The organism is Rhizobium sp. ZK1 (assembly GCF_047782645.1).
GTDB lineage: Bacteria > Pseudomonadota > Alphaproteobacteria > Rhizobiales > Rhizobiaceae > Rhizobium.
In genome coordinates this window covers 1-56,375 of sequence record NZ_CP180587.1, presented here as the reverse complement: position 1 = coordinate 56,375, position 56,375 = coordinate 1, and the positions used below count along the sequence as shown (strand labels likewise).

The following is a 56,375-nucleotide window of genomic DNA, read 5'->3' as shown; positions in this document are numbered from 1 at the left end:
CGCGGCCTGCCGCGCGTACAGATCATCGCGACATAGGAATGGCGAAGCCCCGACAAAGCGACGCACCGCATGGCGATCTTGCCGATTTCGGCCATAGAATAAGAAGGCTGCAGGCGCAACCCTTTCAGCGATCGCTCGAACCGGTCGAGGTGATCCTGCAGCCGGAAGAAAGCGCCGTCGCGGACATGGACGACATCATAGGTGACGTCTGACCGGGTAAAGCCCCAATCCAGGACGGATATGACCGCCTCGCCGGCCGGGACGAACATCCCGTCGCAAAATGCGGCACCTTTCGAGAAGTCGGCAGTCATGCGTTGGGAGCCTTGAGTTGAGATCTTCTATGCTCGAAACCGATGTTAAGAAACTGACAAAAATTTCGCGAACGTGCAAGTTATTTTTCTCACAAGAAATTTATTGACAGAACGGAAAGAGGATGAAAATTAAAAAACAGGCCGATATCACGCGCTTTCCGGCTCTGACGCTTGTCAGATCGGATATTTCTCGGGATGGAATTTTCATGGAAGAAAAATTTGAGAAACGCCGCCTCGGCACCACGGTACTCGAAGTGACCGCGCTCGGCCTCGGCACCACAGCGATCGGGGGCCTCTATTCCGCGACCAGCGAAAGCGCGGCCGAGGAGACGATGGACACGGCTTGGAAGCTTGGCATCCGCTTCTTCGACAGCGCCCCGCAATATGGCAACGGCATGGCCGAGCAGCGCCTCGGCGCTTTCCTGAAGACCAAGCCGCGCCGCGATTATGTGCTCTGCACAAAGGTCGGCCGCCTGCTGCGCCTGCCGGAGAACCCGCAAGGCGAGGACGCCTATTACAAGGGCACGCCGCCGGAGCGCCCGGTCTTCGACTTCAGCTATGACGGTGTGATGACCTCGGTCGAGGAAAGCTTGAAGCGTCTCGACACCGACAGGATCGACGTGCTGCATATCCACGACCCTGACAATCACTATGCTCAAGCCATCGACGGCGCCTACAAGGCGCTCGACCGGCTGCGCTCCGACGGCACCATCGGGGCAGTCGGGGCCGGCATGAACCAGAGCGAGATGCTTACCGAATTCGCCCGCAACGGCAATTTCGACTGCTTCCTGCTTGCCGGCCGCTATACGCTCTTGGAACAGGGGGCGCTGCGCGAACTGCTGCCGCTCTGCGTCGAGAAGAATATCTCGATCATCATCGGCGGCGTCTACAACAGCGGTATCCTCGCCAATCCGGCAGCGGGCGCCAAGTTCAACTATCAGGATGCCGACAAGGATCTCATCGAGCACGCGCTGAAGCTGGAAGCGGTCTGCCTGCGCCATGGCGCGCCGCTGAAGGCCGCCGCGATCCAGTTCCCCCTCGCCCATCCGGCAGTTGCGACTGTTCTGACCGGGGTCAGAAGCCCCGAAGAGATGATCGAAAACGCCGCGCTTTTCCGCCAGGAGATTCCGGCAGCGCTGTGGCAGGAGCTGAAGGCCGAAGGCCTGATCTCCGCCGAAACGCCGACGGCGTGATCGCCATGCGCCGCGTGATCGATGCGCATCAGCATTTCTGGGATCTTGCCACCGGCAGCTATCCCTGGATGGAGGGCGAGGAGATGAGCCCGCTCCGGCGCGACTATCGTCCCACCGATCTCCTGCCCTTAATGGCCGCTTCCGGCGTGGATGCGACGATCCTCGTGCAATGCCGCCACGATCTCGCCGAGACGCGGGACTTCCTGGCGATTGCCAAGGCCCATGATTTCGTTGCCGGCGTCGTCGGCTGGGTCGATCTCCAGGCTAATGACGTGGCAGCGCAGATATCAGCGCTGCGATTACTGCCCGGCGGCGCCAAGCTCGTCGGAATCCGCCACAATGTCCACGACGAGGCCGATGCCGAATGGCTGCGCCGAACCGCCGTGCAGCACGGTATCTCTGCCGTCTTCGAGGCCGGATTGACCTTCGATCTTCTGGTGAGGGCGCGCGAACTGCCGGCAGCCGTCGATCTCGTCGGCCTCTTTCCGAACGGGCGTTTCGTGCTCGACCATATGGCCAAGCCGCCGATCGCCTCGGGCTTTTCGAGCTTCTGGGAGGCCGGCTTCAATGCACTTGCGAGCTATGGCAATGTCTGGTGCAAAGTTTCCGGCCTGGTGACCGAGGCCGACTGGACCCGTGCGGTTCCTGAAGATTTCGATCCCTATCTGCAGATCGCGCTCAAATGCTTCGGTCCCGACAGGCTGATCTTCGGCTCCGACTGGCCGGTCGCAACCCTTGCCGCCTCCTACGCAGAGGTCAAGACAATCGCCTCGCGGCTGACGGCCGCCACCCCCGAGATTGCCGATCGTTTCTTCAAAGGCAACGCCACCGACGCCTATCAGCTTTCAACAGACGGATTTTCGAGATGAGCATCAATTTCAACAGTGGCGCATGGCTGAACGAACCCAAGAGCTGGGACGCTGCCGATACCAGCCTGACGATGACCACAGATGAGAAGACGGATTTCTGGCGCGAGACCTATTACGGCTTCAAGCGCGACAGCGGCCATTTCCTTGGGCTCCCGACGGACGACGGTTTTACCGCGAAGATCCGCATCCAGGGAGAGTTCCGCACGCTCTACGACCAGGCCGGCCTGATGGTGCGCATCGACGAAGAGCGCTGGGTCAAGACCGGCGTCGAATTCACCGACGGCGAACTTTTCCTCAGCACCGTCATCACCGACGGCAAGTCCGACTGGTCGGTGTCGCAGCCCTTCAAGGAGCTGGAGGATTTCTATATCCGCATCACGCTCGCCAAGGGCGCCATGCGCATCCAGGCCTCGCGCGACGGCAGCTTCTGGCCGCTCCTGCGGCTTGCCCCCTTCCCTCTCGCCGAGAGCTACCAGGTCGGCCCGACCGCCTGCACGCCGGAGCGCAGCGGGCTTTCCATCCGCTTCTCGGAATTCGAGATCGGCCCCGCCATCACCAAAGACCTCCACGACCTGACCTGAGGACGCAACATGCTCATTGGTATCGACCCGATCCTGAATGCCGATATTCTCTATGCGCTGCGCGCCATGGGACACGGTGACGAAATCGTCATCGCCGACGGCAGCTTTCCGGCCCAGACGGTGGCAAAGCGTCTCATCCGCATGGAAGCCGCCGACCTGCCGCGCATGCTGAAAGCCGTACTGTCAGTCATGCCGGTCGATGAATCCGAGCCCGATCCCGTCATCGGCATGGAAGTGATCGACGAACCGGATACGATCGTGCCGGCGCATGTGGCGATCCAGGAAGCTCTCGACGCGCTTCCGGGCGAACCGGTCAAACTCGCCCGCGTCGAACGATTCGCCTTCTACGGGCGCGCCAAGGAAGCTTTCGCCGTCATTTCCACCGGTGAAACGCTGTTCTACGGCAATGTCATCATCCGCAAGGGCACGGTGAACCTCGGCGGCAATTGATCGACAGCACAATGATTGGATTGGACCCGACGGAGTTGCGAGATCACTCCCTCCGCTAAAGGATATGGAGCCGGCTACCGAAATGTATCATCGCGGCCGGCTGCAGGAGACCGTTGATCACGCTCATCCGTGCTTCATCGACGCTAGATTGTCACCAAGGGATTGGTCGAAGACGAATACTGGTGGGCCAGGCGACCACATTGTCAGGCCCGTAGAGCTCGAACGGCTTGCCATCATTGCAGATTACACGCTCACGCTTCGCTGTCTGCATGCCTACTCCATCGTCGAAGACAGGTGACTGCGAGGATCGGTTAGTGCAGGATCTCTGTTTTGCCGAATTGAACAGGCGAAGGGCCGCAGGTTCCGACGGAGGACGACGGCGGTCGCTGATGCGACCACCGTCTCGATCCTTGCTTGGTTGGTGTTCCAACAGTGGCCTCGTTCGGTTGTGGGCCTTGCGCATGATCAGATTGCCACTTTTGACAAGAACTCCGACGTGGTCTACGGCACCCTTGAGGTCGGACAGACAGCCACCTTATGGATCTTCGGTCAGCCGACTTGGCCAAACGACGTTGCGAAGGGTGTGTTTGTTCCCAAAGGGTCAACCGGCATCCTGCGTGTCGCTCCCCTTGATATCGACGCGAAGAAGGCGTTCGACTGGGCTACACGCGGAAAGCTGAAAGAATACCCACTAATGAAGCTGCGGTCAGGTCGGGCGTGATCTTCCGGTATACCAAAACAACCCTAAAGAAGCAGTTGTGGAGCAATTCCGGGCGGGCCGCTGGCTACACAGGAACGGAAATTGGTTCAATCGGACTTTCGTCTTCCTCCTACTTTCAGCAATTTTTCTGAGCCTTGTGTGTGCCCAGACGGGTTTCGCCTATCGCCCCGCGCGCAAGATGCAAACTTTGCTATCGAGACGAATGAATCAGTTTCACCAGGATGCGAAGACGAGTTGGGATTGAGGCGGCAACCTGGATTGCCGCGCCGAAGCAACTGGCATCCGGATCGCAACGAACCCCAGCAATTGTCACTCGGAGATAGAAGACGCCGGCTTTTGCAGTTGAACGGATATGAACCTAAAGCCCCTTCAAGCGCTTTGGCCACGCATCTGAAACTTTGTGACATCTTATGCAGATTGGCTAGACAGTGGGTATAGACATTCGGCGGTGTTCCGCTCTCGCTTTGCGCTAATCTCAATGCGAATTATTCAACCAGGTGATGATCGCTAGTTTCTGGCCAATTGTTGCGGGTTAGCTTTGGGCTGCCAGCAAATTGAGCCGGACAAGACACTAGATGCCGTAATGGGCCGGCGTCTCATGAGTAGCCAGTTGGGTGGCTGTCCCTCAGAATGATGATGTTTGGAAACGAGGTCCGAGCGATCGGCCTCAAGCATCATGAGAGGAACAGCCATGGAATATTATGCAGGAATCGACGTCTCGCTGAAAGAGAGCAGCGTGTGCGTGGTCGACGCGACGGGCAAGTTGGTTCGCGAGGTCAAGGTAGGCAGCGAGCCTGAATGCCTGGTCGGGTATTTTGATCAACTGGACTTTCCGGTAGAGCGCATCGGCCTTGAAGCGGGGCCGTTGTCCCAATGGCTACACGCGGCTCTCGTTGCTGCGGGTCATGAGGTGGTTTTGCTGGAAACGCGGCATGTGAAGGCGGCGCTTTCGGCGATGACGGTGAAGACCGACCGCAAGGATGCACGGGGGATCGCGCAACTGCTCCGCATGGGGTGGTATCGTCCGGTCCACGCCAAATCGTCGCCGGCCCAGGACACTCGGGCTCTCCTGGTTGGCCGCAAGCTTCTGCAATCCAAGCTGCTCGACGTCGAGCTCAGCATCCGGGGTATCCTGCGTGGCTATGGATTAAAGGTCGGCGAAGTCAGCCGCGGGCGTTTCGAGGCGCGCATCCGCGAACTGATTGCAGGGCATGCTACATTATCGATGGTGATTGACGCGATGCTGACGGCGCGAGCAGCGCTATGGGTCGAATTTACGAAGCTGCACCGCGAGATGCTCAGGATCGCCCGCGCCGACAGAGTTTGCCAACGGCTGATGAGTGCGCCGGGTGTCGGTGCCTTGGTTGCGCTGACCTACCGCTCCGCGGTCGATGATCCAGCCCGGTTCGAAGAGTCCAGCACAGTGGGTACCTACTTCGGGCTGACGCCGAAGAAATATCAATCCGGCGAAACTGATCGCGATGGCGGTGTCAGCAAGGTCGGCGACGCGATGGTGCGAACCGCATTGTTCGAGTCTGCGCACATAATGCTGACGCGGGCGACGCGCTTTTCCAGTCTAAAGCGCTGGGCGCTCGATGTGGCTAGGCGTCGCGGAATGAAGCGCGCGAAGGTTGCCCTTGCACGCAAACTGGGCGTTGTTCTTCACCGCATGTGGATGGATGCGACGGACTTTCGCTGGAGCGCAAACCCTATGGCGGCATGAAGAGAGCTACGTGATTGACGCGGGCAAGTGCAAGGCTTGCGTCTGATGAGGTCCCGTCGCTGGGACGCAGGCTTGGCAAGGTCGTGTGTAGTGCTGTGACCGCTTCGGCGAAGCACGCTTTCTAGATTGACCTGTCGGCTTGTTGATCTGATGGCATAGTGTGGCGGTCTTCGTGCTGACCACGGACAGAAGCATGGCCTCAGCGACGAGATAATCATTCAGAGGGACTTGACGAACAAAGGCCCATTACAGAAGTACTACAGTTGCGGTTTACCGGAAATCATGATTCACTTCCCGCATTTGGCGGGAGGGAAGTTCAATGTCGGTTGCGGGTTGGTCCGGGTCGGTTCTGGCGTGGCATCGTGAGCTCGATGCCTTGAAGGTGCGGTTGGGCTCGGTCTTTGGTCGCCGAGAATTGCGCGCATCGTGCGGTGCCTTTCTGGATGGGTTGTTGTCGGGAGTAGAGCGCAAGACTGGCTGGCTGATGGCGGAACAGGCAGGACTGGAGCGCCCTTATCGGATGCAATCGCTGCTGGGGCGCAGCCATTGGGATGCTGACGCATTGCGCGATACGGTTCGCGCTTATGCAATAGAGTCTCTCGGTGACGCGGACGGCGTTCTTGTGGTCGATGAGACCGGCTTCCTGAAGAAAGGCGCCCATTCAGTCGGTGTCGCACGACAATATTCCGGCACGGCCGGCCGGATCGAGAACTGTCAGATCGGTGTTTTCCTTGCCTATGCAAGCCGCTACGGTCAGACCCTGATCGATCGGCAACTTTATCTACCGAAGGAGTGGGCCGAGGATGAAGCCCGCCGTGCTTCGGCTCACGTCCCCCAGTCCCAAGCCTTCGCGACCAAACCGGCCATTGCAGCCAAGCTCATTGCCGATGCGCTGGATGCCGGCGTGCCTTGTGCCTGGGTATTGGCGGATGCGCTTTATGGTTCGGATTCCAAGCTGCGCCGGATGCTGGAAAGCCGTGGCCAGCCTTATGTTCTGGCAGTGCGCTCCAATCATTGCCTGCGCTTTGTGCGTGAGCAAGGGATCGAGCAGACCGATCCCGAAACGATGGCTGATGAGTTGAAACCGGAGGTTTGGCAGAGCCATGCAGCAGGCGAAGGTGCCAAGGGTCTTCGGCTTTATGATTGGGCCCGTATTCCTCTCAGCTCTCGCCCGGATCCACAATGGGAGCGCTGGCTTCTGATCCGGCGCAGCCGACGCGAACCCGATGCGCGCGCCTATTACTTTGTCTTTGCGCCCGCCGGTACCGAATTGAGCGAATTGGCGGGCGCTGCCGGGCTGCGTTGGACCGTGGAAGAATGCTTCCAGCGTGCGAAGGACGATCTCGGCCTGGATCATTGCGAAGCGCGATCCTGGCATGCTTGGAAGCGGCACATGACGCTCGTCATGGCAGCCGCTGCATTCCTCGCCAAACTCGGCGCCGATCTACGCCGCACCGCTGCTGGCAAACCGAACGAAACGAGTCCAAACCCGCCAATCGCCGCCTGACCAACACCATGGCCTTCGTGCCCAGCGTCGCAGAGATCCGCTATCTGATCAAACGCCTCCTGCTACAGCCCCGATTAGAGTTCGCCTCATCTTGGCATGGTCACTCTGGCGACGCAGGCATCAAGCATCCGCAATGCTTTCTCACTACAAAGCAAGGCATCAAACGCAACTGTAGTACTAGGAGTTGCAGCCCATCAGATCTGCATGTGAGCGGAATTTCGTACATTTGCGAAATACGTTGCGGAATTCCGCATGATTAATACCGTTTTTCAGTTATTGGGCGAACAACTGCTCGCAGCTCGTAAAAAGCGTGACCTGAGCCAGCCGGCGCTCGCCGAGAGACTTGCCGAAATCGTGCACGCATATCGGAACTGGAACGTGACCTTGCCAACAATCGCTTGGGCAGGGACCGCCTGACTCTGTTTGCCGAACTCTGCGATACGCTTGATCTCGTCCCCGTGCTGATCCCGAAATCGCGCATGGAAAGCGTGCGGCAGCTGGTCGATGAGATACCTGCACCAAGACATTCGACCGACGTTCCGAGAGCGTTCGACGAGCTCTTCATAGACCTCGACGACGATGAGACAAAGGAAGGGTAATGGCGAAAGCAGCGGCGGTTCTTGGCGTCTTCATGCTCGATGCAGAAGGTGGGGCCGTCCGGGCCGGGACCCTGACGCGCGAGGCCGATGGTGCGGTGTCCTTCGTCGTAGCGGAAAGCTTCCTGCGGGATGAGACAAGGCCAATCCTCAGTCTCGGCTGGTATGATCCCGATTCCGAACAAGGGACACGCGAAAGGCTCGCCTCGCGGGGAGACAAAATCGGGCTGCACGGACGGTTGCCGCCCTGGTTTTCCGGGCTTCTGCCGGAAGGAGCCCTGCGCGACCTGGTGATGATCGAGATCATTGAGCGGTTTGCATTGAATTAAGAGAGTGCTGTCGGGGAGCAGAAATAGATCAGCTTGCATATCCACTCCTGTCAATAGCGTATTACAGGGTGTGTCCAGCCGCTTTCAGTGCTTCCTCCATGGTCGTCAGCGGTATCGCCAGCGCAAGTGAGGAATCGACGAGTGGCATCGCGCCATAGCTTTTGTACCACTCGGCTACCCTGTCATTTTTAGCATCGATAGCTAACACGACGCCGCCGACTTCCGACGCTGCACGCAAACAACGCCTGCCGGCCGCCAGCATGAGCTGACCACCGATGCCTTTTCCTTGTTGGCGCAGATCGACAGCAAGGCGGGTTAACCGGAAGCCCGGCACCTCATGCCGTCCAAGCCCCTTACGCACCGCAGCCGGCACTTTCTCAGGATCGATTGACGTCGGGGTAAGACTGTAAAAGCCCAAGATATGCTTGTTGTCGTCATCGCTGACCGCAAGAAAGGTCTTCGCGCCGCCCTGGTCGTGGCTTTGTCGAGCGTATTTTTGCAGAAAACCGTTCAGTTCAGCATCACCGCAGTCGAAATTTTTGCGATCATGATGCTTGCTGATCGCCTCTTCATGCCAAGCCGTCATACTGATTTAGGTAACGCACGTGCAGCAGCGCGCAATTTTTCATTAGGTGCCGGCGGATTTTCCAGCAGCTCTAAAATGCGCAAGAAATCCCGCTCAGAGACTTTGATCGATTGAGCCTGCTCGATCACGGCATCCGCTTCACGCAGCGCGGACTGTGTGACGAAATTGGTCAGGTCGGTATTGCGAAGCGCAGCGGCGCGTATCAGCTTAGCCTTAGCCTCAGCCGGAACTCTTAGACTCATACGCTCATTATTTTCATTTGCCATGCTCGGCACGTCAGCCTCCATCTTTCGTTGAAGTATATGCAATCTTGCATAGATTGTCAATATTTGTGCGCCTTCAAGGCGCACGCGCCTAGACGTCGCCATGCGGCGGTAGAATTTGCGCTCCGGCAGAGTTGAGAGGTCAACAACTGGACGATGTACGCCTCCGGTTGCTTGCCACTTCACATGTCGCTTACGCGCGGCCTTCAGTGAAATACCCATTAAATGTGCCACGGCCATTGGTGATTTCCCTTTATCAAACAGCCGGTAGCAGATTTCTTCTGCGCGCTGCGTCAGGCGGTTGTTGTCATACTGGTTCAGCGGATGCCAGTGTTGCTCCTCATCCGGAGTCCCCTCCTCCACCTGAAGTTCGGGGCATGATTTGAGCCTGTGGGAGGGGACAGTCCTCCCACAAACGCAAACGGTGCAAGAAGAGATCGCGGCTAAACACCAATGTTCAGCCAAATCAAGCTATCGAGGTTCCTCCCTTTTGGGTTTCGACCAGCTACTTTCGTTCTCTTAGGCGTTACGATAGTAAATCTCGGTCACGCGAAACCGTCCGTCGATACGTTTGCATTGGACGATAACGTCGATCGCGATCGTCAGCATTTCACGAATGTCGTGCCGTTCGAGGTCGCCACCGCCGTCCGACTCCTTCACCAGCAATGTCAGCTGCTCGAAGGCGAGACGCGCGGAGTCGGCATGGACTGTGGTAATCGAGCCAGGATGCCCGGAATTTACATTGCGGATATAGTAGAAGGCCGTTCCGTCTCGAAGCTCCTGCAGCAGGATTCGGTCCGGGCGCATGCGAAGGCAGGATTCGAGAAGGTCCTTGGCGCCAATCTTGGCCGTTCCCTGGCCACCTTTCGAGTAGAAGAGCCGGACATGGTTTGGCTGCGGGATCACCAATTCCGGAGTATCCTCGATGGAGATGACCCGCTCGGTATCTGGGATATACCGGATCAGCGCTTTGGATAGCGTCGTCTTGCCCGATCCCGTCGCGCCAGAGATGATAATGTTTTTCCGCGCAAGCACTGCCTCCCGGAGAAACTGTTTGTAGGCGCCGATCCGATAGAACTCCAATAGTTTCTGGTCCGCCTCGTCATCCTCACTTATCGCGCGTGAGACCTTGGCAAACAATCCCCCGAAATCGAGATCATCGAGACTGAGCAACACCGTGGACGGCTTACGAATAGTGACGCTGACAGTTCCCGTTGCTGTCGCTGGCGGAATCACGATCTGGATGCGCTCATCATCGGGCAGGGTCGCCGAGAGGATCGGGTGGGTTTCGTCGATCGATTGATTGGAGAAGCTCGCGACCGCTCGTGCGAGGCGCATCAACCTGTCGTAGGATAGGTCCGGCATGTCGTGGGTTTGCCATCCGTCTGCTCCCTCTGTCACGACCTTGCCCGGGCGGTTGACGATAACCTCATAGAGCGTCTCGTTTCGAAGGAACCGCGACAGCGGCAGTAACAATTCTCGCACGACGCCGGAGTCTATAGCCTCAGTCATCGCAGCACCTACTTTGTCACAAGTGTCGAAGCCGGGCTGAAATTGCCGAGCGCCGCGCGATCGTATATGCGATTGCGGGGTTCTGTGACGCGAAGCCGGTAGACGCCGGAGAAATCGAGATCGCGAGCCACGAAGATCGAAACAAGCGCGCCTTGGTGCTTCTCGAGCGTCGGCGGAATGTTGATCGATTGCTCCACGGCGATCGACGCTGCCTGCTGACCAGCGCTCGTCGTGTTTTGCGCCTCGACGTCGCCGTCCTGAAGCCGGCTGTTGGCATAGGAGGTCGCATCGCCGACGATCGATAGAAGAATTGCGCTGCCGAAACGCTCCCACCAATGCGTGTCGACATATCCATCGACGCCGGCGCGACCAAGAGCATCGGTTGCGGGCGACGCCAGGGTGATGATTACGCCTTTCGGCGTTTTCGCCCGGTTCCACAGGACAAACAGACGTTTCTGGCCGCGACGGAGACCGCCGCGATATTCGCCGACGACCTGCGTTCCCTTCTCCATCAACACGACGCGGCCATTGTCCGAAAGGACATCCCGGTTAATGACGCAGCTGGTGAATCCCGGCTGATCGGAAGAAAGCGCCATCTCGAGCACACAAGGAATGGAGGTCCCCATGGCGACAATGAAGTCGCGATTGCCGAGTGTGCCGGCGCGCGAGCCCTGCAATTGCGTCGGCGTCAGCATTCGGTTGAAGCGCTGATCTTCGTTCTCACCCTGCCCGGCAAAACTGCCAGGTGTGTTTCCGAGCGGAACGTAGTTCGAGTTGGGGTCCGTGTTCGCATCGTCTTGCTGTCGCCTAGCGGCTGGCGTTTTCTCGGCGCCGTAAGCCATGACTGGCGCCCGGCGCGCCGCGTCAAAGAGCTTGTCGTCGTCGCTAGGAGCCTTCTCGGTGACAGCGGGTGTCGGTAGCTGGACCTCTGTTGGCCTCGTCACCGGCTGGACCGGTTCCTTGGCCGGCTCGAAATCCGATGTCTGGCGGATGACGACCCGCTCGGGTTGCGTGCCATCTGACGGCTTGTTCTGCCCTCGCATCGACCAGAGGGCAAAGGCTAAAAAGGCGACGATCGCCACAGCGACCGCACCGCGCTTGAAGATCGGATTGGTGTCTGCTCGCCGGCCAGTCGAGGTCTCGGCGCGCTCGCCAGGGATCTGGGTGATTTCTTCCTCGGCCATGTCAGCTCCTATTGCGCTACCCGGCGTTCTGTCTTGACGACACGCTCGACCGACGGTGACGTCGTATTCGTATCGGGATTGATGCCGACGCGATCATAGGCCTCGTTGAAGATGCAGAGGACATCGCCACCCCGGCGCAGAATGAACTTTCGGCTGATGGCGTGAACCAGCACAAAATTGCCATCGACGGACTTCGACACCAGGCTTTCCGTGCCGTCGGAGTTCTCCATGTAGATCGCCGGCATTTCCTGGTTGCCGACAAAGGCGAAGGTCGTGACCTTGCCGTTGTCGTAGACGGCTTGCGGCTCAAGCGCCTGTGCGCCTTGCGCCGCGTATCGCCAGTTCCGCGGCCCATAGGCCTCATGGAGGGACAAGACGCGGTCGGCTTCTCCGGCTTGTGCTGCTTGGGCGCGAGTGGCAGCTTCCTGCTTTCGTCGCTCCGCTTCATCGGCTGGATAGCGGTATTTTACATAGAAGTAGGTGTTCTGCCCAGCTTCGACGCTTCCGTCCCGGACGGTGAGTTCCATCTGGTAGCTGCGCGTCGAGCCATCGCGCCTGATCGTCACGACCGAGATGTTCGTCACCGGCTGATTTTCCCGCGGCTTGAGGAACAGGATGTTGCCTGCGGGCGCTACCTCCCATGCGACGCTGTTACCCAGGGCCACATGAGCGATCTCCTCGTCAGCTGCAAACTCGATCTGCACGGACGATCTAAGCGTGCCGACGATCTTCGTGATGTTGTAGGGCTGATAGTCGACAAATCGGATGCGGCTATCCTGTGAGGCACTACGCGGTGTGTCGAGCGCAAGCGCCGGTGAGCTAGCTCCAGCAGCCAGGACAAAGCCAATGAGGAAATACAGTCTCAATTGATGGCCTCCGGATCGGCGCGATACTCGCTGACAACAAAGCCCAGGGGATTGACCAGCCGGTCGGTGGAAGACATCGGAGCGTTGACATAGGAAAAGGTGAGCGTGGCCACCCAATGCGTGGTGTGCAGATCGTCGCCGCGCTTGACGGTGCGCATATATCGAACAGAGGCCACAGTGGCGTTGATCAGCGAGATCGACACAATATTGACCCGCGAGGTTGCACTCCGCCCATAGATATTCTGGGGCGAATCAGGATTGCTGCCGCGGTAGGCGCCGGCAAATCGGGCCTGCTCAGGCTGGGTCGACAGCAGCGCCACTGTCCGGAAATTTTCCTCGGCCTCGCTCGACACATATCCCTCGCGGGCACGCACATATTTGGCCGCGAAATATTTCGTCACCGCTTCATCATAGGTACCTGCGGTCGAGGTCAACGCTGAGACGACATCGACGATGCCGGTCGAATTGTCGACCCGCACGACGAAGGGCTCCACCGTCTTCAAAGGTGTGAGGCCGGCGATCGCAAAGACCGAAACGACGGCGATGATACCGGCGCAAATGGCGACGAACCAGGCGATCCGGGCGGAGCGCTCGACCTGGATCAGCCGGTCCTGATCGAACCGGCGGGCCTTCTCGAAATAGTTCTTCAGACTATCCGTGCTCACCATGTCATTTGCCCTCGCATGGACGAAAGGAGCCGGCGACGTCGAACTGCACAAAGACAGCAGGCGTTTTGGTGGCCGGTTCCCGCGCAAAGGAGGCAGCACGGCTTGTCGGACCCGCATCGACGGCCCCGGTCGTCGACCGATCTGTTTTTTCGTTGTCTTCCCATTGCCACATGGAGCGGTTCAGCGGACGTCGGGAGTAGCCGTCACACTTTGACAGAGGATGGGAGATCGAACCGCAGTTAGCGAGGCTCGCGGCCAGCAAAAGCGATAAAAGCATACGGGACATCTAAAAATAACCTGTCCAATTCCATTGATATTTAGGGTGTCATTCCGCCCGGCTCGGTGTCAGCCGGCGGCCGACGGCACTGGTTCCTCGGCCGACCGCCCTCACCGCGTGCGACGCAGCCCAGGAGAGCGTGCTCTCATGCGCATCACGGGCCGCGCCATAACCGTAGGTCAGCGATGCGCCGCCGGCGGCGAGCGCGGCGGCAATGCCGGGCAGTTGATAGAAGACGTAGAGAGCGGCGATGCAGATGGCGCAGAGTGCTATCGGACGCATCAGGACGTCGCTATAGCCCTCGATTGCGGTAAAGGTCGTGTCGATACAAGTGATCAGCAGCGAGCCAACGGCTACGACCAGCACCTGCAGGATGACGAAATTCGCGAGCTGACCGATCCAGGATTCGGTAAATCGTCGCGTCGACTGGAACATGGCGAGTGCGATGAAGATCGGACCGATCGCGAGCACGATGGCGAGCGCGAGGCGCGCATAGAGCGAGACGACGTAACCGATTGCCGCGACGAGGAAGCTAGCGCCGATCACCAGCATGCCGCCAACGCCGGTCACGATATCGACCGGCCAGGAGGCACGCGACCAAATCTCGTAGGCGCATTTCTGGCCTTTATCCAAGAGGCTGTCGAACGTGGATGCGCTCGGCGCGATCCCTGAGTTCAGCGCCTGCGAAATCTCCTTTGGCAGAGCGTCGAAAAAGATGTTGGTGACGTAGGTCTGGTAATCGCCGGCGTTCCTCACCAGCATAACGATGATGGCGAGCTTCATCGCCCGGAAGGCGAATTCGAGAATCGGCTCCTGCACGGAGCCGCGAAGCACCAGATAACCATAGAGGACGACATAGAGCGTCAAAGCTGCCGTCAGCGGGCCGGCGACCCAATTGGCGATGTTCGAGGTTGCAGAAGAAATGAAGTTCTCTAGAGGCGCCTTGAACTGGCCGTCGACAAAGCTGAACACCTGATACATCGGTCAGCCTCCGAGCGACTTGCGCATGCGTTCGAGACAGAGCTTACCATCAGCGGCCTCGGCATTGCGGCAATTGGGGGTGTCGCGGAGCTTTCCGAGATTGTTTTGGCGTTCTCCGATAATCTTCGTCAGCAAGGCATCGTCGGCAATCAGCTCCTCGACGGTTGATGTTCTCTCCTTTTCAGGGGAGCACGCCGACAGGAGAAGGTTCGCCACACCGAAACAAAACCACTTCATTTCAGCGCCGCTCCCATAATGTCCATTCGCTGGCGCCAGTCCTCGGCCTTTCGCTGGTCATCGACCTGAACCTGCGCCTGCTGGACCATCTGCAGGCCCTGCATGCGAAGGACGTCGGTTTGCAGGAAGGCGGTTTCGGCCTGCAGGCGCGCCTGCAGATCGGCTATATCCTTGGCGTCGGCGGCGCTTGATATCTGCCGGCGGAGCTGGTCGATGCCATCGATGCGCTTGGTGGCAGCGTCATAGATCTGCTGGCCGAGACTCATCTGCCCGGCGTTCTGGTCCTGGATGCGCGAAAGCTCCTGTGCATAAAAATCATTCGCGTCGGTCCGATAGCTGGAATTGTCCTGGAGGAATTTAGAGGCGGAGGTACCGAAGACACCGGTCCCCGACCCTTTGAACAGTCCCTCGATGGCATTGAAGTCCTGCGGCAGCGCCTTGCGGATCGATGGATCGTTCAGCAGACTGGCGACGTCGGCCATGTTGGTGATCTTGTTCAGCGAACCATAAAGCTGCTGTGCCTGTTGCAGCTGCTGGTTCAGGGTATCCAGCTGAGACTTGAGCTGCGTGATGCTCTCGATCTGCTTGGCGATAGCCGACTGATCGATGACCGGGATCCCCTGAGCATGCGCAAGGTCAACGGAAAGCAGCAAACCTATCAACAGAATAAGGTTCCTTATCGTCTTCATCCGCATCAGCCTGCCCTCCTCCGTTGCTGGAACACTGAAAGCCAATCCTCGCGCCCCTCGCCGAGTTCGGCGCGGATGGCATCTGCCAGCTCGATATTCGCCGTCCGGCCGGACAGGATCGCGAGCTCGTCGTCGAAGCCGTTGAGATTGAGTTCGGCGACGACACTGTTGTGTCCCTGCTTGACGATAAACCGCCGGCTTTCGACGGAAAGCTCGCGGGAGATCAGCTCAAATTCACGTTCCGTCAGCTTGAAGCCATCCACATAGTCGGCGCGGTCACCGCGCGGATTCGGCAGGAAGATCTGCGTCGGACACTGCTCAATGATGGTGTGGGCGATCGGTGAGATTATCGCGTCGCGTGGACTCTGGGTCGCAAACAGCATGAGGCCATTTTGTTTGCGGATCGTCTTCAGCTTGTTCTGGGCGAGATCGCGAAAACCCTCGTCCTGCAGTGCTTTCCAGAACTCATCGATGACGATGATGATGCGGCGCCCGTCGATCAGCTGCTCGATGCGATAGAACAGGTAGGTCATCAGCGACGTGCGGATCTCCTCGTTGTCGAGGAAGTCGGTCATGTCGTAGCCGATGAACTTGGCACCGATGCCGATGTCGTCGGCCTCGTTGTCGAATACCCAACCGAGCGGTCCTCCCCGCTCCCAGCGCCGGAGCCGAGAGGCGATGCCTTGCGGATCGGCGTTGTTGAGGAAGGTGCGCAGAGCGCCGATAGAACGACGCCCGACAGGAAGATCGGCAAGACCGTCGACGGCCGCGGCAATGTCGCGCAGCTCGGTGACGGTCAGTTCCCGTGTCGCCGCTCCCACCAGCTTGCCGATCCAGCGCGCAAGGAAGATCTTGTTCTCCGCGGTCAGGTCGAGCGCTTTCAGCGGTGCGCAGCCGGTCGCAACACCGTCCCTCAGCGGCAGGTAGGTGCCGCCGGCGGCACGAACGAACAGGTCGGCTCCCCTGTCCTTGTCGAAGAACACCATATGCGGGTCATGCTTCTCGAGCTGCGAGAGCATGAAGTTCAGGAGCACCGTCTTGCCTGTACCGGATGGGCCACAGACAAAGCTATTGCCGAGATCGCTGTGATGGAAATTGAAATAGAATGGCGATCCGGAGGCTGTTTTGAGCATCGCGACCGCCGGTCCCCACTCGTTGCCGTCCTTTTGGCCGGTCGGATAGGAGTGATAGGGCGAAAGTGCCGCGAAGTTGCGGGAGGTGATCGCTCCCGAGCGCGCCCGATAGCGGAGGTTGCCGGGCAGTTGCGCCCACCAGCCGGTCTCGAGCCCGAGATCCTCGCGGGCGACGACCGCGCCGCCGCTGGTGAGATGCGCGCGTGCCTTGGCCATATGATCGGTCAGTTCCTGGACCGACGACGCAAAGATTGTGAGGCTAAGATGATGTTCTCCTAGGACGAAACGGTTGGACTCCAGATCATCCATCGCTTCGCCGAGCTCGTCGATCTGGGACGCTGCCTTATCGCCGGCACTCATCATCTGGTTCTGCTTGCGGCCCATGATCGTGCGTGCATCCGCCTTCGACGTGAAGGCAAAGGACTGCGTCAGGATGAGCTCGAAGGGGGCGGTCAGGATGCCGTCGAGCATGCCGGTGCGCGTGGTTGCCGGATATTCTTTGAAACCGAACATACCGGCGTACCTTGTTTCCGCCTCATGGCGGATTTCGACCGTCTCGCGGCCGAAGATCACCCGATCCGAATAGATCGCCGACGAGATCCGCCCTTCGGTCAGGGGCAGCGGCTCCCGGCGTCCGCCGACGAGCTGGTGGAGAAACTCGCTCGGCTCGGAAAACAGGATGCCGTCCTGGTCATAAAGGGAAAGGACACGGGGCGCAAAGCTCTTTAATCCGGCGGTGACGTCGACCACCTTGTCGTGAAGGTACTTAAGCGCCGTCTCGTCCAATTCGATGCTGGATCGGCGCACCTTGCGCAGACGAGAGAGAAGATTGGCGGCTTTGTTGGCAGTGTCGCGGCTCGGATACCAGACGAGGGTCAGATAAAGGTCGTTGCGAAAAAGTTCCTCATGCACCATCCGCGCGCGATATTTTGCATTGAGACCATCGAAGAAGCGATTGGCGAAGTGTCCCTCCGGATAGTCGTTGTCGCGCCGGCGAATGACATGCGTCGAGAGCGCCAGCCGATCGTCGGCAATGTTGCGGTAGAGCGTGTTCAGGCTGCGATGCAGACCATTGAGATCCCGAACATCGGCGGTCTCGAAGGAAACGCCTTCAAGCACCAACACAGTCATTAACGCGCGAGAATCGAGCACGACGGTCGTCTCGTCGACGTGACGCACATAAGGAATGAAGGTCTCAGGCCCAAGCTCGCGGGAGCGTAGTGTCGCTATGCTAGCCAAGGCTCAGGTCCCTTTCGTCGTAACGTCGGACAAGCGTCAGAGGCGAGAGAGTAGCGCCGCCCCAATAGGAGGCATTGCGGGACCGGCCTCGGGTCGCGATCCAGGCGAGCAGGATGCGGAACATGTTGTGGTCATGCTTGACGAGCGCCTGGAAGACGAGATGAAAGACCACACCGACGAAAGCGTAGGCGATCGACCCGGCGGTGATGTAGAGAATGGTGGTCAGCATGATGTTGATACCCATCGCTTCCATGGTCACACCGGCAATCATTGCCGGGCGTGTGCAGGCCAGGAACAAAGTGTCTTCCTCAAGGGTGGGAGCGCTCGCCATCGGGGTCAGCCACCGACGATGGTATTGACCAGTTCGGTGGCACCGAAAATGCCGCCGATGCCGATGATCCAGAAGCCGGCGCGGCGGAGATCCATGTAGCCGAACATCCAGGCGATGCAGATGATGATTACCGCGATCACAGCCAGCAGGCGGGCGATATTGCCTGTGAGCATGGTGACGATATTTTGCAGCACAGTCTCGATGCCGGCGGATTGGGCAAAGGCCGGCTCGACCAAGCAGGCAATGATGGTCAACGCCATGAGCGTTGAGGCGGCAAGGGGTCGAAGGCTGGTTCGAGAATTCATTCGCTTTGCTCCAATCAGTCATTCTGGAAAACGAGAACCGACGATCGCCGTCTGGGACTGAACACGTCCCATGATGCGGCTGCTTCGGCTTTTGAGACTTGCCTTGGGAGAGGCTGAGCTGGTTGATCGCGAGGTCGCCCGGCGTGGGCGCCATCCTCATCGGGTTCCCCGATGTTGAGAGATGTGAGTGTCGGGGAAAGCCGCTTTGCTTCCCTGCGCACCTGCTCGTCATATTTGACGATCGCCCCAACGCTCGGATCGTCTCGTCCGTAGTAGGACTGCAGCATCACATTCTCCGCCTGTGCCGGAACGGCACCGACTTTCAAAGCGAGATGGTAGTAGCCCTCGAGAAGGCTCGCAGTCGCCTTGAGGTTCAGGCACGGGTCGAAGGCGTCAGAAACGGAGAGGTTCAGTTTCCGAAGTTTCTCGACATCGATCCCGCCAAGTCCGATCTGGATATCCTGGTGATCGGCAATCAAGGACGTGGCCAGTTCGATTGCCTCAGCCTTGCTTGCTGGCTGCGCAGCAAGAGGCACGCCGCTGTTGATGCGGATGGCTAAGGGAAGGAACTTGCTCTCCAGGCTCACGACGCCGGCGAGCATTTCCACCTGAACCATCGGTGCGCAGCTCCGAGCGATGTCGACGAACGCGGCACTCATCGCTTAGTACCAGACGCGCCGCTGGCCGACGCCGTCTATAGTCACGTCGACGTAGTGCGGCTGCGGCCGCATGTTCGGGCGCGCGATCGGATAACCCATGCATTGAAGTCGGCCGCCTTCGCGCTGCCAACGTGGTGACAGGACCGAATTTACCCCGCCGTAATTATCGCGATCATAGGAGCAAAGCGAACTGCTCACATGCTGAAGCGAGGTTGAGACACAGGTTGCCTCCTGAACCCGTGGCCCGTAGCTGCTCGACAACCGATAGCCAGCATCGCAATAATAGGGCTCGTAACCGGGGCGCGAGCTATGAAACCCGACGCCGCTGCACGTTGGAAACGAGTGGCCCTTTGCAAGCTCACTCCAGAGTTTCTGGATCGGAGGCCGGCATTCCGCATATTGGCTTGGCCCCCCTGGATTGGAAAGGCACAGGATAACCTGGCATCCCCAATCATCAGCCCGCGCATTGCTGGTGGAAATCAGGTAGGATGGTAACATGCACGAGATCGAAAGCAGGATATTCAGCAGAAGGCTTTTCATGGAATTGACCCTCCGAGGCGATAGCGGCCCTTTGCGGAAGCACTGTCCAGCTCCAACGAAGCGCCTTTTAATTGACGTATATAACACAGTTAAATAACATGACAAGAGCGCTCAAGACACAGTGGCACAACCTCGCCTTCTCCGGACTCATCCTTCATGAGATCCTTGATCATCCGCTTGAAGACGAGACCCCGCAGGCACGGCTGAAGCAGATCGGCATGATGACCATCCTCTACACTATGAGTTTGGCCCATAAGAAACTAACTCTTTCAAATATAATCGAAGTTACGGAATTGACACGAAGTGGGGCGAAGGAGACGGTCAATCTTCTCGTAAAGCGGGGAATGCTGAATGAGGCGATGGTGACGAATTCCATGGGTCGGGGAACCGCGCGGCAATTCGAGATCTCCACCGATCTTTTGAAGAAGCTGAGCTCCTTCGCAGGTTGAAGGATCTGGATTACACTGGTTTATTTTCGGCAGTAAATTGGACGTATCGTCGAATCAAGACGCCGCAAAGTGTCGGCATCAGAAGCGCTTGTCTTGAGGGGCAATATTCTTGGAGGGACCAAGGCTCAGCGAACCTGCATGAAGAGGGCCTTGCGATTGACGATAACCGGGGGACACGCCTTGACGGTGGCCAGGGTCCGTCTTTCGCGCATGGCACGCCTGACATTCGCCTGACCGCTTTTCGTGTTCCTGGAAGCCGACAAATGCGGAGCGCCCGCAAGCGTTGCGGCAATGTTAAAATACCGAACGATCCGTGACCGTAGAATTGACGCGGGTCAATGTCGCAAGCTGTGCGCAGGGCAAGCTCTCCCGACGATCCAGGGAGCGGCGACATGGACAATTCGGCTGATTCCGGCACCACCTATCTCGACAGGAGCACAGGCAATCAGCGCCCCTACTGGGCGCTGCCGCTGCCGGAGCTTCTGCGAGAGCTCAAGTCGAGGCCCTCCGGCCTCACATCGGCGGAAGCGAAAGCGCGGCTGCAGGTATATGGAGCGAATACCGTCGATGCCGCCGGCGACGCGGGTGCGTTCCGCACGCTGCTCAAGCAATTCGTCAGTCCGCTCGTCCTCATCCTGATCTTTGCCGCCATCGTCGCGGCAAGCGTCGGGGAACTGCATGATGCACTGATCATCGGCTGCATCGTTCTCGCAAGCTGCCTGCTCGGATTCACCCAGGAATATGGGGCAAGCCGTGCCGTCGAATCCCTGCGGAAAAGCATATCGCTGTCGGCGACCGTGCTGCGCGACGGCACTGAACGGGCAGTTCCGGCCGCAGCGGTCGTGCCGGGCGACGTGATCAGTCTTTCGGCTGGCAGTCTCGTGCCGGCGGATGCGGTGATCCTGTCGTCTCGAGATCTGAATGTCAGCGAGGCGGCATTGACCGGTGAGACCTTTCCGGTCGGCAAGGCTCCCGGCATCTCGCCGCCTGAAGCCCAGATCGGCAACCGCCTCAACTGCATCTTTACCGGCACCTCCGTGCGAAGCGGTACGGCGACCGCCCTCGTCGTCGCCACCGCCGGCCGAACCGAATTCGCGACGATCGCCCACGCGGTGAGGCGTCAACTTCCGGAGACGGAATTCTCCCGCGGCATTCGCCGCTTCGGCTATCTGATGACACAGATCATGCTGGCGATCGTCCTCGTCGTCTTCGTCGCCAATCTCCTGCTGCATCGACCACTGATCGACTCGCTGCTGTTTTCGTTGGCGCTCGCCGTCGGCTTGACGCCGGAGCTGCTGCCGGCGATCATCAGTGTCACGCTGGCGCGCGGTGCCCGGGTGATGGCCAGGCAAGGCGTCATCATCCGCCGCCTGGAGGCGATGGAAAATCTTGGCAGCATGGACCTGCTTTGCACCGACAAGACAGGTACGCTGACGGAAGGCGTCATCCAGCTCAACGGCTGCGTCGACATTGCCGGGGAGGCTTCCGCCCGGGTGCGCCTGCTCGCATCGCTCAATGCAAGCCTGCAGACCGGCCTGAAAAACCCGCTTGACGATGCGATCCTTGCATCGGGTAGTGCTCCGGACGAGATGGCGCACTATCGCAAGGTGGATGAAATTCCCTACGACTTTGCCCGCAAGCGACTTTCCGTCGTCACCCGAGGGGAAGACGGGACCGACCTCATCTGCAAGGGTGCCGTCGCCAATATCCTCACCGTCTGCACATCGGCCAAGGCCGGCGCGATAACACGGCCGCTTGACGCACCGCTGCACGACGCCATCGAGAAACGCTACCGGAACTGGAGCGAGGACGGCATCCGGGTGATCGCCATTGCCACGCGCCGGTTCCCGGCGGGAAAAACGGGATACGGCAAGGACGACGAGTCCGGGCTTTGCCTGGAGGGTTTCCTGCTGTTCCTTGACCCGCCGAAAGCCGGCGTGAAGGAGGCTCTCGCCGGTCTGAAGCACCGCGGCATTCACATCAAGATCATTTCCGGCGACAACCGTTACGTTGTCCGGCATCTGGCCGAAACCATCGGCCTGAAATCCCCCCATCTCCTGACCGGCAGCGAGATCGCCGCGATGAGCACTGACGCGCTTTTTGCCCGCGCGCAGAAGACAAATCTCTTCGTTGAGATCGATCCCAATCAAAAGGAGCGGATCATCAAGGCCCTGCGCCGCGCCCGCCATGTGGTCGGTTATCTCGGCGACGGCATCAATGATGCACCGGCGCTGCACGAGGCCGATATCGGCATCTCCGTCGACAGCGCCGTCGATGTCGCCCGTGAGGCGGCCGATATCGTGCTCCTGCGCCGTGATCTCGACGTGCTGGCGCGCGGTATCGACAATGGCCGGCAAACCTTCGCCAATACGCTGAAATATATCTCGATCGCCACCAGCGCCAATTTCGGCAACATGATCAGCATGGCGGTCGCCTCGCTTTTCCTGCCCTTCCTGCCGCTGCTCGCCAAGCAGATCCTGCTCAACAATCTTCTGGCCGACATACCCTCCATGGCAATTGCCACGGACCGCGTCGAACATGCCGATGTGCTGCGCCCGAAGCGATGGAATATCGCTGCTATTCAGCGCTTCATGCTCTGCTTCGGCCCGATCAGCTCGCTCTTCGATTTCCTGACCTTCGGTTTCCTGATGTTCTTCTTCGGGGCAACCGTCGATCAGTTTCGCACCGGCTGGTTCGTGGAATCGCTGGTCACGCAACTTGCAACCATGCTGATCGTGCGCACCACTGCCGCAAGCTGGAAGAGCCGGCCGAGCCGGCTGCTCTTCGGGACGACGATGCTCATCGGCATTGTCGCCATTGCCCTGCCCTACCTGCCATTTGCCGGCACTTTCGGCTTCGTACCCCTTCCACTGCCCCTGCTTGGCGGCCTGCTCGGTATTTCGTTGGCCTTTGCCGTGACCCTCGAAATTGCAAAGCGCTTCTTCTTCCACCGGCGCGATGACAAACATGGCTCACTGCGGGGGGCCGCTGGTCATAGTTCACCAACGGCGTGAAGCCGACCCCTGCGGACCCTCACTGCAGCCGGTCAGAGAGCAGTATTGGGATGGCTTGGAGAAACCGTGCGGGCTGCGGCATTTGCGCGGACGGGTTCTGAGCCATTCGTCCCGATGAGATGGATGATCTCGTCGGCGATCCTTTCCGCAGGCCGGGTGGCATCGAGACGCGGCCATGCAACGGCCCCTGTATCATGCGCAAGCTGATGCGCCAGGATATCGACCGTCGCGTCGGAGGGGCCGCCGCTCCGTGCTGCAACGCGCCGCAGCAGCAATGCCGGATCAGCTTCGAGCCAGAAGGCTGAGAAGGGATGGTGACATTCTTCTGCCGCTTGCTCGATCATACGCCGGTTGGCCGGCTTGTCGAAGACCGCATCGGCCACCGCGCAACCGCCTTCCGCGAGGATGAGGCGGGCTCGCCAAGCCATCTCCTCATAGACCTTTGTGGAAATCTCGGGCCGATATGCAGCCTGCGGCAGCCTGGTCTCGGCTGGAACATCATGCATCGCCTTGCGAATACGGTCGCTTTCGATAATGCGCGCGCCCGGCGCCTGACCAATGCGCGGCGCCAGCGCTTCTGCAAGCGTCGTCTTTCCCGATCCGCTGAGGCCGCCGATGGCCACGAGCCGTCCTGCCACCGGCTGCAACAAGGAGCGGGCAAGCTGGAAATAGGAGCGCGCCTCGCCGGCCAGCATCGCCGCCCGCTCGCCCGCGTCTTCCGCCTGGGTGGCGGTGACATGCGCGCGCACGGCCGCACGCACGGCGATGAAGAAAGGCAGCGCGGCAAAGCCGTCTTCCTCATCCATCTCGTCGAGATAACGGTTCATCACCAGATTTGCGAATTCGGGATGCCCGCGGTGACAGAGGTCCATCAACAGGAAGGCGAGGTCATAAAGGATATCGGTCGTTGCGATCTGGTCGTTGAACTCGATGCAATCGAACAGGCACGGTTGGCCATCGAGCAGGAAGATATTGCGAAGATGCAGGTCGCCATGACAACGCCGAACCTTGCCCGCCTGTTCACGCTGGTCCAGCAGGCCGGCAAGCTGGGTCAGACGGCGGTCGAAGGCCGCTGTCAGTTCGCCAACCTCGTCGGGTGAAAAAACATGGCTGGTCGCAAAGCCGGCCTCGTTGACCTTCAGGACGGCAGCCATATTGGCCGCGCCCGAACCATCATGGATGATCGGGGCGAGACGGTGGAACCGGACGATCGCCTTCGCAAGCGAGGTCATCATCGATGGTGTCAGCCCGCCTGACGTGGCGATGCGGTCGAGCAACAGCGACTGATCGAAACGCCGCATCTCCACCAGCGCGTCAACCAATTGGCCCTGGCCGTCGAGCGCAAGATTGCCATTCCCCTCCAGCGTGATCGTCCTGACGCCGAGATAGATGCCGGGCGCGGTCAGCGCATTCAATTCGACTTCCTTGCGGCATGCCGCCAGCCGTATCTCCGGGGAGGAGAAATCGGCATAGGGCAACTTCACGGCGCGCTTCATCTTGTAGGCCCGCTCTCCTACCAAAAAGATCCGCGATATATGTGTCTCGATCGTTTCGACGGGCGCTGCATTCCGAGACAACGCGTTCTTCAGAAAGGAAATGGTTGCCGACTGGTCTTCGGTGATCATCTGCAGACCTTTCAATTGCCATATAGCCTTGCAAGCATTGCGATCCTCCCGGGACAACGCATTGACCCGCATCAATGATCGGATCGTCGTCGCAGAATAGGAAAGAATAGACATCGTGCAGTTGGCGCGGAGATATGATGGATCTGTTTTCAAGAAGGCAGCTTGTCGAAACACTGATCCCGATCATTCGAAAGGCCGGCAAGGCCGCGCTTGAGCTGCAGAAGGATGACCTTGCCGCCAGAACCAAGGACGACGGCACGCCCGTCACCGCCGCCGATCTTGCCAGCCACGCGATCCTTCGCGCGGCATGCCTGGCATCCTTCCCGGCAATCCCCGTCATCAGCGAGGAGGATACTCCTACTGCCGGGGCCGGTCAGGATACGAATGCCGCAATCCTCCTGATCGATCCGCTCGACGGCACCAAGGAGTTCATAAAAGGCAGCGACGAATTTGCCGTCAACATTGCTCTGGTCGAAGACGGGCGCGTCAGCGCCGGTCTGATCTATGCGCCTGCCCGCGACCGGCTCTTCTTCTCCTGGGGTGCCGGGCTTGCCTTCGAACAGACCGCCGCCGGCCTTCGACGCAAGCTCCCGTACCGCCTCGCGCCGAGGCCTCAGCCGATTGCCCTCGTCAGCCGTTCCCATTGCGATCCGCGGACCGAAGCCCTTCTCGCGGCACTGCAGCCCTGCGACGTGCAAGCAATGGGATCGTCGCTGAAATTCGCGCTGGTGGCTGCCGCCGAGGCCGATTTCTATCTGCGGCTCGGTCCGACGATGATCTGGGATTGCGCTGCCGGCCAGGCGATCATCGAGGCTGCGGGCGGCGCAGTTCTGCGGGCTGACGGATCGTCGCTCGCCTACCGCTCCAATCGCGCACAAAAAGTGGACGGTTTCATTGGTGCACGCACGCCGCAGCTTGCGGCGCGCGTGGTTACCGCCATGAAGGCGCTCGAAAGCGAAACCGGCGTCGCCACATCCCAATAGCGCCGCCACTCAAGGCTTCAGGACGGCCGCCCCGCTCAGACGACCGGCGCGCAAATCGTCGAGCGCCGCATTGGCGTCGGCAAGCGGATAGGTTTTCGTGTGGGTCCGGACAGCTGCCTGATAAGCGACGGGGAAAAATTCCTCAGCGTCCTTCCTCGTCAGATTGGCGACCGAAACCACGGCTCGCTCCCCCCATATCAGGGCATATGGCATTGCCGGCAGGTCGCTCATGTGGATACCTCCGCAGACGACCTTGCCTCCCTTCCGCACCCCCTTCAATGCGGCCGGCACGAGCTCGCCGACGGGCGCAAAGATGATCGCCGCATCGAGCGCGACGGGCGGCGGCTCATCCGAGCCTCCTGCCCAGACGGCGCCGAGTTCGAGCGCGAAGCGTTGCGCTGCCTCGTCGCCTGGGCGTGAGAACGCGTAGATCTCGCGACCCTGCCACCGGCAGATCTGCGCGATGATATGTGCGGCCGCCCCGAACCCGTAGAGCCCGATCCTCTTGCCGTCACCGGCCTTCTTCAGCGAACGCCAGCCGATAAGGCCGGCGCAGAGAAGCGGAGCGAGGGCAACGGGATCGGCCGCACTATCGAGCACAAAGGCATAATCGGCATCCGCAACCACATGGGTGGCAAAGCCCCCGTCACGCGTGTAGCCGGTAAACTGCGGCTCATCGCAGAGGTTTTCCTCTCCGCTCCGGCAGAAGCAACAGCAACCGCATGTGTGGCCGAGCCAGGGCACGCCGACCCTTTGACCGATGCGCGACGGCGCGATCCCCTCCCCCACCGCCTCGACGATGCCGACGATCTCATGGCCGGGAATGAGCGGAAGCTTCGGGTTGGCGAGATCGCCATCGCAGACATGAAGATCCGTCCTGCACACGGCGCAGGCCTCGACCTTGAGCATCAGCTGCCCCGCTGCCGGCACAGGATCAGGTCGGTCCACCGCACGCAGGGGCACACCGATCGCTTCCAGGATCATTGCCTTCATAAGCTGCTCCTTATCTCGAGAATGTCATGATCCCGAACCCACGGCAAACGGTCATTGACGGTTGTCAAAAACAGGCCATGTGCGCCCATAGAAATTTCTTCACCGCGAAGATTTTGATCCGGCGCAATGAGGCAGGCCGCCAGTTGTGATTGGCTTTCGTGAAAAACAGGGAGATCGAGAAATGGACCGTCGTCGTTGGCAAGACCACAGCGCCTTCATCATCGGGGTATGGCTTATCGCCTCCCCCTGGGCACTTGGAAGCTTCAGTCCGGACTCCGTGCCGCTCGGCATTGACGCTTGGAATATCCTCGTCTGCGGCGTCGCCGTCGCCATCCTCAGCGCTGCAGCATTCGCCTCCTACCGTCTATGGGAGGAGTGGGGTAATCTCCTGATCGGTATCTGGCTTGTTGTTTCGCCATGGATGCTCCACAACGCCGAAAGGCCGCTCTTCGTCTGGAATGCCGTGATCTGCGGCTTCTTTCTTATGGTTCTCGGCATCTCCGTTCTTCGCAACGCGAAGGCGCGAGAAGACCTCTGAAGAAACGTACGGCGGCGATCGGACCTCGGACATGTCGGCACTGGTAATGATGGAAGCATTTCAGCGCCTCAGTCTGGCGCTTGCGATCGGTATCCTCGTCGGCATCGAGCGCGGCTGGCAGGAGCGCGAGGCTGCGCCGGGCAAAAGGGTCGCGGGCATCAGAACCTATGGCCTCTCAAGTTTCCTCGGCGGCCTGTGCGGATTCCTCCAGCCTATGACAGGAGCGATCCTGCCCATTGTTATCTTTGCGTTCTTCTGCATCACGATCCTCGTGTTCAGCATCTTGCAGGCGTCCCGCGATGAGGATTACAGCGCAACGGCTGCCATTGCGGCAATCATGGTATTCGTACTGGGTTTTTCCGCCGTCGTTGCCGACATGACGGTGACCGCGGCAGGTGCCGTTGCGATAACGGTCCTTCTTGCGGCGCGCGAACCGCTGCATGGGTTCCTTCGACGATTGACCTGGCTTGAGCTCAGGGCGGCCTTGATCCTGCTGACGATGACGGTCGTCGTCTTACCGATCCTGCCCAACGCCCCGATCGATCGCTGGCAGACGATCAATCCTTTCGAGCTCTGGATGATGACGATCCTCGTCGGAGCCGTATCCTTCGCCGGTTATGTGCTGATCAGGCTCACCGGCGCACGTGCCGGCATCTTGATGACGGGCGCAAGCGGCGGCATCGTCTCTTCGACAGCCTTGACGCTTTCCTTCGCCCGCCAGTCGTCGCAGACGCCTGGACTGTCCCATCTGCTTTCGGCCGGTGCAATGCTGGCGGGGGCGGTCTCCCTCGCCCGTACGCTTCTGATCTGCAGCGTCGTTGGGCCAACCGTTCTGAAGGAGCTTGCACCGTTGGTCGCTCCGGCGGCCGTCGTCTTCGCCATCGCCGGCGGCCTTATCGGATCGTTGCGGCGTAGCGACGATACTCCCGATTTTTCACCGAAAAACCCGCTGGAGATCATGGTCGCGCTTCGTTTTGCCCTTGTTCTGGCCGTTGTAATAATCTTGACGCGGGCGACGCTGATCGTCTTTGGAACGCAATCGCTACTTGCCCTTGCCTTCATCACCGGTCTCGGAGATCTCGACGCAATAACCCTCTCGGTCGCCAAACTGTCATCGGGCCAACTGTCCGCGGACGCGGCGGCTTACGCCATCGCGGTCGCCGCCTTCGCCAATCTTCTTGCAAAAGCAGTGCTTGCTGCAAGTATCGGCAGTTTCGCCTTTGCAGTCCGACTGGCGATCGCAACGACCGTCGCCGCTCTTGCCGGAATGGCTGGATTTCTTTTGGCATGAGCGCGGACAGACCTTGCGGCCGGTTTCTCTTTCAACCCGCAATCCCCGCCGGGATCCGTCTGCGCGGACACCAGTCGATCTCCCTTCAATAGATTGATCATACGCGGCGCGTTCCCTCCTGCCCATAGCGTCGTTCCGACCTCCGGGCATCACGCCGGCAGCCCGCCTGCGCGGCACGCCAGGGTCCTGAACTGTTCAACAGGCCAGCAATCTGCATCATCACGAGATGGATGACCGGACCGCGACGATTGTTACTTGCAATGTTTATAAAATCGTCTATCACTAAACATATTGCTAAACATGAGGGTTGAGGAGTTCATGTAGGCATTTTCTGAAATTGGTGGACTTGCATGTCGGCGGGGAGCCGGCTTTGGTTCTGGGAGGAACGTATGCAAAAGAAATCGAAAGCCCTTCTCGGGCTGGCCTCGGCATTTGTCATGTCGTCGGCGCTGCCCAATCTCGCAAAAGCTGACCAACTGACACTCTGCTGGGCGGCCTGGGACCCGGCGAACGCGCTGGTCGAACTCTCGAAAGATTTCACCGCCAAAACCGGCACCGAAATGAAGTTCGAGTTCGTGCCGTGGACCAGCTATGCCGACCGCTTTCTCAACGAACTGAACTCTCACGGAAAGCTCTGCGACCTGATCATCGGCGACAGCCAGTGGATTGGCGGCTCGGCCGAAAACGGCCACTACGTCAAGCTCAACGACTTCTTCGACAAGGAAGGCATCAAGATGGATGACTTCGTGCCGGCGACGGTGGTTGGCTATTCGGAATGGCCGAAGAATACGCCGAACTACTGGGCGCTGCCTGCCATGGGCGACGTGGTTGGCTGGACCTATCGCAAGGACTGGTTCGAGCGGCCGGAACTGCAGAAGGAATTCAAGGAAAAGTACGGCCGGGAGCTCGCCGCACCCAAGACCTACGACGAACTGAAGCAGATCGCCGAGTTCTTCCAGAAGCGCGAAATCGACGGGAAGACTGTCTACGGTGCTTCGATCTATACCGAGCGCGGTTCCGAAGGCATCACGATGGGTGTAACCAACGTGCTGTATGACTGGGGTTTCCAGTACGACAACCCTGAAAAGCCCTACGAAATGCAAGGGTTCGTCAATTCTGCCGATGCGGTGAAGGGGCTGGAATTCTACAAGTCGCTCTATGATTGCTGCACTCCGCCCGGCAGTTCCAATGTCTACATGGTCGAGTCGGCCGATGCCTTCAAATCCGGCCAGGTCGCGATGCAGATGAATTTCGCCTTCACCTGGCCCGGCCTCTATAAGGACGAGAAGGTGGGTGGCGACAAGATCGGTTTCTTCCCCAATCCGGCTGAAAAGAAGCACTTCGCTCAGCTCGGCGGACAGGGCATTTCGGTCGTTTCCTATTCCGACAAGAAGGATGCCGCCCTGCAATACATCAAATGGTTCGCCCAGCCGGAGGTGCAGGCGAAATGGTGGCAGCTCGGCGGCTATTCCTGCCTGAAATCGGTGGTGAACGCCCCTGATTTTGCGTCCAGCCAGCCTTATGCCCAGGCTTTCCTAGACTCAATGGCGATCGTGAAGGATTTCTGGGCCGAGCCAAGCTACGCAACCCTCCTGCAGGACATGCAGAAGCGCGTTCATAACTATGTCGTGGCCGGCAACGGCACCGCGCAAGAGGCGCTTGATGGCCTGGTGAAAGACTGGACCGAAGTCTTCGAGGACGATGGCAAGATCTAGTGTCCGGCTGGACGCGCAACCTTCTTGCCAGAATGGCGGCCCGGCTCGCCAAGACTGCCGGGCCGCCACATGTCTCATATACGCGAAGACCAGGTGACACCTTGAACATTTCCTCTTCATCCATGGTCGAGAAGGCTGCGGACGCAACTGCAAGGGCGACGCCGACATCGGTTGTCCGCCGCCTCCGCGGACTATCCGATCGAGCGATCGCCTGGGTCTTTATCGCGCCCACCATTATCCTGCTTCTCGCCATCAACATCTTTCCGCTGATCTGGGCGATCTATCTGTCGTTCACGAATTATCGCGCCAACCGTCCGAATGCGCCGGTCCTGAACGTTGGATTGGGCAATTACGAGCGGGTGCTCAACGACCCCGACATCTGGCAGGCGATGCAGACGACGGCGCACTTCGTCTTCTGGACGATCCTGCTGCAGACGGTCATCGGTTTTGCGCTCGCCTATCTGATCGACCGCAAGTTTCGCGGCCACGCCTTCTGGACGACGCTGATCCTGATCCCGATGATGCTGTCTCCAGCCGTCGTCGGCAACTTCTGGCGCTTCCTCTACGAGCCGCAGATCGGTCTCTTCGCCTATGCCGTTTCGCTGGTCACCGGCATCCCGACAGCCGACATCCAGATGCTCGGCAGTGTTTCGCTGGCACCGTGGGCGATCATTATCGTCGACACCTGGATGTGGACGCCGTACGTCATGCTGATCTGCCTGGCAGGCCTGCGTTCCATCCCCGATTATATTTATGAGGCAGCCGAGGTGGACCGCGCTTCCGCCTGGCGGCAATTCTGGTCGATCACCGTGCCGATGGCGCTGCCCTTCATCATGCTTGCGGTGCTGTTTCGCGGCATCGAGAATTTCAAGATGTTCGACATGGTGACACTGCTGACAGGTGGTGGCCCGGGCTCGACCACCGAGGTTGCCTCCATCACCTTGAAGCGGGCCGCCTTCGAGAGCTGGGCAACCGGACGGGCGTCGGCCTTTGCCATTGTCCTCTTCGTTGCCGTGTTCGGTCTTGCGAACATCTACGTCAAGGCACTCAACAAGGTGAAGCAGCGATGAGCTCGGTTACCTCAGCCCATTCGGTCGTCGAGCCGAGCCCGACCAGCAAGCGGATCGCCGGCGCCATCGTGATCCTCTACGCGCTGATCACGATGATCCCGCTCGTCTGGATTTTCCTGACCAGTATCAAATCTCCGCCGGATTCCATCAGCTATCCTCCGAAAATCGTCTTTGCGCCGACCTTGGAAGGCTACTGCAATCTGCTGACGACGAGAACGCGCCAGACACCGGAATACATCGCCTCCCTGCCTGCACCGACCGGCACCTGTGATGAGGTGACCCGCAAGCGAAACATGGTCATTGCGGGTCCCTCGAATTTCCTGCCACGCTTTGCCAATTCTCTGGTGATTGCCTTCGGCTCGACGTTTCTGGCCGTATTGTTGGGAACCTTGGCCGCCTACGGCTTCTCCCGTTTCAGGGTGCCGCTCGCCGACGACCTTCTGTTCTTCATCCTGTCGACGCGCATGATGCCGCCCATCGCGGTCGCCATACCGATCTATCTGATGTACCGCGAGCTTGGCCTCTCCGACACGGCGCTGGGCATGATCCTGCTCTACACGGCAGTCAACGTCTCGCTCGCCGTCTGGCTGCTGAAAGGCTTCATCGACGAGATCCCGCGCGAATATGAAGAGGCTGCGATGATCGACGGCTACACCCGGCTGCAGGCCTTCTGGAAAGTCGTCCTGCCGCAGGCAACCACCGGCATCGCCGCCACTGCGATCTTCTGCCTGATCTTTGCCTGGAACGAATATGCCTTTGTCGCACTGCTGACCTCGGGTGAAGCCCAGACGGCACCGCCATTCATCCCGACCATCATCGGCGAAGGCGGCCAGGACTGGCCCGCCGTTGCTGCGGGAACAACAATCTTCCTGATCCCGATCCTCGTCTTTACCATTCTGCTGCGCAAGCAGCTCCTGCGCGGCATTACCTTCGGAGCGGTTCGCAAATGACCCATCTCAGCGAGACCCCACGTCCATCCCGCCCGAAGCGCCCCTTCTTTTTGCGCCGGGGGCCTATGGAGAACATCGCGACCGCCTTGATTGCCGTCGGTTTCCTCATGCTCTTCCAGCCGTTCCTTCTCGTGCTCTATACCTATTCGTTGGTAACGCTGCTCGCAGGCACCGCCATGTTCATCATCGTCTCGAAGTTTCCGGAGTGAACCATGGCGGACATCAGGATAGAAAATCTCCGCAAGCAGTTCGGCAGCTTCGTGGCGGTGCAGGATTCGAGCTTCGTCATCCATGACGGCGAATTCCTGGCACTGCTCGGCCCCTCTGGCTGCGGCAAGACGACGACGCTTCGCATGATCGCCGGCCTGGAATTGCCGACCAGCGGCAAGATCTACCTTGATGGGGAGGACGTCACCTTCAATCGCGCCAGCGCCCGCGACATTGCCTTCGTCTTCCAGCTTTTTGCGCTCTATCCCCATATGAATGTGCGCAGGAACATCGGCTTCCCACTCCTGTCGCAAGGCATGCCGAAGGCTGAGATCCGTCGGCGCGTCGAGGAGACTGCGCGGCTGCTCCAGATCGATCATATCTTGAACCGGTCCGTCTCCGGACTTGCTGGCGGCGACCGCCAGCGCGTGGCTCTCGGCCGCGCGATCGTGCGCCGCCCGAAGTGTTTCCTGATGGATGAACCGCTTGGTACGCTGGACGCCGAATTCCGCGAGGTGATGGTCCATGAGCTGCGCGAACTGCATAATCGCATCCACGCGACGACGGTCTACGTGACGCATGATCAGCATGAGGCGATGGCGATGGCCGACAAGATCGCGGTCATGAACCATGGCATCATCGAACAATTCGGCACGCCGCAGGAAATCTACAGCAAGCCGGCCACCATGTATGTTGCGGATTTCATCGGCTCGCCGCCAATGAATTTCATGCGCTTCACGTCAGGTCTCCAGTCGGGAGCGCAGTCGATATCGCTCAACGGCATCGACGTCAGCGTTCCCGAGGTGCACCAGGATATGGCCGAGTCGGAGCTTGCGCTCGGCGTCAGGCCCGAACATATCCGCCTCAGCGACGCGTCACCGTTGCGCGGAGCCGTCTATGGCAGCGAATATCTCGGAACCAATCAGGTCGTGGCAATCGAGACATCGAGCGGCGTGATCAAGGCACGCGTTCCGGCAAACCGCGACTTCCGTATTGGCGAAACGGTTGGTCTTGAGTTCAATCCGGCTAAGCTTGCCCTGTTCGACTGCAAATCGGGCCGCGCCGTTGCTTCGGCGCTCTACTCGGAGGCCGAACATGGCTGACGTCGTTCTCGAGGATCTTAGCAAGCGTTTCGGTGATACACAGGCTCTGGCTGATCTGGATCTCTCGATCCGAGACGGTGAATTCGTCGTCCTGCTTGGGCCAACGGGCGCCGGCAAGACGACCACGCTGCGCCTTATTGCCGGCCTTGAGCGTCCCGACGGCGGTCGCATCGAAATCGGTGGCCGCAATGTCGCAGGCGAAGCTCCCGCTGAACGGGATGTCGCCTTCGTTTTTCAACAATACTCGCTGTATCCGCATATGACGGTTTACGACAACCTTGCCTTTCCGCTGCGCGCCCCGGCGCGCCGGCTTGCGAGCCAAGAAATCGACCGCCGCGTCCGGGACATTGCGCGCATGGTCAGGATCGATCACAAGCTGGAGAACCGTTCGACACGTCTGTCGGGCGGCGAAATGCAGCGCGTTGCGATCGGCAGGGCGCTGGTGCGCAGGCCTGCCATTTATCTGATGGACGAACCGCTCTCGTCGCTCGACGCGAAACTGCGCGCAGAACTGCGCCTGGAACTGAAGCGCATCCAGACAGAACTCGGCTCGACCCTGCTCTATGTAACTCACGACCAGGTCGAGGCGATGACCATGGCGGATCGGATCGGCATTGTCTCGGAAGGACGGCTGTTGCAAGTCGGAACGCCGCGCGAAATCTATGGCAATCCGGCCAGCCTTCATGTCGCCGCGCGCCTTGGCCAGCCACACATCAACCTATTGCCGGCCGATCTTCTTCCTGGTGCGAATCCGCCGCCGGGAACGAAGACGATCGGCGCGCGAACCGAGCACCTTGATATCGTCGTCGATCAAAACGCCAGTGCGAAGATCGACTGGATCGAACATCTGGGGGACCAGAACCACCTTCACATCAAGGTGCGCGATCACAAGCTGGTCACGCTTGCCGATCCATATCTCGCAATCCGGCCGGGTGATCGAATAAGCTTGACGCTGCGCGATCCGCTCTATTTCGACGCCAGTGGCCAGCGCCTTGGATAAGCAACTGAAAGAAACGAACTCATTGGCATAAAAGACGGATCTGTCTCCATGAAACACTTCTTCAACCGCCGGGAAACCATTGTCACCGAAGCCCTGGACGGCCTGCTCCAGACGAGCAGCGCCGGTCGTCTCGCCCGTCTCGACGCGTTTCCGGAGATCAAGGTGATCCTCCGGGCCGATTGGGACAAGTCGAAGGTCGCGATTATCTCAGGCGGTGGGGCGGGGCATGAGCCCTCACATGCGGGCTTCGTCGGCAGGGGCATGCTCACTGCAGCTGTATCCGGTGAAATCTTTGCCTCGCCGAGCGTCGATGCGGTGCTGACGGCGATCCGCGCCGTAACCGGCCCCAAGGGCGTCCTGCTGATCGTCAAGAACTATACGGGCGATCGCCTTAATTTTGGTCTCGCCGCCGAAAAGGCACGTGCCGAAGGTTTCGACGTCGAGATGGTCATCGTTGCCGACGATATCGCGATCCCCGGCATCATCCAGCCCCGCGGCGTTGCCGGTACGCTGTTCGTGCACAAGATCGCCGGCTATCATGCCGAGGCCGGCGCCGGGCTCAAGACGGTGGCGGGCCTGGCGAGCGCTGCAGCGGGCAGTATCGTCTCGCTCGGCATGTCGCTTTCGACCTGCAGCGTGCCGGGCCAAACGCATGAGGATCGACTGGGCACCAATGAAGGCGAACTCGGTCTCGGCATTCACGGCGAGCCCGGGGTTGAGCGTATTTCCCTGCAGCCGATTGCCGATCTGGTCGCGACGATGACCGAGCGACTGGCGGCGAGGCTCGAGGATACGGCAGATCATGCGCTGCTGATCAACAATCTCGGCGCCGTGCCCCCGCTTGAAATGGGGGTCATCGCCAACGCTGTCCTGTCGTCGCAGATCGCCAACCGTGTTCGGCTTATCATTGGGCCGGCACCGATGATGACCGCTCTCAACATGAACGGCTTTTCCCTGTCGCTCATTCGACTGGACGCCGACCGTGAAGCGGCCATTAGGGCCACCGTCGAACCCCATGCCTGGCCGCCCGCGACCGAACGGCACGAGATCGTTATCCTTCCTGCGCCTCAACGGGCGTCGCGACAGGGCGAAGCAGTACCCGCCAGCGACAATAGGAACAATCGTCGCCTCGTGACTGCGCTTTGCGAGCATCTGATTTCGCTCGAGAGCGAGCTTAACCGCCTGGATGGCCGGGTTGGTGATGGCGATACCGGCTCCACCGTTGCGACCGGAGCCCGCAGCATTCTTGCCCGCATCGACACACTTCCACTGAAAGATCCGGCCGCGACAATGGCCTCCATCGGCGAAATCCTGAGCACGAGCATGGGCGGCTCCAGCGGTGTCCTTCTCTCGATCTTCTTCACGGCCGCATCCAAGTCCATGGCAGAAAAGGACGATTTCGCCGCTGCCCTGCTTGCCGGCCTTGATCGGATGACGTTCTATGGAGGTGCTGTTGTGGGCGACCGCACAATGGTCGACGCACTGGCTCCCGCGCTTGCCGCCCTTTCATCAGGGGACGTCGCAGCCGCGGCAAGAGCGGCGGCGGCAGGTGCTCGGTCGACAAGAGCGATGCGACAGGCAAGGGCCGGTCGTGCCTCCTACGTCGGTGAAAAGGATCTCGAAGGCGTGCCCGATCCCGGTGCTGTCGCCGTGGCAGGCGTTTTCGAAGTGGCGGCAGCGCTCGTATGAGCTCCGAACGCGGGAGGGTTTTGGGTGCAGGCAGAACCGGTTCTTCTCATGGGATTGATCGAAGCTTGCCGTGCGACGATCGCAGCAAACAGCGAGCACCTGTGTGCGCTTGATCGCGCCATTGGTGATGGCGATCATGGAACGAACATGCGACGTGGCTGCGAAGCGGTGAGCGCCGAGGACGCCTCCGTTTCAGCCCTTCCCTTGCCTGACGCGCTTGAGAAAATCGGCCTGACGCTCGTCATGAACATCGGCGGAGCGGCAGGCCCGCTTTACGGGACGCTGCTCATGGAGATGGGCCGCGAGCTCCGTACCCCGGATGAGGAGAGGGATTTTCCGTCGGCGTTGAAACAGGCGATCAACGCCGTCGCGCGTCGTGGCCGCTCACACGCCGGGGACAAGACGCTTCTTGATGTTCTCTATCCCGTTCAGGACGCGCTCGCACATCGATTGCCTTTGACGGACATCGCACGCCAGGCCGAACTTTCTGCCGAGCTGACTGCTGCGATGAGGGCCATGCGCGGGCGGGCCTCCTATCTCGGAGACCGGTCGATCGGCCATGTCGATCCGGGCGCCTCAAGTTGTGCGCTGCTGACAACGGCGATCTGCCGCTACCTCGAGGAGTACCGACCGGTATGAATGGGAACAGGCCTAACGTTGGGATTGTGATTGTTTCCCACTCGCCTCTGGTTGCACGTGGCACCGCCGATATGGTGCGGCAGATGGTCGGCGACAGTGTGCCGCTTGCCTGGTCGGGCGGCAACAGTCACGGCGAACTTGGAACGGATGCCCGCGGCATTCTCAACGCCATCGAGGAGGCCTGGTCTGACGCAGGCGTTGCCGTCTTCGTCGATCTTGGGGGAGCTGAAACCAACAGTGAAATGGCGGTAGAGATGCTCGGCCTGCCGCGGTCGAAACAGGTATCGATCTGCAATGCGCCCGTCGTGGAGGGCGCTGTTATCGCGGCGGCCGAGGCTTCCGGCGGCGCATCGCTGACAAAGGTCGTTGCGACGGCAGAGGAGCTGTCACCCTGATGAGCGGCGGATTGCGCATGGGAAGCCTTGAGGGCGAGCAGATACATACAAGCTGCCAGACGGAGGTCGAGGTCAAGCATGGTGTAGGGTTGCATGCTCGGCCCTCGGTTACATTCACGCGGCTTGCAAAGTCGTTTCCCTGCTCGATCGAAGTCGCGATCAACGGCAGCGATGTCTGGCTGAATGGCAAGAGCATCATCAAGATCATGGGTGCCAGGATCCGCAAGGGATCGTTGCTCAAGATCCGCGCCGAAGGGATCCTCGCCGAGGAAGCGATCCGCGCATTGAAGGGCCTCGTCGAGCGTAACTTCGATGAGGAAAAGAAGCATGGCCGCACAGCCTAGACTGAAAGCCACGAGTGCATCGCCGGGCGTTGCGACCGGACCGGCCTATGTCGCGACGCCGATGGCTGCTGCCGCGTCGCCGCCATCACACCTTTCCGGCCATACCGAACTCGGCGATGCCATTGAGAAGGCCATCCGCGACCTACGCGCCCTTGCGGCCGGGACAGACCCAGAGAGTGGCGAAATCATCGAGTTTCAGATCGAAGTGCTCCAGGACCCGACCTTGATGGAGATGGCCGGCGCGCGGATCGATGCGGGCGAAAATATAGTGTTTGCCTGGGTCGGAACACTCGATGCCTATATTCGCGAACTGGAATGCGCAGAGGAAGACCAATTGCGGGCGCGTGCGGTCGACATTCTCGACGTCAAGAATCGTGTCCTGTCGATCCTTACCGGAACGCCGATCGACGACTTTCCGGCCGGCTCCATCTATGTCGGAAAAGACATGGAGCCCAGTCGGTTCCTCGCACATGACTGGTCGGCTGGTGGGGGCATCGCTCTTTATGCGGGCAGCGCAGTCGGCCATGTGGCACTGCTTGCCAGGTCCCGCTCGGTCCCGATGGTCATTGGCGCCGGTCGCTTCACAACGGCGAAGGGACAACACATTGGCGTTGACGGCGATTCTGGTATCATCATGCTTCAGATAGCCAAGCAGAGCGCGACGACGGCTCCGCACGACCATCGCCTGACAAGCATGGCATCGGCAGCCGACAACGGCATTTTGCACACGGCAGACGGTTGCCAGGTCCTGCTGGCCATCAATGTCAATGCCCCCGAAGAAATCGATGCGATCGACGTTGCAACAACCGCCGGCATCGGATTGATGCGTTCGGAATTCGCCCTGACGTCGCTTGGGGATGCTGCAAATGAAGAAAAGCAGTTTGCAATCTACCGCCGTCTGCTGGATTGGGCAGATGGCCGGTCGACGACAATTCGCATGCTGGATATAGGCGGCGACAAGCCGCTCGCCGGATTGATTGACGTACCCTCGCTACGCGGTATCCGTCTTCTGCTTGCCCGGCCGGAGATCGCGCGTGTTCAAGCCCGCGCGCTTTTGCGTGCGGCAGTCTTCGGCAGTCTTCAGATCATGCTGCCGATGGTGATGTTTCCATCCGACGTCGATGATATCAGGCAGATCTATCGCGAAGAATCCGACGCGCTCTCCCGACGGGGGGTGCCGCATCGCATGCCTCCCGTCGGGATGATGGTAGAAGTCCCGGCCGCCGCGCTCATGCTGGACAAGTTCGAAAGTGCAGACTTCTTTTCGTTTGGGACGAACGACCTTGCGCAATATCTCGTCGCATCGCCACGCGAGGATGCCGAATTCGCGCTTTACCAGGCCAAGGCGGTGCCGGCCGTCCTGCGCCTGCTGACCCAGGCCATAAGACTCGCCGGAAAAAAACCGGTCAGCATCTGCGGCGACATGGCCGGGGATCCATCCCTGACTGCGGCTCTGCTTGCCGCAGGCATACGGCATTTTTCCATGGCACTCGCTCAACTTCCCGCGATAAGATCGGCGATCGTCGGCCTGAAGGCAGATGGCACAAAGGCAGCCGGAGAATAGGATGGCGCGCGAAGACACCGAGGACGCGATTATCGCCTACAAGTCCATTCTGGCGCAAATCATAGACAACAGGCCCTCTGGAACACGCCAGCGGCTCGCGACGGAACTTGGCAAACATCGCAGTTTCGTCACGCAGATAACAAGCCCGACCTACGCGACACCTCTTCCTGCGCGCCATCTCGCCACGATCTTCCGGGTGTGCCATTTCAGCGCCGCTGAACAGGAGCGCTTTCTGGATGCTTATCAAGCTGCACATCCAGGCAAGCTGCCGGAACTTGGCGCCTCGGAAAAACTGCGGCATCTTTCGCTGATGGTGCCTGATTTCGGCGACGAGAGACGCAACCGGCTGCTGGAGGAAGCAATTGGCGATCTGGTGCAGAAGATTGCCGCAATTTCCGGGCTGTCGGATTAAGCAAGCCCTTGTGGCAGACGCAAAAGGATTGGCATGATCATCGCCTTGGGAGGGGCTTGATGAAGAAATTCATGAACACAGCGGAGACTATGGTCGCCGAAAGCATCGAAGGCTTTGTGCGCGCCCATCAGGAGTTCGTTGTGTTCGGCGCCGACCGCAAATGTATCCGCCGCCGTGAGCTGGTTCCCGGCAAGGTCGCCATCATTTCGGGTGGTGGGGCAGGCCATGAGCCGATGCATATCGGCTTCATCGGTCGCGGCATGCTCGATGCCGCCTGCGTAGGGCATATCTTCACGTCGCCCACGCCCAGCCAGATCGTTAGCGCGATAGAGGAAGCAGACACCGGCGCCGGTTGCCTGCTTGTCGTCAAGAACTACGATGGCGACGTCATGAACTTCGAAATGGCCTCAGAGATGGCGTCTGAGCGGCATAGAATTGAAATGGTCCTTGCCTGCGACGACATCGAAACGACGAGGGGCGGCGACAATCGTGGGCGACGCGGAGTTGCCGGCACGCTGATCATAGAAAGGCTGCTTGGAGCAGCCGCCGAGCAGGGCCGGTCCCTTTCGGAACTAAAAGCCTTTGGCGACAGCCTCTCCTCACGCATCCGGTCGATGGGCGTCGCCCTGACCGGCGTCGCGGTACCGGATACCCAGCGCACAACCTTCGCGCTCGGGCCGAACGAGGTGGAAATGGGCGTCGGGATTCATGGGGAGCCTGGCCATTCGAGAGAAAGTTTCTCCAATGCTGACACGATCGTCAGATATCTCAGCGAGGCAGTTCTCAACGATACCAGCCGCAGCACAGACAAAGCATTTCTCTTCGTGAACGGACTTGGCGGCACACCGCCTGCCGAACTCTATCTTGCCTACAACTCAGCCCTTCGCATCATGTCGGAGTACGGCCTGCAGGTCGAACGCTCGCTTGTTGGCACCTACGCCACTTCGCTCGACATGCAGGGCCTTTCCATCACGCTCGCATTCCTCACGGACGAGGAGCTTTCTCTATGGGATTCGCCCATTTCTACCGCTGCATTGCGCTGGAAGTGCTAATGCATGTCGCGCAAAACTGTGCAGCGGTTTCGCGATAACGACATGCGAAAACAAAAGCTTAAAGCGTGGCAAGCGAATCCTGGGGATTGCGACACGCTTCAGGATCCCGCGATCAGCTGGTTTTCCGGTGCGGAAATCTCGTGATCCCGATCAAGATCGGCTTTTGGACGTCAACGGGTATATGCGATCGTTTCGCTGAGGATACGACCGGTAGCCGTTTCGGGAAGGCCAAGATCGCGAACGCTGCTCATATGATTGGAGCCTTCAAGCCTTTCAAAGGTGACTGACAATCCTTGCTGTCGCAAGCGCAATGAGAAGGCGTCCGCCTGCTCATGAAACGGCGGCGTTTCTTCGGCACCCACCGCGATAGTGACGCGACAGCCCTGGTCAAAGGAGTGCAGCATCGGGGAAAAGTCAGCAACCTCTCTGTCGGTAATGGCGATCTCGGCGTGCAGAAACGATGATTGCAGGGGCTTCAGGTCGTAAAGGCCTCCAAGCAGGAGAGCTGCCGACACGCCCGAGAAAGCCTCTTGTCGATGAAACAGGAAGCTCGCAAGATGCGCGCCGGCGGAATGACCGCTGACCGTAAAGCGCGAGGCGTCGCCGCCGTGGCTCGCGATGTGCTCGAGCACCCATTGCTTGGCCCGCCGAACCTGATCGACGAGCACCTCCATCCTGACATGCGGCATCAGAGCGTAATCGACAATGACGGCGATCGCGCCTGTGCCGGTAATCGTGTCGGCAACATAGGAGTAGTCGCGCTTGGAAAACATCCGCCAGTAGCCGCCGTGGATGAACATGTGCACCGGCCGCCCGTCGCATGTACCGTCAGGATAGAAGACGTCCAAGGTTTCGCTTGCATCGTCTCCATAAGAGATTTCTCTCATGCGGAGCCTCGCCCGCGTCGAAGCACTCCTTGCCCTGATCTCCGCCACGATGGCGTCGAATTCGCGCACATGTCCCCGTATGCGAAACGGATCAGTCTCCAAAAATGTCTCCTCCGCGTCAAAAGCTCGTTGCGATATATTTGGCTTCCATGAATTCGGCGATGCCGTGATGCTGCCCGCCCTCACGGCCGAGACCACTTTGCTTGACGCCACCGAAGGGTGCTGCCGGATCGGAAACCAGACCCCGGTTGAGCGCGATCATGCCTGCCTCCAAAGCGGAGGAAACGCGCAATCCGCGTGCTATGTCGCGCGTGAAGACATAGGCGGCAAGACCGTATTCGGTGTCGTTGGCACGCCCTATCACCTCGTCTTCGGTCTCGAACCTGTAAAGAGGTGCAACCGGTCCGAAGATTTCCTCATGCGCCATCTCGACACCATCGGGCATGTCGACGAGAACTGTCGGCGGGTAAAAGTAACCCGGCCCGGCAGGGGTCTTACCGCCGCAGGTGACGCGCGCACCCTTGGCCTTGGCATCATCCACCAGGCGATCAATCTTCTCCACCGCCTTCGTCGTGATCATCGGCCCGCATTCGGTGAGGGCATCGACACCGGGACCAACGTTGAGAGCTGCCATTCTTTTGGTCAGCCCTTCTGCGAAAGACTCGTAGATGCCGGACTGGACATAGAGACGGTTTGCTGCGGTGCAGGCTTCGCCGGCATTGCGCATCTTCGCAACCATCGCGCCGTCGAGTGCCGCCTCCAGATCGGCGTCGTCAAACACGATGAACGGAGCGTTGCCGCCGAGCTCCATCGAACATGAGACGACATGCTTGGCCGCTTCGGCGAGAAGCAGGCGGCCAACGCCTGTGGAGCCTGTAAACGAAAGTTTTCTGACGCGCGGATCCGCGAGAGTGGTGGCGCTGAATGGGGCGGGAGTGCTTGTCGTCAAAACGTTGACGACGCCTGGCGGCACGCCGGCCTCTTCATAGATCGAGGCCAGTGCGTAGGCCGTCAGCGGCGTCTCGCTTGCCGGCTTCAAGATCACGGTGCAGCCAGCGGCAAGCGCCGGGGCGATCTTGCGGGTGGCCATTGCAGCCGGGAAATTCCAAGGCGTGATCAGCAGGCAGATGCCGATCGGCTGGTAGTCGACGATGATCCGGTTGGCTCCCGACGGAGCGATGCCGAATTCTCCCGTTATGCGCACGGCCTCTTCCGCATTCCAGCGAAAGAACTCGGCGGCATAGGCGACCTCGCCGCGGGCGTCGCGCAGCGCCTTGCCATTCTCCAGGGAGATCAAGGTGGCAAGCATTTCGGAACGCTCGATCATCAGTTCGAAACAGCGTCGCAAAATCTCCGAGCGCTTGCGCGGCGGCGTCGACCGCCAGCCAGGCGCAGCCCGGGATGCGGCCTCGACGCTCGCCTGCGCATCCTCGATGGTCGCGTCCGCTACAACAGCAAGAAGCGTCCCGGTCGAGGGGTCGGTCACATCGATCTTGCGCCCGCTTTTGGATTCCCGCCAGCTCCCATCGATATAGAGGCCGCGGGCTGCGGCCTCAATGTCTGGCAGGTGGTGGGCGACCTGTGGCATTTGCTGGGCAATGGTCATTTTATTCCTCGAATGTTTAAAGGGCGGAGGCGGCAAGATCGCCGTCATAGGCTGCACGAACGAGACGCTTCATGGCGTCGATGTCGAAGGGCCTCGGGTTATTCTTGATCAATCTGTCGATGCTGAGCGCCTGTTCGGCAATCCAGTCGAGTTTGTCGGCGGTAAGCCCGAGATCAGCGAGTGTCGGCGTGATGCCGATGGCCTGAAAGAGCCTGCGGATCTCCTCAATCGCCGCCCCCGCCATCTCCTGCTTCGTCCTGCCCGTTGAATCAAGGCCGAGCGCCTGGCCGATCTCGGCCAGCTCGGCCGTCGAGGCGGCGCGGTTATAGTTCATGACGTAGGGCATCATCGTCGCGACGCCGAGCCCGTGGGCGGTATGGGTCAATGCGCCTGCGGGATACTGGATAGCATGCGCTGCTGCAGTACCCGCCGTGCCGAATGCGCAACCGGCAGCCAGCGCACCCATCATGACGTCAGCGCGTGCATCTTCGTTCGTTCCCTCCTTGCACGCCGTCTCCAGGCTGCGTCCCAGGAGCTTGATGGCGAGAAGCGCGAAATGATCGGTAAGTGCACTCTTACCGATGAAGACATGGTTCTGGGGCAGCAACGGGTCAGTGCCGCGTCGGGCGGCCGTGAATGCCTCGATTGCATGGGTCAATGCGTCCGCGCCAGCGACAGCGGTCAGACCCGGCGGGCAGGACATCGTCAGCTCCGGATCGCAGATGGCCGCTGCGGCGATAAGATATGGACTCGATATGCCGACCTTCAGCGTCCGATCCGGGTCGGAGATGACGGCAACCGGCGTCACCTCGGAACCGGTCCCCGCCGTGGTCGGGACAGCGATGATCGGGATTGTCGGACCGGGAACCTTGAACTCACCATAGTAGTCCGCAAGGCTTCCACCATGGCTTATAAGCAGGGCGGCGCATTTTGCCATGTCGAGGCAACTTCCTCCGCCTATCCCGATCACCATGTCGGGCGCGAAGCTCCGCGCCTCTTCAACGCATAGCGCAACGGTGTCGCGCGGAACGTCCGGCAGGACCCGGTCATGGACCAGTGTCTCGATCGACGCCGCATTCAACGCCGCGACGAGCTCGGCGAAGATGGACGTCCCAGCGAAGCGCTCATCCGTGCATATCAGTGCCCTTTGGCCCAGCCTTTTGGCGACCGACGGCAGCGCAAAACGTTGACCCTTGCCGAACAGGATTTCTTTCGGGAGCCTGATAGCTGCAAAGAGGGTCATTGTGCTGACCTTCTCACCAGTTGTCGGATGAAGAATGACCTTGAGGAAGCGTCGCAAAATTGGCGCTCGATTTCTTTTGCGCTCATCCAAGTGACCCTCATAAAACCTCCGATATAAAATCCTATAGGATATGGGATTGCATATCGCCGAGCATCGTGTTAGCGATTGCTCCTGTCAAGAGGCAAAAGAAAGACAAGGCCGGAATACGATGATGCTCAATGCCACGCCTGATCCGAGCGGTTTCATACAGCGCAGCAGCAGTCTCGCGGACAGCGTCTACGAGGTGATTTTTGCGCAGCTGATGTCTCTGAAGATCGCTCCGGGTGCGCGCATCACCGTCGATAATCTGGTCAAGGAATTCAACGTTTCCCAGACCCCGATCCGCGAGGCGCTCGGCCGCCTCGAGGGAGAAGGGCTGGTCGTCAAGACGCATCTCATCGGTTACAGCGCAGCCCCACAGATCACCCATCGGCGCTTCGATGAGCTTTATCACTTGCGGCTGCTTCTCGAGCCCGACGGTGCTGCGAGGGCGGCAAAGGCCATGGACGATGAAAAGCTCGCCATCCTCAGGGAGGCGGCAGGCGTCATGGGGCGTCGGGAAGGGACCGATGAACGGCTACGCTATTCTACCTTCGCGCGGCAGGACGCCATTTTCCATGACAGGATCATGGAATTTGCCGGCAACGAGCTCATTCGCCAAACCCTCAGCCACCAGCACACGCATTTTCACATCTTTCGACTGATGTTCCATTCCCGCGTCACCGAAGAGGCGCTGGATGAGCACGAGGCGCTTCTCTGCGCCTTTGCCGCAGGTGACCCATCGGCTGCCGAAAAGGCAATGAGAACCCATCTCGAACATTCACGAGACCGGCTCGTGCCGGCTTTTGATTGAGAGGCGGGCAATGTCGGGCGTCATGACCATGGAGAGGAAGGGGAGGAGCGTGGTGTCCGAAACCGACGGCCTTGTCTCTCAGCCGGTCCTTCGTGCAGAGGGCATGTCGAAGCGGTACGGACCGGTCACCGTACTCCAGGAAGTCACGCTCGATATCTTGCCCGGCGAGATCCATGCCATCATCGGCGAGAACGGCGCCGGCAAGTCGACATTCATGCGGCTCCTTTCCGGTTATGCCGAACCCACTGCAGGAACGCTGTCGATGGGCGGCCGCAGGGTCGGCTTCTCAACGCCTGAGCAGGCGCAGGAAGCGGGTATTGTCCTGGTGCACCAGGAGATCCTGCTTGCGGACGCCCTGACCGTCGCCGAAAATCTTTTCCTCGGCCGTGAACTGATGCGTCATGGCCTGGTCGATGATCGGACGATGCGGCGCCTGGCCGTCGAAAAACTTCAGGACCTTGGATGTCACGTATCGCCAAACGCTTTGGTGCGTGACATCTCGCTTGCGGATCGCCAGCTCGTGCAGATCGCGCGCGCACTCCTCGACGACTACAGGCTTGTCATTTTCGATGAGCCGACCGCAGTCTTAACGGGTGACGAGGTCGAGCGACTGCTTGCCATCATTCTGCAGCTGAAGGAGCAAGGGGCAGCCGTGCTCTACATCAGCCATCGCCTCGATGAAGTCCAGCGGCTTGCCGACAAGGTGACGGTGCTCAGAGACGGCAAGATGGTCGGCACATATCCCGGTCATAGCCTGACGCAGATGGACATGGCGCGGCTGATGGTCGGGCGCGATCTCGCCGCGCTTTATCCCGAAAAGACCGTAAAGCCAGCCCTGCAGGCGATGCTTGAAGTCCAGGATCTCAGCGTTCCCGGCTTTGCAAGCGACATCACGTTTACCGCCCACAAAGGCGAGGTCCTCGGATTTGCCGGCATGATCGGTGCCGGTCGCACCGAAGTGTTCGAGGGCATCATGGGCCTGCGCCCTGCTGCCGGAACCGTAAAATTGCAAGGCAGGGCGATTGACATCAGGCGCCCTCGGGCGGCGATGGATGCCGGCATCGGTTACCTGACCGAGGATCGCAAAGGCAAGGGCCTGCTGCTGCAGGAGCGGCTTGCGCCGAACCTGACGCTGTCCGCCCTCGGCAGATTTCACCCCGGCCTTGTGATGCGCCGCCGCCGTGAGCAGCGCGCGCTCGTCGAAGCCGTCAACACCTACGACATCCGCCTGAAAAGTTACGCAGTCAAGGCAGGCCAGCTTTCCGGCGGCAACCAGCAGAAGCTTCTGCTCGCCAAGGTGCTTCTCACCGACCCTTCGGTCGTGGTCATCGACGAGCCGACGCGCGGGATCGACATCGCGAACAAGGCCCAGATCTATGCCTTCATCGAGCGCCTCGTCGCTGAAGGCAGGACCTGCATCGTCATCTCGTCCGAAATGCAGGAACTGATCGGGATCTGCGACCGGATTCTTGTGATGCGGGAGGGGCGCATCACCGGAGAGGTGACGGGCGAGAAAATGACGGAACATGCGATTGCGTTTCTTGCCACCAGCGAAACGAAGGTTGCGGCGAAGCAGGGAGGAAGACAATGAGTGTGATTACGGGTTCGACGCCGGTTCGGCCGGAGCGGGAATGGAACATCGGCTGGTCGGATGTCGGTCCGTTCCTTGCGCTTCTGGCGTTGCTGCTGATCGGTTTTTCGATCAACCCGGATTTCCTCTCGGCGACCAATCTCAGCAATGTGATCACGCGAAGCGCCTTCATCGCAATCATCGCCGTCGGTGCGACCTTCGTCATTTCGTCCGGCGGACTGGATCTTTCAGTCGGTTCGATGGCCGCATTCATCACCGGCATAACCATCATGTTCATGAACAAGATGGCTGCCGACTGGGGTGTCCTGGCAATTCCCGCCGGCATGGCCATCGCGCTTGTCGTCGGGCTCCTCTGCGGGCTGATGAACGGGCTCATCGTTACCGTCGGAAAGATCGAGCCCTTCATCGCGACCCTCGGTACCATGGGGATCTTCCGCGCCCTCATCACCTATATGTCGGATGGCGGGACGATCCCGATCGATCGCAGCCTCCGCGACGCCTATCGGCCGGTCTATTTTGGCACCCTTGGCGGTATCCCCTTTCCGATCCTCATTTCGATTGCCGTTGCCGCCATCGCATCCTTCATCCTCTACAAGATGAAATATGGCCGCAAATGCGCTGCCGTTGGCGCGAATGAGGATGTCGCCCGCTACTCAGGCATTTCCATCATCAAGACGCGCACGATCGCCTACGCGATCCAGGGCGTATGCGTTGCGATCGCCGCGATCTGCTATGTGCCGCGCCTCGGAGCAGCGACGCCGACCACCGGCGTGCTGTGGGAATTGCAGGTCATCACTGCGGTCGTCATCGGCGGAACTGCTCTTAGAGGTGGCAAGGGTCATGTCTGGGGCACGGTAGCAGGAGCCGTCATCCTCGAACTCATCGCCAACCTCATGGTGCTCTCGGATTTCGTCTCCGAATATCTCGTCGCCGGTGTCCAGGGCGTCATCATCATCATCGCAATGCTCATTCAGAGGTTCTCAAAATAACCGCGTCCGGACCGCGCGGATTGATGTTTGTGGTCCGATTCTGGGAGGAATGAATGTCTAGAAAATGGATTGCGGCCCTGGCCGTCAGTACTGTGTTGCTCGCCGGCCAAGCCCTTTCGGCAGATAAGAAGGTTGTCGCCGTGTCGATCCCGGCAGCCGATCATGGCTGGACGGCGGGCATCGTCTATCACGCACAGGCTGCCGCCAAGGAAGTCAATGCCGCCTTTCCGAATGTCGAGGTCGTCGTCAAGACTTCGCCTTCGGCAACGGCGCAGGTGAGCGCGCTTGAAGATCTTTCCGCAGGACGCAAGCTCGATGCGCTGGTCATCCTGCCCTATACGTCGGAGGAGCTGACGACGCCGGTCAAGGCGGTCAAGGATGCCGGCACCTTCATCACAGTCGTGGATCGTGGCCTCAACGACCAATCCATCCAGGACCTCTACCTTGCTGGCGACAACATCGCGGTTGGCCGCAATACGGCGAAGTTCATGATCGACAAGCTCGGCGGCAAAGGCAACCTCGTCATCTTGCGCGGCATTCCGACCGTCATCGACGATGAGCGCATCCAGGGCTTTCAGGATGCAATCAAGGGAACCGATCTCAAGGTTCTGGACATACAATATGCGAACTGGAACAGTGATGACGCTTTCAAGCTGATGCAGGACTATCTTGCCAAATACCCGCAGATCGACGCTGTCTGGGCAAATGACGACGACATGCTTCTTGGCGTGCTCGAGGCCGTCAAGGAATCGGGTCGCAAGGACATCAAGCTTGCCCTCGGCGGCAATGGCATGAAGGACATCGTCAAGAAGGTCATCGACGGCGATCCGATGACGCCGGTCGAGACACCTTATCCGCCCGCCATGATCAAGACCGCCATCTACATGACCGTTGCCAATATTGTCGGCCAGGCGCCGGTGCGAGGCACTGTCAAGCTGGATGCGCCGCTGATCACGCAGGAGAATGCGAAGGAATACTATTTCCCCGACTCTCCGTTCTGATGAGACCGAAACCGGGGGCGGCCGCAGCCGCCGCCCCATTGCATGAAGAAGAGGAGCAAATCATGCCTGGTAAGAAGATACTGATGCTGACCGGTGAGTTTACCGAGGAATACGAAATCTATGTCTATCAGCAGGCGATGGAGGCAGTCGGCCATACCGTCCACGTGATCTGCCCCGACAAGAAGGCTGGCGATCTGATCAAGACCTCGCTCCACGATTTCGAAGGCGATCAAACGTATACGGAGAAGCTCGGGCACTTCTTCACGATCAACAAGACCTTCTCGGAGGCCGAGGCGCAGCTCGATCAATATCATGCAGTCTACTGCGCAGGCGGTCGCGGCCCTGAATATATCCGCACCGATAAACGCGTTCAGGCAATCGTGCGGCATTTTCACGAGAAGCAGAAGCCGATCTTTACGATTTGCCACGGCGTCCAGATTCTGATTGCCGTTGACGGTGTGGTTCGCGGCAAGAAGGTCGGGGCGCTCGGGGCTTGCGAGCCGGAAGTCACGCTTGCAGGGGGCACGTATATCGATCTGTCGCCGACGGAAGCCTATGTCGATGGCACCATGGTCTCTGCGAAGGGATGGACCGCACTTGCAGCGTTCATCCGCGAATGCCTGAAGGTGCTGGGCACGGAAATCCGTCACAGCGATGATATCGCCAAGGCGGCCTGAGCTCTCACTCCTGCTACGGCTTACGATCAGGCAACGCTCGCAAAACGCGGGGGTTGCCTTTCCAGGAACGACTTTCCCGCCCGCGGAGGCAAATAGCAGATTGATGCCCTGCATCATCTGACGGCAGCAAAGTCATGGCGGCGGCGCAAGCGCAAGGCGTCAGTCTTCTCAAACTGACGCCCATCTGCGCGCATCTGGTTTGCCCGAGCACCCAATACATCCATCGAAATGCCCGGGCTGGCAGTCTTTAAGCCGGCAATTGGAAGATCCAGTTGGCGATCAGCACGATGGCAAGGCCCGCGGCCAGTGCGAGATACGGCAGCATGCCAGCCTTCTTGACGCCGAGGTCCTGGCCGACGAGCCCCAGGTCTTCCATGGCACCGGGCGGAAACTTGCCGCCGTCGCGCACATAGTGGCGATAGGCGAAGACCGGCAGGATGAGCGCGGCGAAGATGAAGCCGACCCAGAGCGCATTGGCATAGCCCCAGACCTTGGCGCCGGCGCCGAGGAAGAGAGCGTTGACGAAGGCAAGCACGGTATTGACGCCGATCAGCCAGGTGGGGGCCTTCCAGGGGCGCTCGACATGACCGGAATCCATGCGATGGATCCAGCCGGAATTCAGGTTCAGGAAGTTGAAGATGATGTAGCCGACATTGGAGACGGCAAGCACGAAGAAGTAGCCGCCGGCATCGGACGCGATCGCTAAAAGGAAAAGATTGAAGGCAAAGTCTGTCCACATCGCCCGGGTCGGGGCGCCGTTTTCATTGACATGGTCGAGATATTTCGGCAGCCAGCCATCCTTCGAGCCCTGGTAGAGCGTGCGCGAGGAGCCTGCCATGGCCGTCATGATGGCGAGGAAAAGCGCCATGATCATCAGCACGACGAGAAGCTGGGTGACAATGCGGCCGGCGCCGATCAGTCCGCCGAGTGCTTCGGCGACGCCCGTGCCGTCGACGATACCGGGCGCCAGCATGCCCGCATGACCGAGCACACCCTGGAAGGCAAAGGGAACGAGGAAGAAGAACAGGCAGCAGGCAAGGCCGGAATAGAAGATCGCCTTGAATGTGTCCGTCTTCGGGTTCTTCAGTTCGCGCGTATAGCAGACGGCGGTCTCGAAACCGTAGGTCGACCAGGCGGCGATATAGAGACCGCCGAGGAAGAGCGTCCAGCCGCCATTGCTCCAAGTACCATCGGTGCCGGCATAGGCGGCCGTCGGCGGAACCAGCCCGGTGACGTTGGCGCTGACGATCTGGCCGCTGATGATCGGATAGAGACCAATGATAAGCAGCGGCACCAGCACGATGATCGCCAGCCATTTCTGGACGCTCGCCGTTTCGGAGATGCCGCGATGCTGGATCGCAAAAATGATCAGCATCAGGATGCCGCCGATGAAGAAGGTGGCGTTGATATTGGCGGTGGCGAGGAAAGGAATGCTGAAAGTGACGAGTGACCAGCTGCGGATTGCCGGCGTCAGCGCGGCGACACCGTCAGCACTCAGCAGCGCCTTGACTGCATCCTCGGGCGAAGTGCCGGCATGGGCAGCAATATATTCGGCGACGCGGGGGCTATCGGCCGTAATCGAAGCGGCATGCGCGCTGATCCAGGCGAGGACCGCCTGCGAATCCGCAGCCGGGATCGGGAAGAAAGCATTGAGAATATATCCGGCCGCAATGGCGCAGCCGAGCGAAAGCACCGGCGACCAGGCAAACCAGTTGCACCAGACGGACAGCGGCGCGATGAATTTCGAGTAACGCAGCCAGGCCGTGGCACCATAGACCGAGGCGCCGCCCGACTTGTTGCCGAACATGCCGGCGATTTCGGCATAGGTGAAAGATTGCAGGAAGCCCATGATCATCGAGATGATCCAGACGACAAAGGCGAGCTTGCCGGTCGTGCCTGCAATACCGCCAAGGGAAAAGAGAACAAGGGGTGGCACGCCGGCTGCCACCCAGAACGCGCCCTTCCAGTCAAGCGCGCGTATAAGTTTACCTTCGGTGCCGGCGGCAACGCCGGCGTCCACGATATCCGTCATCGATGAAATTCCCCATTCTATTTGTTCGGGACGTAGCTTTGCGTACGTCTCCCTGAACGTGCCTCCCGTGGCATGCATGGGCTGCCCGGCATTTTCTCGATCCGCGTTCCCGAGCGGATTTCCGAGTCTCGACCCTTTATGCATAGTGAAGATATTTTCTTTTTAGTCAACATCCCTTTACTTTCGGGTGGCATTTTGTCAGCATGATTTGCGTGCCGGAGGGCACATCAATCCCATGAGGACCACATGCGAGATCTCCATCCCGGGATGTCAGGGGTGCGACCGGTGTCAGCAAGCATCATCCGCTATCCCGGTATCTCCACGCTGCCCGAGGGTGTCGAGCGTTACCGCTGCAAGGGCGGCGGATCCCTTGTTGTTCGCGTCGAGGCCGGCGACCACGTTACCCTGATCGACAGCGAGGGAGGACAGGCTTGCGAGCTTTCCTTCCTCGACGAAAACGGCCGGTGTCAATCGGCCGGCCTCGGTGCAGCCTTCACCGGCTCGGCCGACGGGCTGAAGGCCATTCTCTCTTCGGGCGATGAGGGCGCCGCCCGGACGCGGACGGCGCTTCAGCGACGCGGTGCCGATCTCGCCACGGCAGGTGCAATCCGCATTTTCAGCGAAGCTTCCACTCCCGGCAGCAAGGCTGAGTTTGTGATCACGATGAAGGGTCTGCTGATTGCCGCCGCACCCGCAGCAGCGATGTCGCCTGACGCGCAGGACACGGCAACGCCGATCGAGATCCGTATCCGGCGCAGCAGCCTGATCCGCGACTACGCCGCGGCCCTCCCCGAGCCGATGGCCGATCCGATCGAAGACATCCGGATCAGGGCGGCGACCGCCTCGGCCTATTTCGTCCGTGCCGGAGAGTTCATCCAGATCATCGACGTCTACGGCCGGCAATGCACCGATTTCCAGGCCTTTGCCGCCCGCAAGGTCGACAAGGGCCTCGATCTCGCGCTGGATTCCACCGTCACCCGCACCCTGCTTGGCCGCAGCTATCCCGCCCCCGGCCTGCCGTCCAAAGCGTTCGACCGCGACTTCGAGCCGCTGGTGGAGATCGTCCAGGACACGGTCGGCCGCCATGACGCATTCGCGACCGCCTGCAATTCGCGCTACTACGACGACATGGGTTATCCCGGCCATGTCAATTGCACCGACAATTTCAATGCGGCGCTCGCGCCCTACGGCATACCCGGCCGCAAGGGCTGGGAGGCGCTCAACTATTTCTACAATACGAATATCGACCACAACAACCAGCTCTACCTCGACGAGCCATGGTCTCGGCCGGGCGATTATGTCCTGATGCGGGCACTGACCGATCTCGTCTGCGTCTCCTCCTCCTGCCCCGACGATATCGATGCGGCCAATGGCTGGGACCCGACCGACATCCATGTCCGCACCTTCTCCGGAAAAGAAAAATTCTCAAGAGCGGTGGCCTATCGCATGACCCCTGACGCCGATGCAGAACTGACGCGGGAAACCGCCTTCCACCCTCGCCTTGCGGCACTGACGCGGGATTACACCGAATATCGCGGCTACTGGCTGCCGAACCGATTTTCCTCTGAAGGTCCAGTCGAAGAATATTGGGCCTGCCGTGAAAGAGCTGCTGTCATCGACCTGTCGCCGTTGCGCAAATTCGAGGTCACAGGCCCGGATGCCGAGGAATTGCTGCAATACTGCCTGACGCGCGACGTGCGCAAGCTGTCGACCGGACAGGTCGTCTATTCCGCCATGTGCTACGAGCACGGCGGCATGATCGACGACGGCACGCTCTTTCGCCTCGGCGACAAGAACTTCCGCTGGATCGGCGGCGACGACTATAGCGGCATATGGCTGCGCGAACAGGCCGAGAAGAAGGGCTTCAAGGCCTGGGTCCGCTCCTCGACAGACCAGATGCACAATATCGCGCTGCAGGGACCAAAGAGCCGCGACATTCTCAAGGAAATCATCTGGACGGCGCCACGCCAGCCCGATATCGGCGAGCTTGAATGGTTCCGCTTCACCGTCGGGCGCATCGGCGGCTTCGAAGGCGCCCCGGTCGTCGTCTCGCGCACCGGCTATACCGGCGAACTCGGCTACGAGATCTTCTGTCATCCGAAGGATGCGTTGAGCGTCTTCGATGCCGTCTGGAAGGCCGGCGAGCCTTATGGGCTGAAGCCGATGGGGCTTGAAGCGCTCGACATGGTCCGCATCGAGGCGGGCCTCGTCTTCGCCCATCACGAATTCGACGATCAGACCGATCCGTTCGAGGCCGGCATCGGCTTCACCGTGCCACTGAAATCCAAGCAGGACGATTTCATCGGCCGCGAGGCGCTCCTGCGGCGCAAGGAGCATCCGCGCCACCTGATGGTCGGCCTGGACGTGCGGGCGAACGAGGCGGTCGGCCACGGCGACTGCATCCATCTCGGCCGCGCCCAGATCGGCGTCGTCACCAGCGCCACGCGCTCTCCGATCCTCGGCAAGACGATCGCACTCGCCCGCATCGACGTGATCCATGCCGCCGTCGGCACCGAGGTCGAGATCGGCAAGCTCGACGGCCAGCAGAAGCGCCTGCCGGCGACCGTGGTGCCGCTGTCGCACTACGACCCGCAAAAGACCCGGCCGCGTTCGTAAAAGCCTTTATTGCGCCCTGCGCTGGGCGCTGGTGATCGCCCTTGCGGCCTCTTCGGAGGAATTGGCAAGCTGGCGCATCTCAGCGGCAAGCACGGCGAAGCCGGATCCCGCCGTCCCCGCCCTTGCCGCCTCGATGCCGGCATTGACGGCAAGCAGCTTCAGGTAGCGCAGCGAGTGCAGGATCTCGTTGGTCTTCGAGGCGGTGATGCGCATACCGGCAGTCTGCTCGTCGATGCGCTGGTAGAGCGACTCGATGTTGATGATACTGCCCTCGAGATAGAGCAGCTCGCCATTTTCGTCCCAGACGCCTCCGCCCGTCTCCGTCACCCAGACATAATGTCCGTCACGGTGGCGGATCCGATATTCCATCGTCCAGTCGGTGCGGCTTTCGAGCGCCATGCCAACAACCTTGTCCATCAGCGGCACGTCCTCCTCGCACATGATCGAGGTGAAGGTGCGTGTCGTGTTGCCGATGATTTCTTCGGCTGGATAGCCGAAGATGCGTTCGATGCCATCGGTCATCTCCAGCATCGTGTAGTTTTCGTCCGCGCGGCAGCGATAGAGAAAACCACTCATTCGGCCGAGAACACTGCTCTGAAAATCCATGAAGACCACGCCTTGAGACAATGAGTTGCAGATCGGGTTGCTTCGTCTCATTTCAAATACGCCGGAAAGGGCCGCGACGGACGACCCTTCTCGGTTACGCGGGAGCTGGAAAGATCAGTTGCGCAGATATTCCTCCATGGAATCGTCGAGCGCCTTGACCCAGGGCGTGTGGTGCGTCGGCGACATGTTGCCGGTCATCAGCGAACGATAGGCGTGATCGCGGAAGCCCATGATGTTTTCCGCCTTGTGGTGCTCCCACTCCATGAAGGTCCTGTTGGTTCCTTCGATGTCGAAGCTCGGATAGTCGGTTTCGGCGAGCAGTTCCTTCACATAGTCACCCTGGTACCAGATCATCTGCTCGGCATCTTCGAGCGTCTCCTCGCGGGTCCGCCACATGTCGAAATTCGCCTTCAGTTCCTCTTCCGGCGGCAATTTGATGCGGCCCATCATGACATCGCGTGCCCACCAGGCCTGCACGTCGAACATGTTGAAGGTGTAGAATTGATCCTGCATGCCGATATAGAAAAGCTGCGGGTTTCTGTCGAAGATCACGCCTTTGTAGAGATGGTCGGCCCAGAGACGGTTGGCAGTCTTGAGCCTCAACTCATCAGGCAGGAAGGGGAAGTGATGCTGGTATCCTGTGCACAGGATCAGCGCATCCACTTCCTTCGTCGAACCGTCAAGGAAATGGGCGGTGCGGTTTTCGAGCCTGGTGAGCAGCGGACGCTCTTCGAAATTGTCCGGCCAGTTGAACCCCATCGGCTTTGACCGATAGCTCGTGGTGACCGACTTGGCGCCGTATTTCCAGCATTGCGAGCCGATATCTTCCGCCGAGTAACTGCGGCCGACGATGAGGATATCCTTGCCCTTGAATTCCAGCGCATCGCGGAAGTCGTGAGCATGCAGGACGCGGCCGTTGAAGGTCTTCACGCCCTCGAAATAAGGCACGTTCGGTGTCGAGAAGTGGCCGCTCGCCACCACGACATAGTCGAATTCCTCGTCGTACATATGGTCTTCGAGGCGGTTGTGTGCGGTGACCGTGAATTTCTTCGTGCCCTCATCGAAACGCACCATGCGAACGGGCGTATTGAAGCGCACCCAATGACGGACATTCGCCTTCTCGACGCGGCCCTTGATATAATCCCAAAGCACGGCGCGCGGCGGATAGGAGGCGATCGGCTTGCCGAAATGCTCCTCGAAGGAATAGTCGGCAAATTCCAGGCATTCCTTCGGTCCGTTCGACCACAGGTAACGATACATGCTGCCGTGAACCGGCTCGCCATATTCGTCGAGCCCGGTTCGCCAGGTATAGTTCCAGAGCCCGCCCCAGTCGGACTGCTTTTCGAAGCAGACGATCTCCGGGATCTCCGCACCCTTCTGCGCGGCCGACTGGAAGGCCCGCAACTGGGCAAGCCCGGAAGGACCGGCGCCGATGACGGCAACTCTTGTCAT

At 59.8% G+C, this 56,375-nt stretch carries 57 protein-coding genes (1 of these 57 running past the window's edge); 33 read left to right on the top strand and 24 right to left on the bottom strand.

Going from position 1 to position 56,375, the window contains the following annotated elements; genetic code table 11:
* Window positions 1-311, bottom strand: partial view of an aminotransferase class IV gene (locus ACK9YZ_RS22905; protein ID WP_416067679.1) — the 5' portion only. Its footprint begins 625 nt before the window's first position; the window shows 311 of its 936 coding nt (coding positions 1-311); it begins with the start codon at window positions 309-311; its stop codon lies off the left edge, out of view.
* A gap of 206 nt (window positions 312-517) precedes the next feature.
* Here ACK9YZ_RS22905 and ACK9YZ_RS22900 point away from each other — a divergent pair, with 206 nt between their 5' ends.
* From ACK9YZ_RS22900 to ACK9YZ_RS22860, 9 genes are all read left to right on the top strand, one after another.
* Window positions 518-1,504, top strand: a complete 987-nt coding sequence (locus ACK9YZ_RS22900; protein WP_416067678.1) for an aldo/keto reductase — start codon at window positions 518-520, stop codon at window positions 1,502-1,504.
* A gap of 5 nt (window positions 1,505-1,509) precedes the next feature.
* On the top strand, window positions 1,510-2,373 hold the full coding sequence (locus tag ACK9YZ_RS22895; RefSeq protein WP_416067677.1) for an amidohydrolase family protein: 864 nt from the start codon (window positions 1,510-1,512) through the stop codon (window positions 2,371-2,373).
* Window positions 2,370-2,954, top strand: a complete 585-nt coding sequence (locus tag ACK9YZ_RS22890) for a DUF1349 domain-containing protein (RefSeq protein WP_416067676.1) — start codon at window positions 2,370-2,372, stop codon at window positions 2,952-2,954. The genes ACK9YZ_RS22895 and ACK9YZ_RS22890 overlap by 4 nt, the downstream gene beginning before the upstream one ends.
* Window positions 2,955-2,963: 9 nt before the next feature.
* Window positions 2,964-3,404, top strand: coding sequence for an RbsD/FucU family protein (locus ACK9YZ_RS22885; protein ID WP_416067675.1), 441 nt, complete (start codon window positions 2,964-2,966; stop codon window positions 3,402-3,404).
* 1,412 nt (window positions 3,405-4,816) lie between these two features.
* Complete coding sequence (locus tag ACK9YZ_RS22880) at window positions 4,817-5,848, top strand: IS110 family transposase (protein WP_416067674.1); 1,032 nt, start codon at window positions 4,817-4,819, stop codon at window positions 5,846-5,848.
* A 319-nt stretch (window positions 5,849-6,167) separates the two neighbouring features.
* The gene (locus ACK9YZ_RS22875; protein ID WP_216755744.1) at window positions 6,168-7,355 is read left to right on the top strand and encodes an IS701 family transposase; all 1,188 of its coding nucleotides are present in this window, start codon (window positions 6,168-6,170) and stop codon (window positions 7,353-7,355) included.
* 252 nt (window positions 7,356-7,607) lie between these two features.
* Window positions 7,608-7,772, top strand: a complete 165-nt coding sequence (locus tag ACK9YZ_RS22870) for a hypothetical protein (protein WP_416067673.1) — start codon at window positions 7,608-7,610, stop codon at window positions 7,770-7,772.
* On the top strand, window positions 7,754-7,954 hold the full coding sequence (locus ACK9YZ_RS22865; RefSeq protein WP_416067672.1) for a hypothetical protein: 201 nt from the start codon (window positions 7,754-7,756) through the stop codon (window positions 7,952-7,954). Before ACK9YZ_RS22870 ends, ACK9YZ_RS22865 begins: the two co-directional genes overlap by 19 nt.
* Entirely contained in the window at window positions 7,954-8,280 is a 327-nt protein-coding gene (locus ACK9YZ_RS22860; RefSeq protein ID WP_416067671.1) for a HipA N-terminal domain-containing protein, read from the top strand. The genes ACK9YZ_RS22865 and ACK9YZ_RS22860 overlap by 1 nt, the downstream gene beginning before the upstream one ends.
* A gap of 61 nt (window positions 8,281-8,341) precedes the next feature.
* On the opposite strand, the gene ACK9YZ_RS22855 is transcribed toward ACK9YZ_RS22860, so the two are convergent.
* From ACK9YZ_RS22855 to ACK9YZ_RS22785, 15 genes are all read right to left on the bottom strand, one after another.
* A complete protein-coding gene (locus ACK9YZ_RS22855; RefSeq protein WP_416067670.1) occupies window positions 8,342-8,866 on the bottom strand; it encodes a GNAT family N-acetyltransferase in 525 nt (174 codons plus the stop codon).
* Window positions 8,863-9,153, bottom strand: a complete 291-nt coding sequence (locus ACK9YZ_RS22850; protein WP_416068484.1) for a DUF1778 domain-containing protein — start codon at window positions 9,151-9,153, stop codon at window positions 8,863-8,865. Before ACK9YZ_RS22850 ends, ACK9YZ_RS22855 begins: the two co-directional genes overlap by 4 nt.
* A gap of 495 nt (window positions 9,154-9,648) precedes the next feature.
* Window positions 9,649-10,641 (bottom strand): P-type DNA transfer ATPase VirB11, encoded by a 993-nt coding sequence (virB11, locus tag ACK9YZ_RS22845; RefSeq protein WP_416067669.1) that lies wholly within the window; start codon window positions 10,639-10,641, stop codon window positions 9,649-9,651.
* Between the two features lie 8 nt (window positions 10,642-10,649).
* Window positions 10,650-11,825: a type IV secretion system protein VirB10 gene (virB10, locus tag ACK9YZ_RS22840; RefSeq protein ID WP_416067668.1), complete on the bottom strand. Its 1,176-nt coding sequence runs from the start codon at window positions 11,823-11,825 to the stop codon at window positions 10,650-10,652.
* Between the two features lie 8 nt (window positions 11,826-11,833).
* Window positions 11,834-12,691 (bottom strand): P-type conjugative transfer protein VirB9, encoded by an 858-nt coding sequence (virB9, locus tag ACK9YZ_RS22835; protein WP_416067667.1) that lies wholly within the window; start codon window positions 12,689-12,691, stop codon window positions 11,834-11,836.
* Complete coding sequence (locus tag ACK9YZ_RS22830) at window positions 12,688-13,359, bottom strand: virB8 family protein (RefSeq protein ID WP_416067666.1); 672 nt, start codon at window positions 13,357-13,359, stop codon at window positions 12,688-12,690. The genes virB9 and ACK9YZ_RS22830 overlap by 4 nt, the downstream gene beginning before the upstream one ends.
* Window position 13,360: 1 nt before the next feature.
* Entirely contained in the window at window positions 13,361-13,645 is a 285-nt protein-coding gene (locus ACK9YZ_RS22825; RefSeq protein WP_416067665.1) for a hypothetical protein, read from the bottom strand.
* A 39-nt stretch (window positions 13,646-13,684) separates the two neighbouring features.
* Entirely contained in the window at window positions 13,685-14,617 is a 933-nt protein-coding gene (locus ACK9YZ_RS22820) for a type IV secretion system protein (RefSeq protein ID WP_416067664.1), read from the bottom strand.
* Between the two features lie 3 nt (window positions 14,618-14,620).
* Window positions 14,621-14,854, bottom strand: coding sequence for an EexN family lipoprotein (locus ACK9YZ_RS22815; protein ID WP_416067663.1), 234 nt, complete (start codon window positions 14,852-14,854; stop codon window positions 14,621-14,623).
* On the bottom strand, window positions 14,851-15,549 hold the full coding sequence (virB5, locus tag ACK9YZ_RS22810; RefSeq protein ID WP_416067662.1) for a P-type DNA transfer protein VirB5: 699 nt from the start codon (window positions 15,547-15,549) through the stop codon (window positions 14,851-14,853). Before virB5 ends, ACK9YZ_RS22815 begins: the two co-directional genes overlap by 4 nt.
* On the bottom strand, window positions 15,549-17,915 hold the full coding sequence (locus tag ACK9YZ_RS22805; RefSeq protein ID WP_416067661.1) for a VirB4 family type IV secretion/conjugal transfer ATPase: 2,367 nt from the start codon (window positions 17,913-17,915) through the stop codon (window positions 15,549-15,551). Before ACK9YZ_RS22805 ends, virB5 begins: the two co-directional genes overlap by 1 nt.
* Complete coding sequence (locus tag ACK9YZ_RS22800; protein ID WP_416067660.1) at window positions 17,908-18,246, bottom strand: type IV secretion system protein VirB3; 339 nt, start codon at window positions 18,244-18,246, stop codon at window positions 17,908-17,910. Before ACK9YZ_RS22800 ends, ACK9YZ_RS22805 begins: the two co-directional genes overlap by 8 nt.
* A gap of 5 nt (window positions 18,247-18,251) precedes the next feature.
* Window positions 18,252-18,551 (bottom strand): TrbC/VirB2 family protein, encoded by a 300-nt coding sequence (locus ACK9YZ_RS22795; protein WP_416067659.1) that lies wholly within the window; start codon window positions 18,549-18,551, stop codon window positions 18,252-18,254.
* 14 nt (window positions 18,552-18,565) lie between these two features.
* A complete protein-coding gene (locus ACK9YZ_RS22790) occupies window positions 18,566-19,210 on the bottom strand; it encodes a type IV secretion system protein VirB1 (RefSeq protein ID WP_416067658.1) in 645 nt (214 codons plus the stop codon).
* A 3-nt stretch (window positions 19,211-19,213) separates the two neighbouring features.
* Window positions 19,214-19,750, bottom strand: a complete 537-nt coding sequence (locus tag ACK9YZ_RS22785; RefSeq protein WP_416067657.1) for a hypothetical protein — start codon at window positions 19,748-19,750, stop codon at window positions 19,214-19,216.
* 98 nt (window positions 19,751-19,848) lie between these two features.
* Here ACK9YZ_RS22785 and ACK9YZ_RS22780 point away from each other — a divergent pair, with 98 nt between their 5' ends.
* On the top strand, window positions 19,849-20,199 hold the full coding sequence (locus ACK9YZ_RS22780; RefSeq protein ID WP_416067656.1) for a MarR family transcriptional regulator: 351 nt from the start codon (window positions 19,849-19,851) through the stop codon (window positions 20,197-20,199).
* A 392-nt stretch (window positions 20,200-20,591) separates the two neighbouring features.
* Window positions 20,592-23,213, top strand: a complete 2,622-nt coding sequence (gene mgtA / locus ACK9YZ_RS22775; protein WP_416067655.1) for a magnesium-translocating P-type ATPase — start codon at window positions 20,592-20,594, stop codon at window positions 23,211-23,213.
* 32 nt (window positions 23,214-23,245) lie between these two features.
* Here the strand turns inward: mgtA and ACK9YZ_RS22770 are convergent, their stop codons facing one another.
* Window positions 23,246-24,838: an AAA family ATPase gene (locus tag ACK9YZ_RS22770; RefSeq protein WP_416067654.1), complete on the bottom strand. Its 1,593-nt coding sequence runs from the start codon at window positions 24,836-24,838 to the stop codon at window positions 23,246-23,248.
* 134 nt (window positions 24,839-24,972) lie between these two features.
* On the opposite strand from ACK9YZ_RS22770, the gene ACK9YZ_RS22765 reads away from it, so the two are divergent.
* On the top strand, window positions 24,973-25,821 hold the full coding sequence (locus ACK9YZ_RS22765; RefSeq protein ID WP_416067653.1) for a 3'(2'),5'-bisphosphate nucleotidase CysQ family protein: 849 nt from the start codon (window positions 24,973-24,975) through the stop codon (window positions 25,819-25,821).
* Between the two features lie 9 nt (window positions 25,822-25,830).
* Here ACK9YZ_RS22765 and ACK9YZ_RS22760 read toward each other — a convergent pair whose 3' ends face one another.
* Entirely contained in the window at window positions 25,831-26,814 is a 984-nt protein-coding gene (locus ACK9YZ_RS22760) for a zinc-dependent alcohol dehydrogenase family protein (RefSeq protein WP_416067652.1), read from the bottom strand.
* Window positions 26,815-26,995: 181 nt separating this feature from the next.
* Here ACK9YZ_RS22760 and ACK9YZ_RS22755 point away from each other — a divergent pair, with 181 nt between their 5' ends.
* From ACK9YZ_RS22755 to ACK9YZ_RS22685, 15 genes are all read left to right on the top strand, one after another.
* Window positions 26,996-27,352: an SPW repeat protein gene (locus ACK9YZ_RS22755; RefSeq protein ID WP_216759495.1), complete on the top strand. Its 357-nt coding sequence runs from the start codon at window positions 26,996-26,998 to the stop codon at window positions 27,350-27,352.
* Between the two features lie 31 nt (window positions 27,353-27,383).
* Entirely contained in the window at window positions 27,384-28,643 is a 1,260-nt protein-coding gene (locus ACK9YZ_RS22750) for an MgtC/SapB family protein (protein WP_416067651.1), read from the top strand.
* Window positions 28,644-29,032: 389 nt separating this feature from the next.
* Window positions 29,033-30,358 carry an ABC transporter substrate-binding protein gene (locus ACK9YZ_RS22745; protein ID WP_183800806.1) on the top strand — a complete coding sequence of 442 codons (1,326 nt, stop codon included), beginning with the start codon at window positions 29,033-29,035 and terminating at the stop codon, window positions 30,356-30,358.
* Window positions 30,359-30,459: 101 nt separating this feature from the next.
* Window positions 30,460-31,428, top strand: coding sequence for a carbohydrate ABC transporter permease (locus tag ACK9YZ_RS22740; protein ID WP_416067650.1), 969 nt, complete (start codon window positions 30,460-30,462; stop codon window positions 31,426-31,428).
* A complete protein-coding gene (locus tag ACK9YZ_RS22735) occupies window positions 31,425-32,378 on the top strand; it encodes a carbohydrate ABC transporter permease (protein ID WP_216759499.1) in 954 nt (317 codons plus the stop codon). The genes ACK9YZ_RS22740 and ACK9YZ_RS22735 overlap by 4 nt, the downstream gene beginning before the upstream one ends.
* Window positions 32,375-32,587, top strand: coding sequence for a hypothetical protein (locus ACK9YZ_RS22730; protein ID WP_216759500.1), 213 nt, complete (start codon window positions 32,375-32,377; stop codon window positions 32,585-32,587). The genes ACK9YZ_RS22735 and ACK9YZ_RS22730 overlap by 4 nt, the downstream gene beginning before the upstream one ends.
* Before the next feature lie 3 nt (window positions 32,588-32,590).
* Window positions 32,591-33,688 (top strand): ABC transporter ATP-binding protein, encoded by a 1,098-nt coding sequence (locus tag ACK9YZ_RS22725; protein WP_416067649.1) that lies wholly within the window; start codon window positions 32,591-32,593, stop codon window positions 33,686-33,688.
* Window positions 33,681-34,688 carry an ABC transporter ATP-binding protein gene (locus ACK9YZ_RS22720; RefSeq protein ID WP_416067648.1) on the top strand — a complete coding sequence of 336 codons (1,008 nt, stop codon included), beginning with the start codon at window positions 33,681-33,683 and terminating at the stop codon, window positions 34,686-34,688. Before ACK9YZ_RS22725 ends, ACK9YZ_RS22720 begins: the two co-directional genes overlap by 8 nt.
* 48 nt (window positions 34,689-34,736) lie before the next feature.
* A complete protein-coding gene (locus tag ACK9YZ_RS22715; protein ID WP_416067647.1) occupies window positions 34,737-36,377 on the top strand; it encodes a dihydroxyacetone kinase subunit DhaK in 1,641 nt (546 codons plus the stop codon).
* 48 nt (window positions 36,378-36,425) lie between these two features.
* Window positions 36,426-37,016 (top strand): dihydroxyacetone kinase subunit DhaL, encoded by a 591-nt coding sequence (dhaL, locus tag ACK9YZ_RS22710; RefSeq protein WP_416068483.1) that lies wholly within the window; start codon window positions 36,426-36,428, stop codon window positions 37,014-37,016.
* Window positions 37,013-37,411: a dihydroxyacetone kinase phosphoryl donor subunit DhaM gene (gene dhaM / locus ACK9YZ_RS22705; RefSeq protein ID WP_216759504.1), complete on the top strand. Its 399-nt coding sequence runs from the start codon at window positions 37,013-37,015 to the stop codon at window positions 37,409-37,411. The genes dhaL and dhaM overlap by 4 nt, the downstream gene beginning before the upstream one ends.
* On the top strand, window positions 37,411-37,755 hold the full coding sequence (locus ACK9YZ_RS22700; RefSeq protein WP_416067646.1) for an HPr family phosphocarrier protein: 345 nt from the start codon (window positions 37,411-37,413) through the stop codon (window positions 37,753-37,755). The genes dhaM and ACK9YZ_RS22700 overlap by 1 nt, the downstream gene beginning before the upstream one ends.
* On the top strand, window positions 37,739-39,319 hold the full coding sequence (locus ACK9YZ_RS22695) for a putative PEP-binding protein (RefSeq protein WP_416067645.1): 1,581 nt from the start codon (window positions 37,739-37,741) through the stop codon (window positions 39,317-39,319). The genes ACK9YZ_RS22700 and ACK9YZ_RS22695 overlap by 17 nt, the downstream gene beginning before the upstream one ends.
* 1 nt (window position 39,320) lies before the next feature.
* Window positions 39,321-39,731, top strand: a complete 411-nt coding sequence (locus ACK9YZ_RS22690; protein WP_183726935.1) for a hypothetical protein — start codon at window positions 39,321-39,323, stop codon at window positions 39,729-39,731.
* A gap of 59 nt (window positions 39,732-39,790) precedes the next feature.
* On the top strand, window positions 39,791-40,783 hold the full coding sequence (locus tag ACK9YZ_RS22685; protein ID WP_416067644.1) for a dihydroxyacetone kinase subunit DhaK: 993 nt from the start codon (window positions 39,791-39,793) through the stop codon (window positions 40,781-40,783).
* Between the two features lie 170 nt (window positions 40,784-40,953).
* Here the strand turns inward: ACK9YZ_RS22685 and ACK9YZ_RS22680 are convergent, their stop codons facing one another.
* From ACK9YZ_RS22680 to ACK9YZ_RS22670, 3 genes are read right to left on the bottom strand one after another with little or no spacing between them, the layout of a single operon-like run.
* Entirely contained in the window at window positions 40,954-41,772 is an 819-nt protein-coding gene (locus ACK9YZ_RS22680) for an alpha/beta hydrolase (RefSeq protein WP_416067643.1), read from the bottom strand.
* Window positions 41,773-41,788: 16 nt separating this feature from the next.
* Window positions 41,789-43,258 (bottom strand): NAD-dependent succinate-semialdehyde dehydrogenase, encoded by a 1,470-nt coding sequence (locus ACK9YZ_RS22675; protein WP_416068482.1) that lies wholly within the window; start codon window positions 43,256-43,258, stop codon window positions 41,789-41,791.
* A gap of 34 nt (window positions 43,259-43,292) precedes the next feature.
* A complete protein-coding gene (locus ACK9YZ_RS22670) occupies window positions 43,293-44,519 on the bottom strand; it encodes an iron-containing alcohol dehydrogenase (protein ID WP_416067642.1) in 1,227 nt (408 codons plus the stop codon).
* Window positions 44,520-44,727: 208 nt separating this feature from the next.
* Between ACK9YZ_RS22670 and ACK9YZ_RS22665 the strand changes: the two genes are divergently transcribed.
* The 5 genes from ACK9YZ_RS22665 to ACK9YZ_RS22645 all read left to right on the top strand — a co-directional run bounded on the left by ACK9YZ_RS22665 (window position 44,728) and on the right by ACK9YZ_RS22645 (window position 49,669).
* Window positions 44,728-45,411, top strand: coding sequence for a GntR family transcriptional regulator (locus ACK9YZ_RS22665; protein ID WP_416067641.1), 684 nt, complete (start codon window positions 44,728-44,730; stop codon window positions 45,409-45,411).
* Between the two features lie 28 nt (window positions 45,412-45,439).
* Window positions 45,440-47,002, top strand: a complete 1,563-nt coding sequence (locus ACK9YZ_RS22660) for a sugar ABC transporter ATP-binding protein (protein ID WP_416068481.1) — start codon at window positions 45,440-45,442, stop codon at window positions 47,000-47,002.
* Window positions 46,999-47,991: an ABC transporter permease gene (locus ACK9YZ_RS22655; RefSeq protein WP_416067640.1), complete on the top strand. Its 993-nt coding sequence runs from the start codon at window positions 46,999-47,001 to the stop codon at window positions 47,989-47,991. The genes ACK9YZ_RS22660 and ACK9YZ_RS22655 overlap by 4 nt, the downstream gene beginning before the upstream one ends.
* 53 nt (window positions 47,992-48,044) lie before the next feature.
* Window positions 48,045-48,992, top strand: coding sequence for a substrate-binding domain-containing protein (locus ACK9YZ_RS22650; RefSeq protein WP_216759514.1), 948 nt, complete (start codon window positions 48,045-48,047; stop codon window positions 48,990-48,992).
* A 62-nt stretch (window positions 48,993-49,054) separates the two neighbouring features.
* Window positions 49,055-49,669 (top strand): DJ-1/PfpI family protein, encoded by a 615-nt coding sequence (locus ACK9YZ_RS22645; protein ID WP_112972442.1) that lies wholly within the window; start codon window positions 49,055-49,057, stop codon window positions 49,667-49,669.
* A 247-nt stretch (window positions 49,670-49,916) separates the two neighbouring features.
* On the opposite strand, the gene ACK9YZ_RS22640 is transcribed toward ACK9YZ_RS22645, so the two are convergent.
* Complete coding sequence (locus tag ACK9YZ_RS22640; protein ID WP_416067639.1) at window positions 49,917-51,701, bottom strand: APC family permease; 1,785 nt, start codon at window positions 51,699-51,701, stop codon at window positions 49,917-49,919.
* 246 nt (window positions 51,702-51,947) lie between these two features.
* On the opposite strand from ACK9YZ_RS22640, the gene ACK9YZ_RS22635 reads away from it, so the two are divergent.
* Window positions 51,948-54,317 (top strand): DUF1989 domain-containing protein, encoded by a 2,370-nt coding sequence (locus tag ACK9YZ_RS22635; RefSeq protein ID WP_416067638.1) that lies wholly within the window; start codon window positions 51,948-51,950, stop codon window positions 54,315-54,317.
* 6 nt (window positions 54,318-54,323) lie between these two features.
* Here the strand turns inward: ACK9YZ_RS22635 and ACK9YZ_RS22630 are convergent, their stop codons facing one another.
* Both ACK9YZ_RS22630 and ACK9YZ_RS22625 read right to left on the bottom strand, forming a co-directional pair.
* The gene (locus tag ACK9YZ_RS22630; RefSeq protein WP_416067637.1) at window positions 54,324-54,923 is read right to left on the bottom strand and encodes a PAS domain-containing protein; all 600 of its coding nucleotides are present in this window, start codon (window positions 54,921-54,923) and stop codon (window positions 54,324-54,326) included.
* A gap of 114 nt (window positions 54,924-55,037) precedes the next feature.
* Complete coding sequence (locus tag ACK9YZ_RS22625; protein WP_416067636.1) at window positions 55,038-56,375, bottom strand: NAD(P)-binding domain-containing protein; 1,338 nt, start codon at window positions 56,373-56,375, stop codon at window positions 55,038-55,040.

Coding starts and splice junctions, on each gene's coding strand:
- ACK9YZ_RS22900 (WP_416067678.1), top strand. CDS start 518: ATGGAAGAAAAATTTGAGAAACGCCGCCTCGGCACCACGGTACTCGAA.
- ACK9YZ_RS22895 (WP_416067677.1), top strand. CDS start 1,510: ATGCGCCGCGTGATCGATGCGCATCAGCATTTCTGGGATCTTGCCACC.
- ACK9YZ_RS22890 (WP_416067676.1), top strand. CDS start 2,370: ATGAGCATCAATTTCAACAGTGGCGCATGGCTGAACGAACCCAAGAGC.
- ACK9YZ_RS22885 (WP_416067675.1), top strand. CDS start 2,964: ATGCTCATTGGTATCGACCCGATCCTGAATGCCGATATTCTCTATGCG.
- ACK9YZ_RS22880 (WP_416067674.1), top strand. CDS start 4,817: ATGGAATATTATGCAGGAATCGACGTCTCGCTGAAAGAGAGCAGCGTG.
- ACK9YZ_RS22875 (WP_216755744.1), top strand. CDS start 6,168: ATGTCGGTTGCGGGTTGGTCCGGGTCGGTTCTGGCGTGGCATCGTGAG.
- ACK9YZ_RS22870 (WP_416067673.1), top strand. CDS start 7,608: ATGATTAATACCGTTTTTCAGTTATTGGGCGAACAACTGCTCGCAGCT.
- ACK9YZ_RS22860 (WP_416067671.1), top strand. CDS start 7,954: ATGGCGAAAGCAGCGGCGGTTCTTGGCGTCTTCATGCTCGATGCAGAA.
- ACK9YZ_RS22855 (WP_416067670.1), bottom strand. CDS start 8,866: ATGACGGCTTGGCATGAAGAGGCGATCAGCAAGCATCATGATCGCAAA.
- ACK9YZ_RS22850 (WP_416068484.1), bottom strand. CDS start 9,153: ATGGAGGCTGACGTGCCGAGCATGGCAAATGAAAATAATGAGCGTATG.
- virB11 (WP_416067669.1), bottom strand. CDS start 10,641: ATGACTGAGGCTATAGACTCCGGCGTCGTGCGAGAATTGTTACTGCCG.
- virB10 (WP_416067668.1), bottom strand. CDS start 11,825: ATGGCCGAGGAAGAAATCACCCAGATCCCTGGCGAGCGCGCCGAGACC.
- ACK9YZ_RS22830 (WP_416067666.1), bottom strand. CDS start 13,359: ATGGTGAGCACGGATAGTCTGAAGAACTATTTCGAGAAGGCCCGCCGG.
- ACK9YZ_RS22825 (WP_416067665.1), bottom strand. CDS start 13,645: ATGTCCCGTATGCTTTTATCGCTTTTGCTGGCCGCGAGCCTCGCTAAC.
- ACK9YZ_RS22820 (WP_416067664.1), bottom strand. CDS start 14,617: ATGTATCAGGTGTTCAGCTTTGTCGACGGCCAGTTCAAGGCGCCTCTA.
- ACK9YZ_RS22815 (WP_416067663.1), bottom strand. CDS start 14,854: ATGAAGTGGTTTTGTTTCGGTGTGGCGAACCTTCTCCTGTCGGCGTGC.
- virB5 (WP_416067662.1), bottom strand. CDS start 15,549: ATGCGGATGAAGACGATAAGGAACCTTATTCTGTTGATAGGTTTGCTG.
- ACK9YZ_RS22800 (WP_416067660.1), bottom strand. CDS start 18,246: ATGGCGAGCGCTCCCACCCTTGAGGAAGACACTTTGTTCCTGGCCTGC.
- ACK9YZ_RS22795 (WP_416067659.1), bottom strand. CDS start 18,551: ATGAATTCTCGAACCAGCCTTCGACCCCTTGCCGCCTCAACGCTCATG.
- ACK9YZ_RS22790 (WP_416067658.1), bottom strand. CDS start 19,210: ATGAGTGCCGCGTTCGTCGACATCGCTCGGAGCTGCGCACCGATGGTT.
- ACK9YZ_RS22785 (WP_416067657.1), bottom strand. CDS start 19,750: ATGAAAAGCCTTCTGCTGAATATCCTGCTTTCGATCTCGTGCATGTTA.
- ACK9YZ_RS22780 (WP_416067656.1), top strand. CDS start 19,849: ATGACAAGAGCGCTCAAGACACAGTGGCACAACCTCGCCTTCTCCGGA.
- mgtA (WP_416067655.1), top strand. CDS start 20,592: ATGGACAATTCGGCTGATTCCGGCACCACCTATCTCGACAGGAGCACA.
- ACK9YZ_RS22770 (WP_416067654.1), bottom strand. CDS start 24,838: ATGATCACCGAAGACCAGTCGGCAACCATTTCCTTTCTGAAGAACGCG.
- ACK9YZ_RS22765 (WP_416067653.1), top strand. CDS start 24,973: ATGATGGATCTGTTTTCAAGAAGGCAGCTTGTCGAAACACTGATCCCG.
- ACK9YZ_RS22760 (WP_416067652.1), bottom strand. CDS start 26,814: ATGAAGGCAATGATCCTGGAAGCGATCGGTGTGCCCCTGCGTGCGGTG.
- ACK9YZ_RS22755 (WP_216759495.1), top strand. CDS start 26,996: ATGGACCGTCGTCGTTGGCAAGACCACAGCGCCTTCATCATCGGGGTA.
- ACK9YZ_RS22750 (WP_416067651.1), top strand. CDS start 27,384: ATGTCGGCACTGGTAATGATGGAAGCATTTCAGCGCCTCAGTCTGGCG.
- ACK9YZ_RS22745 (WP_183800806.1), top strand. CDS start 29,033: ATGCAAAAGAAATCGAAAGCCCTTCTCGGGCTGGCCTCGGCATTTGTC.
- ACK9YZ_RS22735 (WP_216759499.1), top strand. CDS start 31,425: ATGAGCTCGGTTACCTCAGCCCATTCGGTCGTCGAGCCGAGCCCGACC.
- ACK9YZ_RS22730 (WP_216759500.1), top strand. CDS start 32,375: ATGACCCATCTCAGCGAGACCCCACGTCCATCCCGCCCGAAGCGCCCC.
- ACK9YZ_RS22725 (WP_416067649.1), top strand. CDS start 32,591: ATGGCGGACATCAGGATAGAAAATCTCCGCAAGCAGTTCGGCAGCTTC.
- ACK9YZ_RS22720 (WP_416067648.1), top strand. CDS start 33,681: ATGGCTGACGTCGTTCTCGAGGATCTTAGCAAGCGTTTCGGTGATACA.
- ACK9YZ_RS22715 (WP_416067647.1), top strand. CDS start 34,737: ATGAAACACTTCTTCAACCGCCGGGAAACCATTGTCACCGAAGCCCTG.
- dhaL (WP_416068483.1), top strand. CDS start 36,426: ATGGGATTGATCGAAGCTTGCCGTGCGACGATCGCAGCAAACAGCGAG.
- dhaM (WP_216759504.1), top strand. CDS start 37,013: ATGAATGGGAACAGGCCTAACGTTGGGATTGTGATTGTTTCCCACTCG.
- ACK9YZ_RS22700 (WP_416067646.1), top strand. CDS start 37,411: ATGAGCGGCGGATTGCGCATGGGAAGCCTTGAGGGCGAGCAGATACAT.
- ACK9YZ_RS22695 (WP_416067645.1), top strand. CDS start 37,739: ATGGCCGCACAGCCTAGACTGAAAGCCACGAGTGCATCGCCGGGCGTT.
- ACK9YZ_RS22690 (WP_183726935.1), top strand. CDS start 39,321: ATGGCGCGCGAAGACACCGAGGACGCGATTATCGCCTACAAGTCCATT.
- ACK9YZ_RS22685 (WP_416067644.1), top strand. CDS start 39,791: ATGAAGAAATTCATGAACACAGCGGAGACTATGGTCGCCGAAAGCATC.
- ACK9YZ_RS22675 (WP_416068482.1), bottom strand. CDS start 43,258: ATGCCACAGGTCGCCCACCACCTGCCAGACATTGAGGCCGCAGCCCGC.
- ACK9YZ_RS22670 (WP_416067642.1), bottom strand. CDS start 44,519: ATGACCCTCTTTGCAGCTATCAGGCTCCCGAAAGAAATCCTGTTCGGC.
- ACK9YZ_RS22665 (WP_416067641.1), top strand. CDS start 44,728: ATGATGCTCAATGCCACGCCTGATCCGAGCGGTTTCATACAGCGCAGC.
- ACK9YZ_RS22660 (WP_416068481.1), top strand. CDS start 45,440: ATGGAGAGGAAGGGGAGGAGCGTGGTGTCCGAAACCGACGGCCTTGTC.
- ACK9YZ_RS22655 (WP_416067640.1), top strand. CDS start 46,999: ATGAGTGTGATTACGGGTTCGACGCCGGTTCGGCCGGAGCGGGAATGG.
- ACK9YZ_RS22650 (WP_216759514.1), top strand. CDS start 48,045: ATGTCTAGAAAATGGATTGCGGCCCTGGCCGTCAGTACTGTGTTGCTC.
- ACK9YZ_RS22645 (WP_112972442.1), top strand. CDS start 49,055: ATGCCTGGTAAGAAGATACTGATGCTGACCGGTGAGTTTACCGAGGAA.
- ACK9YZ_RS22640 (WP_416067639.1), bottom strand. CDS start 51,701: ATGACGGATATCGTGGACGCCGGCGTTGCCGCCGGCACCGAAGGTAAA.
- ACK9YZ_RS22635 (WP_416067638.1), top strand. CDS start 51,948: ATGCGAGATCTCCATCCCGGGATGTCAGGGGTGCGACCGGTGTCAGCA.
- ACK9YZ_RS22630 (WP_416067637.1), bottom strand. CDS start 54,923: ATGGATTTTCAGAGCAGTGTTCTCGGCCGAATGAGTGGTTTTCTCTAT.
- ACK9YZ_RS22625 (WP_416067636.1), bottom strand. CDS start 56,375: ATGACAAGAGTTGCCGTCATCGGCGCCGGTCCTTCCGGGCTTGCCCAG.